At 53.1% G+C, this 55,932-nt stretch carries 46 protein-coding genes, 1 tRNA gene and 1 pseudogene (1 of these 48 cut by a window edge); 39 read left to right on the forward strand and 9 right to left on the reverse strand.

Annotated elements, in window-relative coordinates; all coding sequences use genetic code 11:
• The 12 genes from IK012_RS13045 to IK012_RS13100 all read left to right on the forward strand — a co-directional run.
• Window positions 1-876 carry the 3' portion of a histidine phosphatase family protein gene (locus tag IK012_RS13045; RefSeq protein WP_290955298.1) on the forward strand. The gene continues 1,422 nt to the left of window position 1, outside the view, so the window shows 876 of its 2,298 coding nt (coding positions 1,423-2,298); its start codon lies off the left edge, out of view; the stop codon is at window positions 874-876.
• 20 nt (window positions 877-896) lie between these two features.
• Window positions 897-1,952: a histidine phosphatase family protein gene (locus IK012_RS13050; RefSeq protein ID WP_290955300.1), complete on the forward strand. Its 1,056-nt coding sequence runs from the start codon at window positions 897-899 to the stop codon at window positions 1,950-1,952.
• 31 nt (window positions 1,953-1,983) lie between these two features.
• Window positions 1,984-4,113 (forward strand): histidine phosphatase family protein, encoded by a 2,130-nt coding sequence (locus IK012_RS13055; protein ID WP_290955302.1) that lies wholly within the window; start codon window positions 1,984-1,986, stop codon window positions 4,111-4,113.
• Between the two features lie 14 nt (window positions 4,114-4,127).
• Window positions 4,128-5,516, forward strand: a complete 1,389-nt coding sequence (locus IK012_RS13060) for a DNA methylase (RefSeq protein ID WP_290955304.1) — start codon at window positions 4,128-4,130, stop codon at window positions 5,514-5,516.
• Window positions 5,509-5,730 carry a hypothetical protein gene (locus IK012_RS13065; protein ID WP_290955307.1) on the forward strand — a complete coding sequence of 74 codons (222 nt, stop codon included), beginning with the start codon at window positions 5,509-5,511 and terminating at the stop codon, window positions 5,728-5,730. The genes IK012_RS13060 and IK012_RS13065 overlap by 8 nt, the downstream gene beginning before the upstream one ends.
• Before the next feature lie 142 nt (window positions 5,731-5,872).
• Entirely contained in the window at window positions 5,873-7,102 is a 1,230-nt protein-coding gene (locus IK012_RS13070; protein ID WP_290955309.1) for a cytosine permease, read from the forward strand.
• 73 nt (window positions 7,103-7,175) lie between these two features.
• Window positions 7,176-8,006: a pyridoxamine kinase gene (locus tag IK012_RS13075; RefSeq protein WP_290955311.1), complete on the forward strand. Its 831-nt coding sequence runs from the start codon at window positions 7,176-7,178 to the stop codon at window positions 8,004-8,006.
• 9 nt (window positions 8,007-8,015) lie between these two features.
• Window positions 8,016-8,675: a TatD family nuclease-associated radical SAM protein gene (locus IK012_RS13080; RefSeq protein ID WP_290955313.1), complete on the forward strand. Its 660-nt coding sequence runs from the start codon at window positions 8,016-8,018 to the stop codon at window positions 8,673-8,675.
• Between the two features lie 26 nt (window positions 8,676-8,701).
• On the forward strand, window positions 8,702-9,358 hold the full coding sequence (locus IK012_RS13085; RefSeq protein ID WP_290955315.1) for a fibrobacter succinogenes major paralogous domain-containing protein: 657 nt from the start codon (window positions 8,702-8,704) through the stop codon (window positions 9,356-9,358).
• Between the two features lie 63 nt (window positions 9,359-9,421).
• On the forward strand, window positions 9,422-11,401 hold the full coding sequence (locus IK012_RS13090; RefSeq protein ID WP_290955317.1) for a GTP-binding protein: 1,980 nt from the start codon (window positions 9,422-9,424) through the stop codon (window positions 11,399-11,401).
• Between the two features lie 107 nt (window positions 11,402-11,508).
• Window positions 11,509-13,302, forward strand: a complete 1,794-nt coding sequence (locus tag IK012_RS13095; RefSeq protein WP_290955319.1) for a hypothetical protein — start codon at window positions 11,509-11,511, stop codon at window positions 13,300-13,302.
• A 266-nt stretch (window positions 13,303-13,568) separates the two neighbouring features.
• Window positions 13,569-14,213 carry a hypothetical protein gene (locus IK012_RS13100; RefSeq protein WP_290955321.1) on the forward strand — a complete coding sequence of 215 codons (645 nt, stop codon included), beginning with the start codon at window positions 13,569-13,571 and terminating at the stop codon, window positions 14,211-14,213.
• A 77-nt stretch (window positions 14,214-14,290) separates the two neighbouring features.
• Here the strand turns inward: IK012_RS13100 and IK012_RS13105 are convergent, their stop codons facing one another.
• On the reverse strand, window positions 14,291-15,685 hold the full coding sequence (locus tag IK012_RS13105; protein WP_290955323.1) for an endo-1,4-beta-xylanase: 1,395 nt from the start codon (window positions 15,683-15,685) through the stop codon (window positions 14,291-14,293).
• 111 nt (window positions 15,686-15,796) lie between these two features.
• Entirely contained in the window at window positions 15,797-16,801 is a 1,005-nt protein-coding gene (locus IK012_RS13110; protein ID WP_290955325.1) for a GSCFA domain-containing protein, read from the reverse strand.
• Between the two features lie 212 nt (window positions 16,802-17,013).
• On the opposite strand from IK012_RS13110, the gene IK012_RS13115 reads away from it, so the two are divergent.
• The 10 genes from IK012_RS13115 (at window position 17,014) to IK012_RS13160 (ending at window position 31,256) form a co-directional block, all read left to right on the forward strand.
• Window positions 17,014-17,847: a TIGR02147 family protein gene (locus IK012_RS13115; protein WP_290955399.1), complete on the forward strand. Its 834-nt coding sequence runs from the start codon at window positions 17,014-17,016 to the stop codon at window positions 17,845-17,847.
• A 9-nt stretch (window positions 17,848-17,856) separates the two neighbouring features.
• On the forward strand, window positions 17,857-19,845 hold the full coding sequence (locus IK012_RS13120) for an FISUMP domain-containing protein (RefSeq protein WP_290955330.1): 1,989 nt from the start codon (window positions 17,857-17,859) through the stop codon (window positions 19,843-19,845).
• Between the two features lie 10 nt (window positions 19,846-19,855).
• Window positions 19,856-21,784 (forward strand): FISUMP domain-containing protein, encoded by a 1,929-nt coding sequence (locus IK012_RS13125; RefSeq protein ID WP_290955334.1) that lies wholly within the window; start codon window positions 19,856-19,858, stop codon window positions 21,782-21,784.
• Window positions 21,785-22,086: 302 nt separating this feature from the next.
• On the forward strand, window positions 22,087-24,621 hold the full coding sequence (locus IK012_RS13130; RefSeq protein ID WP_290955336.1) for an FG-GAP-like repeat-containing protein: 2,535 nt from the start codon (window positions 22,087-22,089) through the stop codon (window positions 24,619-24,621).
• A gap of 225 nt (window positions 24,622-24,846) precedes the next feature.
• Complete coding sequence (locus IK012_RS13135; RefSeq protein ID WP_290955338.1) at window positions 24,847-25,677, forward strand: TIGR02147 family protein; 831 nt, start codon at window positions 24,847-24,849, stop codon at window positions 25,675-25,677.
• A 14-nt stretch (window positions 25,678-25,691) separates the two neighbouring features.
• Window positions 25,692-27,602 (forward strand): FISUMP domain-containing protein, encoded by a 1,911-nt coding sequence (locus IK012_RS13140; RefSeq protein WP_290955340.1) that lies wholly within the window; start codon window positions 25,692-25,694, stop codon window positions 27,600-27,602.
• 138 nt (window positions 27,603-27,740) lie between these two features.
• Window positions 27,741-28,496 carry a geranylgeranylglyceryl/heptaprenylglyceryl phosphate synthase gene (locus IK012_RS13145; protein ID WP_290955341.1) on the forward strand — a complete coding sequence of 252 codons (756 nt, stop codon included), beginning with the start codon at window positions 27,741-27,743 and terminating at the stop codon, window positions 28,494-28,496.
• A gap of 33 nt (window positions 28,497-28,529) precedes the next feature.
• Window positions 28,530-29,162, forward strand: a complete 633-nt coding sequence (locus IK012_RS13150; protein ID WP_290955343.1) for a nitroreductase family protein — start codon at window positions 28,530-28,532, stop codon at window positions 29,160-29,162.
• 258 nt (window positions 29,163-29,420) lie between these two features.
• Window positions 29,421-30,152: a hypothetical protein gene (locus IK012_RS13155; protein ID WP_290955344.1), complete on the forward strand. Its 732-nt coding sequence runs from the start codon at window positions 29,421-29,423 to the stop codon at window positions 30,150-30,152.
• A 15-nt stretch (window positions 30,153-30,167) separates the two neighbouring features.
• Window positions 30,168-31,256: a radical SAM protein gene (locus IK012_RS13160; protein WP_173344500.1), complete on the forward strand. Its 1,089-nt coding sequence runs from the start codon at window positions 30,168-30,170 to the stop codon at window positions 31,254-31,256.
• 51 nt (window positions 31,257-31,307) lie between these two features.
• Here IK012_RS13160 and IK012_RS13165 read toward each other — a convergent pair whose 3' ends face one another.
• On the reverse strand, window positions 31,308-32,192 hold the full coding sequence (locus IK012_RS13165) for a LysR family transcriptional regulator (RefSeq protein ID WP_290955349.1): 885 nt from the start codon (window positions 32,190-32,192) through the stop codon (window positions 31,308-31,310).
• 137 nt (window positions 32,193-32,329) lie between these two features.
• Between IK012_RS13165 and IK012_RS13170 the strand changes: the two genes are divergently transcribed.
• From IK012_RS13170 to IK012_RS13205, 8 genes are all read left to right on the forward strand, one after another.
• The gene (locus IK012_RS13170; protein WP_290955353.1) at window positions 32,330-32,884 is read left to right on the forward strand and encodes an FISUMP domain-containing protein; all 555 of its coding nucleotides are present in this window, start codon (window positions 32,330-32,332) and stop codon (window positions 32,882-32,884) included.
• Window positions 32,885-32,957: 73 nt separating this feature from the next.
• Window positions 32,958-34,637, forward strand: coding sequence for a putative transporter (locus IK012_RS13175; protein WP_290955355.1), 1,680 nt, complete (start codon window positions 32,958-32,960; stop codon window positions 34,635-34,637).
• A 111-nt stretch (window positions 34,638-34,748) separates the two neighbouring features.
• Entirely contained in the window at window positions 34,749-35,048 is a 300-nt protein-coding gene (locus IK012_RS13180; protein ID WP_290955357.1) for a hypothetical protein, read from the forward strand.
• 8 nt (window positions 35,049-35,056) lie between these two features.
• A complete protein-coding gene (locus IK012_RS13185) occupies window positions 35,057-35,980 on the forward strand; it encodes an ABC transporter ATP-binding protein (protein ID WP_290955359.1) in 924 nt (307 codons plus the stop codon).
• Entirely contained in the window at window positions 35,967-36,770 is an 804-nt protein-coding gene (locus tag IK012_RS13190) for an ABC transporter permease (RefSeq protein WP_290955361.1), read from the forward strand. Before IK012_RS13185 ends, IK012_RS13190 begins: the two co-directional genes overlap by 14 nt.
• A complete protein-coding gene (locus IK012_RS13195) occupies window positions 36,767-38,383 on the forward strand; it encodes a type IV pilus twitching motility protein PilT (RefSeq protein ID WP_290955363.1) in 1,617 nt (538 codons plus the stop codon). The genes IK012_RS13190 and IK012_RS13195 overlap by 4 nt, the downstream gene beginning before the upstream one ends.
• 12 nt (window positions 38,384-38,395) lie before the next feature.
• Complete coding sequence (locus IK012_RS13200; RefSeq protein WP_290955365.1) at window positions 38,396-39,403, forward strand: ATPase, T2SS/T4P/T4SS family; 1,008 nt, start codon at window positions 38,396-38,398, stop codon at window positions 39,401-39,403.
• 76 nt (window positions 39,404-39,479) lie between these two features.
• On the forward strand, window positions 39,480-41,759 hold the full coding sequence (locus IK012_RS13205; RefSeq protein ID WP_290955367.1) for a patatin-like phospholipase family protein: 2,280 nt from the start codon (window positions 39,480-39,482) through the stop codon (window positions 41,757-41,759).
• 130 nt (window positions 41,760-41,889) lie between these two features.
• Here the strand turns inward: IK012_RS13205 and mltG are convergent, their stop codons facing one another.
• Entirely contained in the window at window positions 41,890-42,963 is a 1,074-nt protein-coding gene (gene mltG, locus IK012_RS13210) for an endolytic transglycosylase MltG (RefSeq protein WP_290955369.1), read from the reverse strand.
• Between the two features lie 33 nt (window positions 42,964-42,996).
• Here mltG and IK012_RS13215 point away from each other — a divergent pair, with 33 nt between their 5' ends.
• From IK012_RS13215 to IK012_RS13230, 4 genes are all read left to right on the forward strand, one after another.
• Complete coding sequence (locus IK012_RS13215) at window positions 42,997-43,434, forward strand: hypothetical protein (RefSeq protein ID WP_290955371.1); 438 nt, start codon at window positions 42,997-42,999, stop codon at window positions 43,432-43,434.
• A 219-nt stretch (window positions 43,435-43,653) separates the two neighbouring features.
• On the forward strand, window positions 43,654-46,389 hold the full coding sequence (locus IK012_RS13220; protein ID WP_290955373.1) for a cellulase family glycosylhydrolase: 2,736 nt from the start codon (window positions 43,654-43,656) through the stop codon (window positions 46,387-46,389).
• Between the two features lie 147 nt (window positions 46,390-46,536).
• Entirely contained in the window at window positions 46,537-47,259 is a 723-nt protein-coding gene (locus tag IK012_RS13225; protein ID WP_290955380.1) for an AzlC family ABC transporter permease, read from the forward strand.
• The gene (locus tag IK012_RS13230) at window positions 47,256-47,573 is read left to right on the forward strand and encodes an AzlD domain-containing protein (protein ID WP_290955383.1); all 318 of its coding nucleotides are present in this window, start codon (window positions 47,256-47,258) and stop codon (window positions 47,571-47,573) included. The genes IK012_RS13225 and IK012_RS13230 overlap by 4 nt, the downstream gene beginning before the upstream one ends.
• A 57-nt stretch (window positions 47,574-47,630) precedes the next feature.
• On the opposite strand, the gene IK012_RS13235 is transcribed toward IK012_RS13230, so the two are convergent.
• The 3 genes from IK012_RS13235 to IK012_RS13245 form a co-directional block, all read right to left on the reverse strand.
• Window positions 47,631-47,702 (reverse strand) — tRNA-Arg (locus tag IK012_RS13235).
• A gap of 179 nt (window positions 47,703-47,881) precedes the next feature.
• Window positions 47,882-49,198 carry a 30S ribosomal protein S12 methylthiotransferase RimO gene (gene rimO / locus IK012_RS13240; RefSeq protein ID WP_290955386.1) on the reverse strand — a complete coding sequence of 439 codons (1,317 nt, stop codon included), beginning with the start codon at window positions 49,196-49,198 and terminating at the stop codon, window positions 47,882-47,884.
• A gap of 81 nt (window positions 49,199-49,279) precedes the next feature.
• Window positions 49,280-50,068 (reverse strand): SPOR domain-containing protein, encoded by a 789-nt coding sequence (locus IK012_RS13245; RefSeq protein ID WP_290955390.1) that lies wholly within the window; start codon window positions 50,066-50,068, stop codon window positions 49,280-49,282.
• Between the two features lie 213 nt (window positions 50,069-50,281).
• Between IK012_RS13245 and rpsU the strand changes: the two genes are divergently transcribed.
• From rpsU to IK012_RS13270, 5 genes are all read left to right on the forward strand, one after another.
• Window positions 50,282-50,491, forward strand: a complete 210-nt coding sequence (gene rpsU, locus IK012_RS13250) for a 30S ribosomal protein S21 (RefSeq protein WP_014546541.1) — start codon at window positions 50,282-50,284, stop codon at window positions 50,489-50,491.
• A 149-nt stretch (window positions 50,492-50,640) separates the two neighbouring features.
• Window positions 50,641-51,111, forward strand: a complete 471-nt coding sequence (locus tag IK012_RS13255; RefSeq protein ID WP_173383492.1) for a GatB/YqeY domain-containing protein — start codon at window positions 50,641-50,643, stop codon at window positions 51,109-51,111.
• Window positions 51,112-51,213: 102 nt separating this feature from the next.
• Entirely contained in the window at window positions 51,214-52,272 is a 1,059-nt protein-coding gene (locus IK012_RS13260; RefSeq protein WP_290955392.1) for an acyltransferase family protein, read from the forward strand.
• A gap of 74 nt (window positions 52,273-52,346) precedes the next feature.
• On the forward strand, window positions 52,347-53,075 hold the full coding sequence (locus IK012_RS13265) for a hypothetical protein (RefSeq protein WP_290955394.1): 729 nt from the start codon (window positions 52,347-52,349) through the stop codon (window positions 53,073-53,075).
• Between the two features lie 3 nt (window positions 53,076-53,078).
• Entirely contained in the window at window positions 53,079-54,608 is a 1,530-nt protein-coding gene (locus IK012_RS13270) for a sigma 54-interacting transcriptional regulator (RefSeq protein WP_290955396.1), read from the forward strand.
• 10 nt (window positions 54,609-54,618) lie between these two features.
• Here IK012_RS13270 and IK012_RS13275 read toward each other — a convergent pair whose 3' ends face one another.
• Window positions 54,619-55,695 (reverse strand): TIGR04133 family radical SAM/SPASM protein, encoded by a 1,077-nt coding sequence (locus IK012_RS13275; protein ID WP_290955397.1) that lies wholly within the window; start codon window positions 55,693-55,695, stop codon window positions 54,619-54,621.
• A pseudogene (locus tag IK012_RS13280) lies at window positions 55,695-55,932 on the reverse strand (hypothetical protein); the annotation flags it as partial. The pseudogene IK012_RS13280 and the gene IK012_RS13275, both read right to left, overlap by 1 nt.

Genomic DNA, 55,932 nt, shown 5'->3' on the forward strand with positions numbered 1-55,932 from the left:
TATTACGAACAGCCCGAAGGCACGCGCACGCGCTTCATATGCGATGCCGAGACGCACCAGTGGCGTACCGCGACCGATATCGAGAAGGATACGGTCGGGTTTGGCCGGGGCGACTACGACGGACAAATTCGCAACGGCAAGATCAATGCCGACAGGTACTATGTTTACGAACAGAGTAAGGGCAAGTGGCGCGAGGCTACGAGCGACGATATCCAGGAATTCGAAGATATCAAGGATGTTTATGCGAGCCTCGGTGCCGGCGAACGCGTCATATTCATCTTGCGCCATGCCGAACGCGGCGACGATACGGGCAAGAACGGCCACCTGACTTCCAACGGCAAAAAGCAGTCCCAGAGCGTGGGCGAAAAGCTCAAGGGCGGCGATATCGTGTTCGCGAATTCTACCTACACGCGCAGTAAGGAAACTTGCGAGAGCTTCGCTACTGGCGCAGGTGCGACCTATGCCGAGAATACCATCGAAGAACTGGATGGCGAATGGTACGTGAAGAACGATTCCAAGTTCGAAAGCTACAAGAATTCGGATGGCGGCGGCTGGGTGGTCGTTTCCGCATACGCCTATAAGGGTGCTTACACGGATGCCTTCTATGATTTTGACAGCCGCAGCGAAGAGTTCCTGAACGAAGTGGTGAAGCCCGGTTTTGCGAGGGCGAACAACCGCGTACAGGTGTGGATTTCGCACGACGTGCTGGTTACGCCGATAACGGTTTACTTTACGAATAAAAAGGTCAACCTGCGCTATTTCGATACAAAGCGCTGGATCAATTATCTTGCGGGTATTGCCATCATCATGGACAGCAGCGGAAACTTCCGCTATGTGCCTGTGCGTGGCCTTGACAATGGGACGATGACTATGTAACAGTAACTGGATGGGTGGTTATGAAATATGGGTGTCTTCTTGCTGCTGTCGCAGGCTTGAGTCTTCAGGCGTGCCTTGTCGCATGCGACGGCGAAACTTCCAATTCCGCGAATTGCGAAACGGACTGCTTCGAAACGGTCGTGCGCGATTCTGTCGTCATTCGCGACTCCGTTGTCGTACGCGATTCGGTGGTTATCCGGGATTCCGTAGTCCTCCGCGATAGCGTGCGGCTCATCGACAGTTTGCGGATTTTGGATAGCATTTACGTGAAGGATAGTATTCGCGTAAAGGACAGCGTCCATGTGAAAGACTGCATACGCATAATCGACAGCGTCGAAGTCGCGGACACCTCCGTCGATCGGAGGAGCCTTATCGCCCGCTATGTGGAACAGTCGGCGGTGAAGGAATTTGTCCCGCTGGAGTCGGTGCTCGGGAACCTGGCCGAAGACGAGAAGGTTATCGTATTGTTGCGCCATGCCGAACGCGGAGACGACTATTCTTCGACCGGCCCTCTGAACGATAACGGAAAGGAACAGTCCGAAGCTCTGGGCAAGAAGCTTGTCGGCGACCTGGATATTTATTATGCGGCATCGCATGCGACGCGCACGCTGCAGACTTGCACCTACATTGCCAAGGCCCGCGGCGAGAAGAATGCGGTCGTCGATACGATTGAACTTTTGGGCGGCCTCTGGTTCGTGAAGGATTCCGTCGTCTACAACAAGGCCAAGAAGGACCATGACGGAAGCTGGAACGTGACTACCAAGTGGTTGTACGAGGGCTCGTATGCCGATGCGTTCTACGACGTGGCGCCGCGCAGTGCGGAATACCTGGATAGTATAATTATCCCGGCCATGGAAAAGTCAGGGAAGCGCATGGGACTCTTCATTTCGCACGACCTGGTTTTATTGCCGATCGTGGTCTATGTTTCGGACAGGAATATAGACATGAAATATTACAAGTCGAGTTCGAAACGCTGGCTGAATTATCTTGCCGGCTTGGCGATTGTCCTGAAATCGGACGGGACGCTCGTCTTTTATGCGGTGAAGGGGCTCGATTCGGGAACGATGAAGAATTGACCCAAAATGGAAAAAACTAGTATTTGAGTTAATGAATAAAAATAGATGGTATGTTGGATGTTTGGCGGCCGCCATGGCTGTCGCGTTTGTCGTGGGTTGCGGCGGCGGTGAAAGCGTGGTGCCCGGTGAGGATGTTCCCGAAAAGACCTCCTTTTTTGATACGCTCATGGTGCAGGGGGCAGGCGACTTGCCCGGTTGCGACGGGAGCCGCGAGGGGCGCGCTTTTTTTGTCCGCAACGACAACCTTGCGCATTTCTGCGTGAACGGCGTGTGGCGCAAGGCAAGCGACTCGACGGACTTTAGCATTACCTGCAGCGACGGCTTTTTGCATGCGGTGGGGAAGGTTGTGCATGAACCGACGCCCATGCTGGATACGGTCCGCTATTCGGGCCTGTTGAACGCTTCGGTGCTGGGAACTGTGCAAAACGGCCCCTTCGTCTTCGGGGCTTCGGTTGCGCTTAGGAATTCCAACGAGAGCAATTTTTATCGGAGCGATGATGCCTATTCTCCCATTGGGGAAGCCTGCGTGCTCGCAAATGATGGTCGCTATAGGCTAGAAGATATTACCACGAATTCGAACTACGTGAAGATTTCTGCCACGGGTTATTACAGGAACATCGTTACGGGTAGAGTTTCCGATAACCCTGTGACACTTTCTGCGTTATCAAAGGTTGCGGGTTCCTTCGATGAGTTCGGCATTGCGGTGCTGACCCAGAACCGGGACTCCATAAATGTGAACGTGCTGACGCATCTGGAAATCCCGCGCATCGAACAGCTCGCGATGAACCACATTGAATTCGGTGCGGCAAAGGCGCAGGCGGAACGCGAAATCTTTGCGGCCTTCGGTATCGATACGGCGCAGCTCTACTCGCAGAACTTTTACACGGATGGCCGCATGGAAAAGCCTGTCGCCGAGGATTTGGACCTGGTCGGGAATACGGATTACAGTGCGGCGCTCCTCGCCATCGCGGCGATGCTTCAGGGTGACCGCAATGAAGGCGACATGATGAATTTCATCAACAACCTCGCCGAAGACATCAAGGGCGACGGCGTATGGAACGACCCGAACTGGAAAATCAAGATTGCGGACTGGGTCGTGGGCATGGATTCCAGCTGGAAGTATAACGACATCAGGAATAACGTGTCGGCATGGGGCGTGGGGCCAGTCCCGAATTTCGAAAAGTACATGCGGGCGTTCTTCCCGATTGCCTACGGGTTTGAACCGTGTGGCGCGTCGAATGCGGGGAAGGTCACCTACGTGAACCAGGGCCAGAGCGTTTATTTCGCGAACGACTACGAGCATGCGGACCACTCGCGGGTGCGCTTCATCTGCGATGCGAACGGATTCCAGTGGCGCGTCGCGACCGCCATCGAGAAGGATACCGCGGGCTTTGGCGCGGGTGAATACGACCGTGAAATTCGCGAAGGCCGCGTGAATCACGACACCTACTACATTTTCGATAGCGGCAAGTGGCGCGTCGCGACCCCGCAGGAGGCCGACGGCTTTACCGATATCGCGGAGGTGTATGCGAACCTCAAGTCTAACGAGAAGGCGGTATTCATCATCCGGCACAGCGAACGCACGAATGATACGGGCCCGAGCGGCCACCTGACCGATAACGGGAAGAAGTATGCCCGCGAACTCGGGGAGCGCATTGCCGCCGTCGGCAAGGAAGATTTCTATTTCGGTTATTCGGGCTACACGCGCACGCAGGAAACCTGCGAGGGAATCGCGCAGGGCAAGGGACAGGCGAACTACAGCCTCGATGTCCTCCCGTATATGGACGGCGCCTGGTACGTGAAAGATGCCGACAAGGCCGACGCCTACGTGGATTCCGAAGGCGGTTGGGAAGTGTACTCCAGGTATGCCTTTACCGGTGCGTACGATGATGCGTTCTACGATTTGGAGACGCGCAGCGAACAGTTGCTCAAGGACGAGATTCTTGCGAATATCTCGAGCATGAAGCGCGTGAACGTCATGTGCACGCACGATTACCTGGTGGTGCCGCTGCTCGCGTACACGACCGACGGACATGCGAACGTGCGCTATTACGAAAAATACCGCTGGGTCAATTACATGGCCGGAGTCGCGATGATTATCTCTGCCGACGGTTCCGTGCGCTATATTCCCGTGAAGGGACTTGACTCGGGAACGATGTAGACTATATTTCAAGTGTGGAAAATCGGACTTACGCAGCCATAGACTTGAAGTCTTTCTTTGCCTCGGTGGAATGCATCCTCCGGGGCATTGACCCGTTGAAGGCGAAGCTCGTGGTGGCCGACGAGAGCCGCACCGAGAAGACGATTTGCCTTGCGGTGACGCCTGCCCTGAAGGCTTACGGGATTCCGGGACGAGCCCGCCTTTTCGAGGTGAACCAGAAGTTGCGCGAGGTGGAGCGCCGCACGGGCGAGAAGGTCGAATATATAATTGCGAAGCCGCAGATGGCCAAGTATGTGGAGTATTCCACGAAGGTTTACAACGTTTACCTGAAGTACGTGAGCGCCGAAGATATTCACGCCTATTCCATCGATGAATGTTTTTTGGACTTGACGCGTTATCTGAAATTGTATAAGAAGTCGGCGCGCGAATTGGTGAAGATGATTATCCAGGACGTATTTACGACCACGGGAATCACGGCGACGGGCGGAATCGGCACGAACCTTTACTTGTGCAAGATTGCGATGGATATCATGGCGAAGCACGTGGATGCCGACGCGGACGGCGTGCGCATTGCGGAACTTGACGAGATGAGTTACCGCGGGCAGCTCTGGTCGCACCAGCCGATAACGAGCTTTTGGCAGGTGGGCCGCGGGATTGCGGCGCGCCTTGAAAAATGCAACCTGAATGGTGGCCGGGGAATCCGAACGATGGGCGATATCGCGCGCGTGAGCGTGAAGAACCCTGATGCGCTGTACAAGATGTTCGGCGTGAATGCGGAAATCCTGATCGACCATGCATGGGGTTATGAACCCTGCTCGATTGCCGATATCAAGAAGGCGAAACCCCGGAGCCGCAGTACCGGCGAGGGCCAGGTTCTGCAAGACCCGTACAGCTTCGAGAAGGCGCGCCTCGTGGTGCGCGAGATGGTCGATACCGTCTCGATGGCGCTGGTCGAGCACAACCTGGTCGCGAAGGGAATGGTGCTTACGGTGGGCTACGACCGCGAAAATGTGGACAAGGGAATTTACCGCGGCGAGACTGTGGTGGATTATTACGGACGCACGATTCCGAAGCCCGCTCACGGCACGGCATCCCTCGGGCATTATTCCAGTTCGCAGTCCGCTTTTGCCGAAGCGGTGATGAACCTTTATGACCGCATCGTGAACCCTGCGCTTACGGTGCGTCGCCTGAACCTCGTGGCAATTGACGTGGTGGACGAAAGCAACGAAGGTTTCGACCTGTTCACCGACGTGCAGAAGCAAGAACGTGAAAAGAAGCGTTTGAAGGCGGAACTCATGATAAAGAAGCGTTTTGGCAAGAACGCCATCGTGAAGGGCATGGACTTGCAGGAAGGCGCCACCACCGTCGAACGCAACGGGCAAATCGGAGGCCACCGTGCGTGACGATTACAAGGACATCATCGACTTGCCGTATCCACGGAACGACTGGAACTTTCTCATGAAGCATCCGCGCATGAGCGTGGCGGACCGTGCGAAGATTTTCCACCCGTTTGCGGCGTTGCGCGGGCATTCCGAGGCGTTGGACGCTACGGCGGAACGCAAGCAAGATGCGGTCGAGAACGAGCTTACGCTGGATGACCAGAATTTTGGTGCCTAAATTTGATGCGTAGTTTTTTTGCGGAATTTTCGTTATAGTAAAAATCTATAGCAATCTATAAGAAAGTAGTATTGGTTATGGCCTTGTGCTATACCCCCCGTTTTTTTATTTTTGTGCCGCCTTTCTAACATGGAGGTGTTGTATGGAAAAACGCACGGGTCTCTTTTCAAACGGAATTATCTGGTTCGGAGTCGCCATCTCGGTTTCGGAAATCGAGGCGGGCATCGAAATCGGTGCCGCGTCTGCACCGGGTTCCCTGTGGCTCCCGCTGATTCTCGGTCACGTCTTGGGTGGCGTCTTGCTCTTTTTCGTGGGCCTTATCGGGGCGCGTGTCCGCCTGAACGCGATGGAGACGACCGCATCTACGTTCGGCAAGTACGGTTCCAAGTTCTTCGCTGCGCTGAACGTGTTCCAGCTGCTCGCTTGGGTGGCCGTGCTGAATGCGCAAGGTGCTTCGGCTTTGGCGGGCCTCAACCTGCCCATTTCTTTCCCGCTCACGTGCGTCATCCTTGCGGTGTTTATCGCCGTCTGGGTTTTCGTGGGGCTCAAGCGTTCCGCGAACGTGACGACGGTCGTGATGGCGGCGCTCGCGATATTGCTTGCTGTTCTTTCCGTGAAGTTGTTCGGACTCAATGGCGCCGAAGGCACGGCCGTCGCCGGCAATGTTGCCGGGGCCGCCGCTGGCAGCGCCACGCTTCTCAGCTTCTGGAACATCTTCGAGATTTCCATCGCCATGCCCATCTCGTGGCTGCCGGTAATTTCGGACTACACGAAGGATGTTGAAAAACCGGTGAAGGCTACGGCGGTTTCCGCGGCGGCCTACACGTTCGCGAGCCTCTGGATGTACATTCTCGGCATACAGATTGCGGGTATCGGTACCGGCACCAGCATCGCGCAGGCCATTCTCCTCGCGGGTCTCGGCATCCCGGGCATCATCATCGTAGTGCTTTCTACCATCACGACGAATTTCCTTGCGGCAAATTCTGCGGGTGAATCCTCGAAGGCGATTTACGGCAAGATCAACCCGAAAATCGCGGGCGTCGTAGTGAGCCTCCTGAGTGCGGCTCTCGCCATTTCGGGAATCATGGAACACTACATCAGCTTCCTCTACCTCATCGCTTCTGTGTTCGCGCCCATGGCAGCCGTGTTGCTCGTGTCGTTCTACTTCGGGAATGATGCCGTGCGCGGTTCTAGCGCGACGGGCAAGGCTTTCTGGCTCTGGAACTTTTTCGCATGGTTTGCGGGCTTTGCCGTGTACCAGGTGGCCGCACACCTCGATTCCGTCACGCTCGGCCCCACGCTTCTCGCTGTCGTTGTGTCGGTGGCTCTTGCTTACGGTCGTGTGCTGTTCGTATCCCGCCGCATCTCGTAAAGAGATAATTGATTGGATTCTATCGCGACACTGCGTTTCGCTCCAGAATGACATTTTCTAAATTTGGATTGCTATGCCTCAGAAAAAAATCGCTCTCATCAACGATATCACTGGTTTCGGCCGCTGCTCGGTCGCCGTCATGGCGCCCGTCATCTCGGCCATGAAAATCCAGGCGGTTGCCGTCCCCACGGCAATACTTTCGACGCATACGCAGTTCCCCAAGTATTTCTTTGACGATTACACCCCCAAGATGCGTGACTACATCCAGACCTACAAAGATCTGGACATGAGTTTCGACGCCATCGCGACAGGGTTTCTCGGCTCCGAAGAGCAGGTGGACATCGTCATCGATTTCATCAAGACTTTCAAGAAAGAAGGCGTGTTCACGCTGGTCGACCCGGTGATGGGCGACTACGGCAGACTCTACGAAACCTACACGCCGACCTTGTGCGAAAAGATGCGCGCGCTCGTGCATTACGCCGACCTCTTGACGCCGAACCTCACCGAACTCTGCTCGCTCACGGGTTCCGATTACCGCGACGGGAACCTCACCCTCGCCGAAATCGAGAACATGTGCAAGACGCTTGCTGAACAGGGCCCCGAACACATCGTCGTTACGGGCATCCATTACAGCAAAACGCAGATCATGAATTACGTGTACAGCAAGGGCGAGGAACCGAAAATCGTCATGGCCGACCGCATCGGCGGTGACCGCAGCGGAACGGGTGACGTCATCAGCGCGGTGATTGCCGGAATGTACCTGAACGGCCACGACTTCTACGAATCGGTGAAGAAGGCCGCAGAATTTGCATCCAAGTGCATCGGGTATTGTGTACAGAATAACGTTCCGGAACACTGGGGCTTGAGCGTCGAAATGTACCTTCGCGACCTCATCGAAGATTAAGGGGGCATAATGATTGTTTATACAGTTACAGGAACCGTCGGACAGGCGGGCTATTTGGATATCGCCAACAGCGGCGACATTGCCGGCAAGAACATCTACGTGAACATGACGAACCGTTGCCCGTGCAACTGCGTGTTTTGCCTGCGCCAGACGAAGAAGATGATGGAAGGCAATACGCTCTGGCTCAAGGGCGGCGACCCGAGTGTTGACCAGGTGATGGAAATCTTCGACGCCTACGATTTGAACGTCATCAACGAATTGATTTTCTGCGGATACGGCGAGCCGCTGGAGCGCCTTTACGACGTGTGCAGCGTGATCGACAAGCTCAAGGCGAAGTATCCGAACTTGAAAATCCGCCTCAATACGAACGGGCTTGCGAACCTGATCCACGGCAAGGACATCACGCCTGAACTTGAAGGGCGCTTCGACACCGTCTCGATTTCGTTGAACGCCCCGAACGCCGAGGAATTCTTGGCGCTTACGCGTTCCAAGTTCGGCATCAAGTCTTACGATGCTCTCAAGGAATTCGCCGTGCTTGCGAAAGGCCATGTGAAAAACGTCGTCATGACGGTGGTCGAGAAGGTGATGCCCGAAGAAAAAATCGAGATTTGCCGCAAATTGTGCGATGAACTCGGCGTCACGTTGCGCGTCAGGCCTTTTGAATCTTAAATTTTAATCTGGTGCGGAGAATGACGATGCTGCGATTGATTGTGATATGCTTGGCGGTGGCGCTCGCCTGTACGAACTCTTTTGCGGCGAAGTCCGGCGCAAAGTCTAAATCTGCGAAAAATGTTCCCGCAAAATCGAAGCCCGCGAAGGCCAAGAGTCTCGAGTTCAAGGACCCGCGTGACAAGCAGACTTACCGTCTGGTGAAAATCGGTGACCGCACTTGGTTCGGCGACAATCTGAACTTCAAGTCCGAAGGCAGCTACTGCCTCGATGACGACGAAAACAACTGCATGGCCTATGGCCGCCTTTATTCCTGGGAAGCCGCCCGCAGCGCATGCCCTTCCGGTTTCCGCCTGCCGAAACACGAAGATTTCGAGAGCCTCTGGAATGCCGCGGGTGCCGACTACAATGCGGGTTACCTGCTCAAGACGACCTACGGCTGGAAGGGCGACACCAACGGCAACGATACGCTCAAGTTTGCGGCGATGCCCGCCGGCAACCGCTTCGACGACGCCACGTACGGCAACCTCGCCAAGTTCGCCTTTTTCTGGAGCGCGGACGATGCACTGGAAGATATCGGGCAGGGCGAAGCGCGCGTTTGGTACCTGACGAACAAGTCGATGGCCTTCGGTTATACGTCGAAGGCGAAGAATTTCGGTTTTTCCGTACGTTGTGTAAAGTAAGTCCTGCGATTGCCGCGGCTTGATGCCCGTGGTGTGCCTTTCACATTTGTTAGATTTTAGCATATGCCGCAATCTGTCCGCAACATAGCGATTCTCGCTCACGTAGATGCTGGAAAGACGACTCTTTCCGAGCGCATTTTGTTTACTGCGGGCGAGGTGCGCAGGCCGGGGAAGGTCGAAGAAGGCCTCGCCACGATGGACTACATGCCCGAAGAAAAGGAACGCGGCATCACGATTGAAAGCGGCGTCGCTCATTTCGAGTGGAAGAATACCTGGTTCAACTTTATCGATACGCCGGGGCATGTGGATTTCGGTGCCGAAGTCGATATGGCGCTTACGGCTGTCGAGGGCGCGGTGCTCGTGGTGAGTGCCGCCAGTGGTGTGGAAACCCAGACGGTCGCCGCCTACCGCAAACTCCGCGAAGCGGGCGTGCGCACGATTCTTTTCGTGAACAAGCTGGATAATCCCGACTATTCGCTCGACGAAACTCTCATCAACATAGAAGAAGTGCTGGGCGTGCGTCCGGTGCTGATGACTCTCCCCGAATATCGCGATGGCCGCATGACTGGCGTGCTCGATGTGCTGAGCCAGAGCAGGCTTTCGCATTCGGAATCGGGGAGCGAAGAAATTGACGACGGCTGGAACGTGGATGACGGCTGGGACAATTCCGCCGAACTCAAGAAGCATTACGCCGAGGCCGTGGAATTCGCGAGCAGCTTCGATGACGAAGTCCTCAAGCTCGCGATGGAAGGCAAGCGCGTTCCTCCGAAACTTTTGCTGCGCGGCTTGCGCGAACTGGTGAAGAGCGACGACTATGCGCTTTGCTATGCGGGTTCCGCGATGGAAGGCTACGGCGTGCGCAGCCTGATTACCGCGCTCACGTTCTTCTTGCCCGAACCGCCTGAATTTGCGGATGGGGAACTTGGCCAGGTGATACGCCTGCGGCATTTCAAGGGCGTGGGTGAAATCTCGCTTTTCCGCAGCCATGCTGACATGGAACGCAAGGCGTGGCCGGCAGGTTTCGAATTCTCGCGCCTCAAGGCGAACTTGCTCCAGCCTGTCGATGAAATCCGTTCGGGCGACATTTACGCCATGCGCACCCCGTTCGAAACAGAACTCGGCCAGATAATAAATATGGACGGAACGCAGGTGTCGTCATGCCGCAGCCCGTTAGGGCAAGAGCATCCACTTGATCACACCCCCTCCATCCGCGATAAGTACAAGCCCCTCCTGCAGACCCGCGTGGAATGCCTCGGTGCCGAAGACTACGCGCATGTCGAAAAGAGCCTGAACACGCTTTCCCGCATGGACCCGTCTTTCCGGGTGCAGCATGACTTGGATGGCGGTTTCTGGTACCTGCATACCGTAGGGGAGGTGCAGCTGGACGTATTGCTCGCGCGCCTCAAGCGCGAATTCGGGTGCGAAGTGCGTGCCGGCAGCCCGGAAGTGCGCTGGCAAGAACGCCTCTGCCATGCGGTAGGGCTCGTCGAGAATACCTTCCAACTCGGCCCTCATAAAATTTCAATTAAGTTGTCTGCAATCCCGCTCGAAGGCGATGCGCACGATATCCGGCTTTCTGCCGAATTCCTCGAAACGGCGCCGCGCGAAATCCTCGCGGGTGTGCGTTCCGCCCTCCTGGAATCTACCGAGGTGGGCATCTTGGGCAAGGGCGCGCTTGTCGGCGTGTGCTTCGAAGTCCATGAATTCACGTGGACCGAAGGGGCGCTTCCGCCGATGATCAAGAAGGCCTGCGGCGATGCGGTCATCAAGCTTGTGAAACCCGCCGACGTTCAACTGTACGAACCCGTCATGGAACTTTCGGTGGAATGCCCCGTGAACTTTGCGGGCCTCGTGACGGGCGATATCCAGTCCCGCGAAGGTAAGGTGAAAGAAATCGCGGGCGACGGCAAGACGCATTTTTTGAAGGCGGACGTTCCCCTGCGCAAAATATTCGGCTACGCTACGGGCGTGCGCAGCATCAGCAAAGGCACCGCGCTTTACAGCATGAAGTTGCTCGGTTATCGTCCCATGAGCGTGGCGTAAGCCATATGCGAACATATATGTCTTTTTTCTTATTTTGCATAAAGGATATTTACTAATAAAGAAAAAATGATTATCTTAGCCTAGTTTTTTTAAACTAGGAGGATATAGTGAAATTTATTCCGGTTTCTTTAGTGGTGGGGCTTTTACTGATTGCTTGCAGCAATTCTATTGACTCATCTGACAGTGAATTTAGTGTTATAACGGCATCGCAGGATCAAGAGGAAAAAGGGGTTAACGTCCTCAATAGTCCTATTGTGAGCGATCCGGCGAACGATCCTTATTCTGTCGAAAATATGAGTAAGGCCATGCGTAGCAGGGTTCTTGCCAAGTTTGCTGCTGATACTGCAGAAGTAGAGCAGATGAGCCTTGAACCGAACTACCTGTATGTCAGGTTCCTGGCCGAAGGCAAGAAGGGTGCTGCGGAGTTGAAAGCTTACGATAGGTCGCTGGTTCTCTTCAAGCATCCGTTGGACTACAAGCATATACGGAAACCGGTTGTCTATATTGATCCCGCGCTTCCTGATACGGTCATTCCGTTTTTCGCCACGGTTCCCGTAGATTATAAGTTTGGCCCGACGAAATATGAGATAATCAAGGAATTGTTCCTTGTTGAACCCTTGGATAACGATTGCGAAGAGGATGAATGCGCGGACGTCGCTGATTCCTCGAGTGCAGAAAAGGCGCTCTTGAAAAGGGCTGCAAAAAAATCGAGTGCGTCAGTCCTTGAAAGATTGGAAGCGATGGGCGTGTCTCTCCATGAGGTGCAATGGGAATCTATGGTGATGACCGGTAATGTAGGCGACCGCATCAAGGCGCAGAAGCGTGAAGTTGGCGAGCTGCCGTCTGCTGCGTGGTCTCTGCTTGGCGGTGGAAAAAAATACGGGGGAAAGCTGAAGTTCTGGGATGAAACACTGGAAAAGGAATGTCCACTCGAGGGGGTGCGTGTTACCGGTGGTTACTCCTACTACTGGCGCGAAGCTCATACGGATAAAAATGGTGAATTTAAAATTCCTGAAAAATGGACCTTTTCAATCGATTATGAAGCCAATTTCGACAGTGATCAATTTTTGCTCGAAAATGGTCATTCCGGATATGGAGAGGATCTGGAAATCGAGAAGAACGACATGAATGGGGATTGGAAAGAAACCTTTAGTGGTAAGAAAGGCCAGTGGTGCGTTGTGTGGACCGCGGCTTATCAGTACTGGTATGGAAACAATTTTGGCCTAAAAAGACCTCGGCAGAATGATGCGTCTAATTGGAGTTTGGATATTGAAGTGTACTTTGAGAATAGAGAGGACTATAACGCACTTATTACATCTGATGGTGATATTGGTTGCAATGCTGTGAAGGGATCTGCTGGACAATATGCGACTTATGGTGTCTTTGAAAATATTTGTGTAATAACCTATGGAAAACCATCGCATACTATATATGGAAATACGATTCACGAGATAGCTCATTCGTCTCATTTTTGGAATATGAAAACGACTAATATGATAGAGCCTCAGTGGTCGGAGTTTAATTCGCTTGATCCGGTTTACAAAGATTCATATGCAGTCGGTATTCAAAATTATTTTATAATGAAACGTTATAATCATGACAACGAGGATTATCGTCGTCATCTATCAGGTGATGTTATGTATCGGTATACAGATCTTGTAGAAGACTTGTATGATGATGATGGCGAATCAAATTGTGAAAAAGTTGCAGATAAAAAATCGCGCGACAAGGTTTCTGGTTTTTCAATAAAAAATATAGAAAAGGCTTTTTTCCAAAACAAAGGGTTCTCGACAATGAAAAATTATCTTATGGATAACAATCCTTCAGGGGAAAATGGCGTGATATATTCTAAGAAAGACATGGACAATCTCTTTAAATGCTGGGGGATAAATAAAAACTAGAGCTTTCACAATTGCAGTGTGCGTTTTTTTTGTGCTGCTCCATTCCCTGCCTTGACCGACAAAGGACTGATAAGCATGGAGACTTCTTCTACTTTTGATGTTCGTCTGGTATTCCTTTCTGATCTACCGAAATGTCTGGATTTTGAAGGCATGCTTTACTGCATAACCGATAAAATGCTAGAACAGGCAGAACCCTGCGAATAAACTCAAAAATCCTGGGCAAAATATTATTATTATTATATTACACATATCCCCATGGAGGAAAGATGAGTTTTGGAAGTTTCTTCAAGTCGTTGGTTGGCACGATTGCGTCGGCCTTATCTTCTAGTGTCGAAGAGAGCGAGACCAGAACGAACCAGATTCAGGTGCTCGATGTCAAAGTCGACAGTCCGTTTGACTTTGATCTGGTTGATGCGGGCGACGTAATCACCTTGAAGAAAAATGCGAAATTCCGACTGGATATAAAGCGTTTCGCCAATATAGACGGCAAAAAGAAATGGCACAAGGCTCAGATGACGGTAAATTTCGAAAAGGGTTTCAAGACGAACGGTACTTCGTCACCCAAGTTCGTCTACCTGCAGTTGCCCGCCTACATTGCGGGGAAGGACAAAAACAGCAACGTGTACAATGCGGCGGCGTTCATTCATGACGGCCTGTACGCATGCAAGGGCATAATCGAAGAAGAAGGCAAGTCGAACAACAAGAACAACAAGAATCGCTATACGCTCACGAGGAAGGAATGTGACAACATCCTCAGCGAAATATGGCTCCAGTCGAAATTCGTGGGCGAGGCTACCGCAAAAATTGCCGGTGGCGGCACGACTATTTTTGCCGGCGGTTCTGACCACTGGGATAACGACGACTACAAGTGCAAGGAACATTTCTCGGTAAAGATCAAGTACCTTACCTGAGATTGAAAAAGAAGAAATAAAAAACTGCGGTTCAGTTCGTTACTGAGCCGCAGTTTTTATTGCCGGTTGTTTGTCGCCTACTTGATGGCGATTTTTTGCACTAGGCTTGCTGATTGTTCACGTACGCGGACCATGTAGATTCCTTCCGGGACTCCCTTCAGTTCGAACGATCCCTTTTCGCACTTGCCGCTGAATACCGGGCGTCCTTGCATGTCGAATACTTCGACCTTCGCGGACTTTGCGCCGGAGATGAACAGCGTGCGTCCGGAGACGTGCATGGAGAGCGCCTTCACGCCCGCGAACTGCGGAAGCGCGATGGAGGTATCTTGTTTGATCGTGTCGGCGGCGGTCGTATCGGTGGTCGTCGTGTCTTGCTTGGTCGTGTCTTGAGGCGGTTCGAACGTCTGGAGGCGCACCATGATGCTGTCGAAAGCCGGCTTCGGTTTCAGGTTGTCATCGTAGATAAGGCCCTTTTGCCTGTTCAGGCCGCTCAGCCAGCTCCATTTATCGGACACGCCCCAGATCAGGTAGGTGTCCGCATTCGGTTCTTCGAGAACGATGTCCAGGTATTCGCGGAAGGTCTTTCCCTGGCGTTCGAGGTCGCTCTTGCTGACGTTGATGCCGCTCTTGAAACCGATGTCGAGCTCAGTAATTTTCAACTTGATGTTGAGTTTGGCAAGTTCCTTGGCGAGGGAGCGGAGACTGTCCGGCGAACCGATAAAGTGCTTGTCGGTGGTCGTGTCTTCCACGTGCGTCTGGGAACCCACGCAGGTGATGGGAATGCCGTTTGCGACCCAGCGCTTCACCTGTTCCAGCAAGAAGCCTGCCTTGGCCTTCGGATTGATGCCTTGTTCGAGGTTGTAGTCGTTGTAGCAGAGTTCCGCATCCGGGTCGACGGCGTGCGTCCACACGAAGGCGGAATCTATGAATTCGGGGCCGATTCCCTGGTACCAGACAGAGCCGGTGCGCCACTGGGGTTCGTTGTTGCTGATGGCTTCGTTCACCACGTCCCATTCGTCAATTTGGCCTTTCCAATGCCCGACAACGTTCTCGATGTGGTTCTTGAGCACCTTGAGCAATTTCTGCTTGTCGTTCTTGTAGTTGTTCACCCAGCCCGGAACCTGGCTATGCCAAGCGAGGGCGTGGCCGCGTACGCGCATGCCGTTTGCCTTCGCGTACTTGACCATCTTGTCGCCATTGCCGTAGCTGAACCGGCCTTCGCTCGGTTCGGTGGCGTCGAACTTCATCTCGTTTTCGGCGACGACGATGTTGAACTGCGTCTTGTGAATTTGTTCGTAGTTGCTGGGAAGCTGTCCGCTGAACCATTGTGAGTTCAGGATGGCGCCGATGTAGATGTTGTTTTTCTCGGCTAGTGATCGTAGGGTTTCATCTGCGGCGAAGGTGCTTGCTGCGCACATGCCGAAAACGCACGCGCTGAGCGCGAGCCCCATGAACGTATGTTGGTTTTTCATCGTTACTCCTCTGTGGTTTGCCCACAATCACCCGTATTTAAAATAATTAAAAAAAAGGGGGAACGATGTAAACATACCGAAACAAAAAGTTCCGATTTTTTATTTGAAACTTTACGAATTGTTCAAAATTTTGCGAAATTTCGCAATTTCGGCGACCAAATCGAGCCCTGGGATGCTTTTTTCCAGGTTTTCCGCCTGGGCGATTGCTTTTTGCGCAAAGGTTGTTGCCGCGGGTGAATGCATGTCGGAGACCCTGTGGTTCGCCTCCTTCATGAATTTTTCGACGCGGGCGATGTTGCCATATGCTGTCATGTCGCAGTACGTTTCGACCATGCGCTCAAATATGTATTCCTCCGCAGTTTTGGACAAATGAATCATGTCGCTTTCGTAGAAGCGGTAATCGCGCAGTTCGTCCATCACGATTTCGTAACTGGGAAAATATTCGAGCGGGTTCGCGTGCGCCTGCATGCCGGCTATCGCTTTTTCCACGGCGAGCATCAGCGTGGCCTTGGAAAGGTTGTTGCCGTGAGCCCCGTCGCCCATGTGTCGCAGCGGCGATACCGTGAAGACGATGTGCGATTCGGGATTGATCTTGCGCAGGTCCAGCACGATGTTTTCGAGCGCCTGCGTGGCCTCTTCTACCGTAATCATCCTGCGTTCAAAGAGGCGCGGGTCTTGCCGGTGGCAGTTTGCGGCGGCTTCTCCCGTTTCTTTCAGGTAGTACACGAACGAAGTCCCGAGGGTGACGAATACGACCTCGGCTTGCTTCAGGAATTCGCGAGCCCCCTCTGCGGCGGCGTTCAGTTTCGCGATGCATTCCTCGCGGCTCGCTGCCGAGAGCGAACTGTGCGCGAGCCAGCTGTGCCAAGGCCCGCGGGCATCTTGGAAAACGTCAACTTCACCGAAAATTTTCCCGTCTGCGATTTCGCGGAGCTGCCGCTCGATGGAAAGCGGGTTGTACACCGTCCCGAACGGGTTCGAAAGAACTTGGAACTTGCGCATGGCGAACTGCGCTGCGATATTGTCCGCAAAGCACGATCCGAAAAACGCCAGTTTTTGGGTGTAGTCGATATTGAAGCCCGGCTCGGGCAGATCTACCTTGGTGAAAAGTTCCATGCCATAAATATAGGTAAAGATGGCTTCGTGACCGATTTATTTGTTTTTGTGTTGTAGAAAAACCATAATTTTTTGTGATTTTTCTAACAATTGCTGAAATTTTATAGAAAAAAGTGATTTTGTGTTGTAAAAACTATTGACTTTTTAAAAATTTAGTGGTATATTTGGAAATGTGAAGGGGCGGAGGGGCCCTGATCTTGTTAGGAGGAATGATGAAAGACGTTTTCGAATATACGAACTACCGTCAGTATATCGCGGACTATTATGCCGAAAAGAAGGCTGCGTCCTCGTTTACCTGGCGCGAGTTCGCAAAGGTTGCTGGGTTTTCTTCGTCGGTCTATCTTAAGTATGTGAGCGAGGGACGTTTCAGCTTGAGCGAAGATGCGGTTGAACGGGTCGCCAAGGCCATGGACCTTGTCGGTGTCCGCTTTGACTATTTCGCTGAAATGGTCCGGCTCGACCATGCCAAGACGGACAAGGCCAAGAAGGAAGTATTCGGCAGGATGCTAGCTATCGCTGATCAGAACAAGGCGAAGATTCTGGAGGGGGATTCTTTCCGCTTTTTCGAAAACTGGAAAAATCCGGTGATTCGCGAGCTAGCGCCTGCCATGCCGGGGGCAAAGCCGCTTGCGCTTGCGCATGCGTGCCGCCCCAAGATCAGTGCCGCCGAAGTGAGTGAATCGCTGAACTTCTTGGTCAAGGCGGACCTGCTCCAGAAAGACGAGTCGGGAAATTACAAGCAGACTCAAAAATCCGTGACGACGGGCCCGATGGGGGTGACTCCGGTAGCCGTGCGCGGGCTGCATCGCCAGATGGGCGAAATCGCTCTCGATGCTATCGAGGGCGTGCAGCAGAACGAACGCCATTTTTCGGGTGTGACGGTTGGTATTACGCAGAACGCCTACGACGAGATCGTCGCAGAAATAGCGGCCTTCCGCAGGAAGGTTATTGAAATCGCTACAAGAGAAGACGCTACGGATGAGGTGTACCGTCTGAATGTGCAGTTCTTCCCGATGACGAACAAGAACGGAAATAAAAAGGGTTAGGAGGGAATCATGGATAAGATGGTACGAAATGCGCTGATGCGCGATTATATCGGTGCGGCGTTTTGCCTGGTCATGGCATTTGTTCTTCTCGTGTTGGGTACTGGCTGTTCCGATGACAAGCCGGTTTCGGGAGGCTCCGCCGAGGAAACGGGGATTATGGCTGAACTCGAAAATATCACTATCGAGGCAGCTGCGCGTAGTGTTGTCTTGCAATCGCCGGATGGCGACTCCTTGCAGGAAGGGGCGTTCGCCATGGAAGGCTATGCGTCGCGTTCCGTAGCGTGGCTCTATGAACTGGATTCGGTGAACTTCGCCGAGACGGGAGTTTCGTACTCGGACACACTTCAGAATTCCGGTGACAAGTTCAAGTTCAAGAACGTAACGCTTAAAAGCCCGTATGTCATGGTGCGTGTTTTTGGCAAGAGCATCAGCGGTTACGGTGGTAACGTGTTGGCTATTGTCGATGTCCGTAAAACGAAGGACGTAAACCTGAACCTGTTGACGACTCTTAAGACCTCGCTTTGGCGTTATTTGGCAAAGGAGAGTTCTAGTCACGACAGTCTTGATATGCGTGCTGAAATAGCAACTTTGGAGGCGCTTGGCATTACATGCCAATTCAATGAATTTGAAAGCAAGAAAATTTTGGAAAATTCGGACTATGTCATGGCGGAGGCCGCTATTTCGATAATGCTTACGTATGATATGTCCCATATTGAAAGGGCCTCTGTTAATCCGATCTTGGAAGTGCTTGAAGCGGATGGCAATTTGGACAACCTGGATTCGACTATAAAGGAACGGTTTGAGAATAGACTTGCCCATGCTCTTAAGGGGAATCGATCTTACTCCAGCATGAGAGTTGACGTTCTGGATTCCTTGGCTTTGGGCGAAGATGTGAAGTCCTTCTATTGCCAAAGGCAAACCTTTATGAGGCTTCTGACTGATGTGTATGTGAAACTTGCGGGTGCGGGTCATTGTACGGAGGCTCGTGAAGGCGAAACATTGGAATTTCCCGATAGATTCAAAGTTGCTGTTACTTTGGCCTGCCGTTCGGGAGGCTGGAGGGTCGAGTTTGGCAAGGAAGGTAATGAACTTCCGGAAACTGGGACGATGACGGATGCCCGTGACGGCAGAACGTACAAGACGGTGACCTACAATATCGACGGAAAGCCGCAGACGTGGATGGCGGAGAACCTGAAATACGCATATGGAAATTCCCATTGCCTCGCTGATGATGAACGTCAGTGTGAAGTGTTTGGTCGCCTTTATACATGGCGCGAAGCGATGGCTCTCGATACGTCTATCCTGTGGGATAAGGAAGACTGCATGGGTTACTACCGTGCTGAACTAGATACTTGTGCGGCGACGGTGAAGAATCTGCTTGATGGCGATACGACAAAGATTGACTCGCTTTGCGGCAACGATGCGGAAATAACTGCAATATGCGAAGAGGAAATGCTTGAATCCAATATTTATGCGAGATATAATTTCCATAGGGCGATGGAACTTATGGACTCCGTGAATCACCAAGGCGTCTGCCCTGAAGGCTGGCATGTTGCGACGATTGATGATTGGAACGGCCTAACCACGTACATAAGGGGAATGTATCGTAGGGATGAAATTGCGTGGTATCTGCTGCAGACCGAGTATACGGATGGGGCTGTAGGATTCGGCATGCGGCTCATGCTTGCTTGGGATGAAGTGGGTGATTATCATGTAAATATAAAAGTGGGAAAAAAGAGCCTTCGTCCACTCTATATCATCTACCCGTCCTATGCAACACCGGTATACAAAAGGGATGACGTGTCTATGGTAGAGCCGAGTTATCTCTGGTCTATTGATTCTGCGTATGAATTGTCTCCGGAATATGGAAATATGTGGAGCATGAGAGAGGGCAATATGACGAATTGGCATGATTATTATGGTGAATTTGCTGTTGTAGAGTTCAGTAATCAGATGTGGAGCGAAAAGAATTCACCTGTCCGCTGCGTCAAGAATTAAGGGGGAGAACATGTTTACTTTGAAAAAGGAAAAAATTTTGAGCCTTGCGGCTCTGTGCTCGCTGGCCTCGATGTTCGCGGCGTGTTCCGACGACAAGCCGGTTACGGGAGGCTCCGCCGAGGAAACGGGGATTATGGCCGAACTCGAAAATATCACCGTGACCGGGAATGCGTACTGCGCTGTCCAGGTTGCGGCCGGTGAGGATTCTTCGGGCCAGTCGGGTTTTGTCCTGGAGGGGTTCAAGGCGAGGACCGTCGTGTGGCTTGACGAACTGGATTCGAACACCTTCCTTGAGACGGGAAATACCTTTGTGGATACAATCTGGAACGATGGGGAAGAATACAAGTTCGAGAACATTACCCTGAGGAGCCCGTATGTCCAGATACGTGTTTTCGGAAGGAGCCTTAGCGGGGTGAACGGCCGTATGCAGGCGATTGCCGATGTCCGCAAGACAAAAAATATCAACGTGAGTATTTTGACGACGATGAAAAACGCTGAATTGCGTTATCTTGCCGCGGAGGGGGTTGACCATGCTGAATTGGGTTCCCGGTCGGAAAGGGAATTGTTGGATGCGTTTGGCATAACGGACACGATAGCCTCGTTCGAAGAAAAGGAAAGCCTGCAGAATCGGAATTATGTGTTGCTCAATGCGGTAATGAAGATTTTAGTCGGGGGGAGTTATGGTGATCCGATAGAATGGTATACGGTCGATTCGCTCAAGAGCTCGCTTCGAAGAACGGGTACTTTGGAAGGCCTGGATCAAGAGACGTGGGCTCGGGTGAAGAAACGAACTGTCGATGAGCTTTTTGATTATAGGGAAATTGCGCATATCGGTCATGATGTCTGGGGAAAGGTGAAACTGGCGGAGTTGACCATCCCCGTTGAATGGACAAGGGACTATGTCAGGTATATAGCAGGAATACTTGCCGCTCTTTCGGGCGAAGGCCTTTGTGTGGAATCTCGCGAAGGAGATGTGATGGAACTGGATGTGCTCGGCACAATGCTTGTATGCCGTTCGGGTAGTTGGAGGCTCGAATATGGCGAGAAGGATGGTGCCGCTCCTGTTTATGGATCGATGACCGATTCCCGTGATGGCAGAACGTACAAGACGGTTACCTACGACATCGGTGGTAAATCATACACTTGGATGGCGGAAAACTTGAGGTATGATGACGGAGTAGGCCACTGCTATAAAGGCGAATCTTCTTATTGCGATGTGTATGGGCGTTTCTACACGTGGCGCGAAGCATTGGCTCTCGATACGTCTATAAAATGGAGCATGGAGGCTTGCCTGGAACATTATCGCCAAGAATATGCGGAGGAAATGACTGCCGATAGCATTGAATACTATATGGCCGAGTTTGCACTATGGTGTGAAGAAAAAATTGATGAATCTGGTGATTATTCCCTGTATAATTATAGTAAGGCGCTGGAACTCATTGATTCGGTAAATCTGCAGGGCGTATGTCCCGATGGCTGGAGGGTTTCTACTGGTGAAGACTGGAAGAAACTGGAAAAGTATGTTGTGGATAAGTATGGTGTGCCGCACGAGGACGCGATGCAGTACCTGTACCGGTCCGAATATACGGATGGTCCGCTCGGTTTCGGTATACAGCTGTTGATTAAGGATGATTTGGAGGAAATGGAAGAAAGGAGACGGAGAAGGCAGGGAGAAAATTTGCCACCTATGAGAATTATGCTTCATATTCTCGCTCCGGTATACGCAATTCCGCCGTATCAATTGGATTACGACGGAAATGAGTTCTCAGACTATTATTTGATGGGTTATGGATGTTCTGTGGCTGATGATTTCTATAGCAAGGATTGGATCTTGGGTTGCGGGACGTACGCTACTGTTGTGGCTCCTAAACACTCACAATATTGGTATAGTGAGGGATTGACGGAAACGAATAATTTCGTTCGCTGCGTCAAGAACTGATTGCTGCAAAAAAGAAGGATCCTGGGAAGGAGATTTTGTTGACAATATTCCTCTAGTAGATAGAGAGGTAGGAGGGGAGAGAAGGCGGGCTTCGGCCCGCCTTCTTGATTTGTATGGGGAAAGACAATTTGAAAACCCGTGAAGACGGGCACTTTTTTAAGATAATTTTTTTTTCAAAACGTGTTTTAGAAATTGAATGAATTTTTTTTGAAAATTGTATGCAAAATTATTCTTGATTTTGGGTGTGGAAGTAATGGGTTTATTTTTATTTTTTATTTCAATAACATAAAAGAGGTGGCTATATGCTAAAAAAAATGTGTGCTTTGTTGTTGGTGCTGTTTGCCTTTTCTACGGCGGCAGTTGTAGATACAAATCTGACGACATTTGCTTATTCTCCGTTCCCGGTGTGGGGACTGAAGTCTTGGGTCAACGATGTAAATGTGGTTTCTAAGTATTCATATGCTCCGTCAACGGTGTATGATAATGGGACTTTCCATCAGTTTTATTGTTCTACCGGGAATGCTACGGATAATTTTTTTAATCCGACGCAAAATCCTTATCTTTATATGTCCTATGATCATATTCGTTACCGTACGTCGAAAGATGGCTACAATTGGTCGGCTCCCCGAGTCGTGATGACGGTTAATAAAAATAATGATGACATTTGTGCTTGTGACCCGACTGTTGTAAATGGTGGCGATGGTTATTGGTATATGCTTTATGGTGGAAATTCAGAGGAGGGTGTCGTAGGCGCGTATTTGGCGAGGTCAACTCTTATTCAGGGGCCTTATTATAAATATCTTGGAAATGGTAAATGGGAAACTGAACTTCAAAGTTCGGCAAAACCTAAATTTGTGCTATACAAAAATAATGAAAGTGCTCAACAACAGACTGTTGTTAAAAAGGATGATGGGTTTTATGTGTGGTTTGCTGACTTGGAAAAAGAATTTAGATTTGTTCATGTAGAAAAACTGACGGATTTAGAGAATGTAGATTTTAAAGAAATTAAAACCCTTAGGTATAAGCATACGTATGAAAAAGACGCTTCCCATTCGTTTGCTATGACATTCAGCTTAGGAGATGTTCGTTATAATGCGGACCTCGATATTTGGGAATTGTGGTGTATATTTGGCCATATGTCGGAGGGCATGTATGTGTCGCTTTTTACGTCGTCTGATGGGGTTGAATGGGTATGGCAGGATAGGAATCTCGGCCCGTATAATTTCATCCATAATGTCGGTGTGTCTGGTGATAAGTTTGGGATTGTTAAGAATGGCTGGCGTCTCGTTTCGTTCAGTGCGCCCCATCCTGGAACGGAAAATCCCAATACAGCTCTTTATATGACATGTGACGATATGAGATGCGATAGTACACAGTTGGGTGGTGCGTATGGTTATGATGTATATGAACAGAGCAAAGATACAACTAGACCTTTGATTGGTGAATGGTCTATGTGGCAACAGCTTGTAGACGGAACATGTCGGTTGGATGCGATAATATATCCTGATACCGGTTTTGTGTTTCCTGAAGGCGTGAAGTCGAAAACTCTTGAATATTTTACGGGCGATTTCGATGGGGATGGAATTTCTGACTTAGGTGCGTTTGAACGTTCGACAAGTAAATGGTATATTCGTTCTAGTCGAAATGGCGAGTATATTCATAATGGAGATTCTTATCTTCCCAGTTTGACCGAAAGATCTGAAATTATTGTGGGAGATTTTGATGGCGATGGCAAGACGGATGTTGGCATGGTTAATAGGGGCTCGGGAAAGTGGTACATTCGTTCTAGCGTGAATAATGAATATGGAATCAATCATCATACCCCTTCTTCGCCGAACTATATTCCGTGGGGGTGGCAATGGGATTTGACGGCTAAGTCTGGTTACAAAATTGTTGTAGGCGATTACGATGGCGATGGAATAGCCGATCGCGCTGTTTATAACGCACCCTATTGGTATATCATTCCGAGTATGGCGACGGCTAAAAATATTAAGAAAGACTTCTTCGTTGCGAATGGAACCTATATTCCGTGGAAGTGGAATTGGCTAGGCATGCAAAGTAGTCATGTTGCTGTTTCTGGTGACTTTGATGGTGACGGCATAACGGACCGTGCCATTTATGGGATGGATGATACCAAGTGGTATGTGTTATCTAGCCGCTTGAATGAAACTCCTCTCACATGGCATTGGAAAGTTCCTATTGGGGGAGGGGATGACAAGAAACAAGAAGAAATATGGGGACATAATTTTTCTTCGGATTTGGAAGCCAAACCATATGCAGGGGATTACGATGGAGATGGCGTGGCTGATCTGGTTCAAGTAAATCTTTCGAGTGGAGAGTGGAGTATCTATAGCAGTATGCACGGCGTTACTCTGTCCCATAAATGGAATCGTTTGAAAAACGCAAAGGATCCTGTAATCCTTGTTGGCGATTTTGACGGAGATGGAATGGCGGACAAGGCTTTTGTGGATAGGAATAATCAACACTTTTATGTTATCTCGTCAAGGGGCAAGCATGATGGTGTTAACGTAGAAATCAAGTCTATTAAGGAACTAATGAAAGAGAAATCTTTGAAAAAAGAGGGCTCTCATGGGCAAGAAGGGCCGAAGCCGGAAACTCCCGTTAGTAAGGTTCCTCCTGTGAACGTTTCTGTTGTTAATCGTGATGTCACTGTCGCGAATGTCCCGAATGGCGCTAAAGTCGTTGTCTTCGACTTGAATGGTAAAAATGTCTTTGATGCGGTGTCCAATGGAAGTTCTGTGAATTTCCAACTCCCGTCTTACGGCAAGTTCATCGTTCGTGCGGGGGCGATGACGAGGATGGTTGTGGCTAAATAAAGCGATTGTCTTTTGAAATCGGAGCTGGCGATTTGCTGGCTCCGTTTTTTTATTTGTTGTATATTGTGAAATTCTATGATTTTTATTTAAATATGTTAAAAATGCTTAAAATCTTCAAAATAGTTAAAAAATATATTGTAAAACTATTGACTTTTTAAAAATCTTTGTGTATATTTAGAATGTGCCAAGCAGGAGGGGTTATTCTGTGGGCCAGATGGAGGAATAATGAAAGATATACTTGAATATACGAGCTATCGCCAGTATATCGCGGACTATTACGCCGACAGGAAGGCGAAATCCGCATTTACTTGGCAGGAGTTCGCGACTTCGGCGGGGTTTACATCGCCGGTCTACTTGAAATACGTGAGCGAGGGACGCTTCAACCTGAGCGATGCCGCGGTAGAACGCGTGGCCGCTTCCATGCGCCTTTCCGGTTATTGTCTTGAGTACTTCCGTGAGATGGTCGGTTTCGACCATGCCAAGACAGACGCCGCCAAGAGGGATGCTTTCAACAAGATGCTTGCGATAGCGGATGCACACAAGGCGAAGATTATAGAAGGAGATTCTTTCCGCTATTTCGATAGCTGGAGAAATCCGGTTCTCCGCGAACTTGCGCCCGCCATGCCGGGAGCAAAACCCTTGGCGCTGGCGCATGCGTGTCGCCCCAAGGTATCCGCTGCCGAAGTGAGCGAAGCGCTCAACTTTCTTGTCAAGGCGAACTTGCTCTCGAAGGATGAGGACGGCAACTACAGGCAGACCGACAAGGTCGTGACGACTGGGCCGATGGAGGTGACGCCCGTCGCTGTTCGCGGTCTGCACCGCCAGATGGGCGAAATCGCTCTCGAGGCCATCGAGGGAGTGCCGCAGGCTGAACGCCATTTTTCGGGCGTGACTTTGGGCATCACGCGCGGCGCCTACGACGAAATTGTTGCGGAGATAGATGCCTGCCGCAAGAAAATTATCGAGATTGCCACCAGGGACGACGAAACGGATGAAGTGTACCGTTTGAACGTTCAGTTTTTCCCGATGACAAACAAACAGGAATTAAAAAAATAGGGTAGGAGGAAACCATGAATTACGTAAAAACAGGCAGAAAGTTTATCTGCAATATGGCGATGCCGCTCGCCATGATGTTCGCGGCATTCCAGGCAAGTACGCTTGTGGCGTGTTCCGATGACAAGCCCGTCTCGGGCGGCGCTTCGGAAGAGACGAGAGGCCTGGCCTCGCTTGAAAATATCACGATTGCGGGGCGTTCCTTGAACCTGTCCGTGTCGGCGCAGTTGGTGGGCAAGGGCGAAAAAGAACAACTGACGTTTGTTTCGGGTTCAGCCTATGCGGAGGGGGCCCAGGTAAAGTTCTTCGGGGTCGATACGGCGACGTTCGAAGTTTCTGAAGAATCGTTTGCTCAGGTGAAATCGGACAAGGACGGAAAATTCGAAGTGGAGAAAGTTTCTCCCGAAAGTCCCTTCGCGGTTGTCGAGGTTTCCGGAAAGGTCGCCTTTAGTGCAAAGGCTCCCTATGGCAGGCTGAACGGGATGTATTCTTCCAAGGATATGTCGGGCCAGGCGACTTACCGTACGGTCGTCGACCTGCGCGAAAAGAAGGACGTGAAAGTCAACATCCTTACGACTTTGGCCGCAGCCCGAACCTTGACCCTTGCAAAAACGGGGCTTACCTTTGCGGAGGCGAAGGCCCAGGCGGAAAGTGATGTGCTGCTCGCGCTCGGAATACGCGATTCCCTGGATGCGTTTGACAAGGTGGACTATTCGCAGAAATCGAGTTCCATTTTCCCCGTGTTTATCATGGCCAGTTACCTGTTCGAGGGAGTCCCCGATGCGGTTGATCAAACTGCTGCGGATATCGATGAAAACGGTACCTGGAGATCGGTCGTTTTTAGCCGTTATCTGGATAGCAAGGGGCTGGAATACCGTTACCACCTGCTTCGCGAAATGGATTTCCTTGCCCTGCTGGGGCTTGGTTTGGGTGATATCCGTGTTGCGGAATTGGCCGAAAAGTATTTCTTCAATGTGGTTGAGGTGCTTGCTGAGGGAAAGGGACTCTGCACCGATGACAGGGAGGGCGAAAAGAATGGGTTCGGCCTATACAGTGACTTCGTCTGTGAATCCGGCTATTGGGTGCTTCACGATAAGGAATCGGTTTACCAGAAAAAGCTCGGGACGATGACGGACGAACGTGATGGCAAGAGCTACAAGACATTTACCGTTGAGTACAATGGCGAGTCCAGGACCTGGCTGGCGGAGAACTTGAACTACGCTGTTGAAAACTCCTGGTGCTATAAAGACGATTCCGCCAATTGCGAAAAGTACGGACGCCTGTATTCGATGTGGTCTACTTTTGACATTCCCCGCGATACCCAGTACATCGCTGCCATGTGGGCGGAGGATTCTATCTCGAATCTTGAAGAAGAAAATCTCGGAGACGAGTACGAAGGGTATGCACAGGCTTACGGAGAGGCGAGAGAGCGCCTGTTGGGAGTGCTGGATTCGATGGATGGTCAAGGTGTTTGCCCTGAAGGATGGCGAATCCCGACTCCGGATGATTGGGAACACCTGCTTAACGCCATCTACGAGGTCGACGAGAATGCCGACATTGCCGCTGCCTTGAAATCTAAAACCTGGACGAAGGGGATTGACGGGCAGGATGTCGTCGGGTTCAACATGTTGCCTGCGGGTGTTGCTGACCGTCAGATATACCCGAGCTGGATTGGCAACGACTACTTCCTTGGAGAGGGTGAAACGGCAGATGATTTCCCGTTTGTGAATGGGTTCATGGATTATGACTTGGAAAATTCGGCTAGCTATATCTTCTATGGCGAGCATGGCGAAGCGGAAGTAGCGACATCGCGTGTCAGTTTTGCGATTGGCGGAGTGTCTGCGCGCATTAGTGTTCGCAGTGATCGTATAACGGCGGGCGGCTCAGATCCGGAACAAGGCAATCCTGTCCGCTGCGTGAAGGATTGAGTGCGTTAAATCACGAAATTAGGAGGAGGAGACCCCAAAAAGGAGGAAAAGGGGTAGGAGGGGAAGAAGACGGGCTACGGCTCGCCTTCTTTTTTATACTTTTTAATAACCTGCGCGATATGCAGAAAGGAATTTGTTATGAAACCAGGTAAGACTGAACTCCGTTTGAATGAAGGCATCGAAAAGCGCGGTGCGTTGTTTGCCGTGCTGTTGGACCCGGATACCTCGGACGAGGCCGCCTTCGTGAAGGCTGGCTCCATGGCTGCCGAGAACGGAGCCGACCTTTTGCTGGTGGGCGGTTCTTATCTGGGGAATTTTACGTTGCCGAAACAGGTGGCTGCGCTCAAGGCGGCGATTGACTTGCCCGTGGTGCTTTTTCCGGGTGGCGCATCGCAGGTGGTGCCCGGTTTCGACGCGATGCTCTTCATGACCCTCGTGAGCGGTCGTAACCCGAACTACCTCATCGACGAGCAGGTCCGCGGTGGCGCCCTCGTGCGCGCGCTCAACATGGAAGCCATCCCGACGGCCTATCAGCTCATCAACAGCGGCAAGCGCACGACGGTGGAATACATCAGCGGTACCATGCCCGTGCCGGCGAACAAGCCCAAGCTCAGCATGGTGAACTCCATTGCCGCCGAACTCATGGGCATGCGCTACGTGTACCTGGAGGCGGGCAGCGGCGCCGAGGAGCCCGTACCCGTGGAGCACATCGCCTATACCCGCAAGGCGACCGAGATGACTATTATTACCGGTGGCGGAATCAGGGACCCGCAAACGGCTGCCGTCCGCGTGGCCGCTGGCGCGAACATCATCGTGACCGGAACCCTCTGGGAAAAGGTCGAAGACCCGGCTCTGTTGAAAGAGTTCGCTTCTGCCATCCATACCAAGGGCTAGACAAAATTTGACTCAACCCTTCAGGAGTTCCTTATGAAGAACAGGTTCGTTTTTGCGTTCGTGGCTACCCTGCTCTGCAGCACGCTTTGCATGGCGCAAGTCCAGAAGCTCCCCGCACCGGCCAAGTCGCTTGGCAAGAACGTGATGGAGGCGCTCTGGAGCCGCAGTTCCAGCACCGAGTTCAGCGACAAGATGCTGAGCGACCAGGATCTTTCCAACCTGCTCTTCGCGGCCATCGGGGTGAACCGCCCCTCCGAAGGGAAGATTACGTCCCCCACGGCGCGCAACTTCCAGGAAATACGCGTATTCGTCTTTACGGCCAAGGGCGCCTTTGAATACCTGAACAAGGAAAACGCCCTGAAGCAGGTGGCGAAGGGTGACCATCGCGGGCTGATTGCCGACCGTCAGGACTGGGCGAAGACCGCTCCGGTGAGCCTCCTGATTGTTGCCGACGAGAAGAAGTTCGGGAGCAGCGATTCGCATGCGAAGCTTGCCATGGGAATCGATGCGGGCATCGTGAGCGAGAACGTCAACCTGTTCTGCGCCGGCGCCGGCCTCGTTACCCGCCCGCGCATGACGATGGATATTCCCGCCATCAAGAAGCTGTTGAAGCTCTCCGACCAGGAGGCGCCTTTGCTGAACAATCCCGTGGGCTACGCCAAGTAAGGCGTCCGGGATTACCTGCGGCTCCTATACCTTGTGATGCGTTCGCGGCGCTCGTTGTGGGTGCGGCGACACTTGCCAAAAGGCTAAACATTGACTCCCTGTTGCACCGAAGTTTGTAAACGAAAACAAACGTTTTTACTTTGCTTTATATGTATTTTGAAAAAAAATGCTTGACTAAAAGTATTTTGTAAGATATATTCAATACAAGCTAAACCATCATGATAAAATTTATCATGAAAAATTGTCAAGGAGATAAAAATGGCAAAGGCAAAAAAAGCAAGTAAGGCAACAAAAGTTAATGCTAGCAAAGCGACCGTAGCGAAAACAGCTGATTTCAAAACTGCTATTGTCAAGGAACCAAAGGCTGTTTTGCAAGCCATAGGCATGGATTTTTCTGTAGCTTATGATAAGGCGAAAAAAGAAGTTTCGTTGGGCGATGTCCTTGTTGCGGGTACAAAGAAACAGCGTGAAGAATTTGCCGGTGTTCTTGAACAGGCTCTTGTGAAGACAAGTGAAATTTGGTCGGGTGTTGAAGGTAAGTTGGAAAAATATATTCCTGGACAATTTAAGCGAATTCCTGATGAAAAACGTATACCGATTAGGCCGATTATTCCTGTTCGAAATCCGATTATCCCGATTATCGACCCGATTATTCCGATTATAGATCCGATTATCCCGATTCTGATTCCGCTCATTCCGGAACCGACTCCGGTTATTCCTGATCCGAAATCTCCGGTTGTTGACAAATGGGATGCGAAGCAGGTTGTTGGACATGTAGAACTCGTGCCGCAGTTGGAAGAACGGCTTGTCCAAATTCAGGGAATTCGGAAATCTCTGCCTGCAAATGCGACCAAGGCCGAAAAGAAGGCTGCCGCAACTGCGGAACAGCAGGTCAAGAACTTGATTAAGGCGGCTAAGAGGAGTGCTCCGAAGGCTGTTAAAAAGGCTAAGGCAAAAGTTACTAAGAAAGCCGCAGTCAAGAAGAAATAGAGATAAAATCGAAATATGAGCATCATTCCTTTTAACGATGGTGTTTTCAGTTTCGTTACAACCAATGGGTGCACTGCAAAGTGCTCCCATTGTTTAATGAACTGCAAACCTGGCTTAAAACATAAGCTCAACTTTGAGCAGATGCGAAAGGCGATTGACCAGTTTACTCGAAAAAAGAATGCACATCTTGTTGTTTTTACGGGGGGCGAGTCTACATTGTTGGGCGAGGACCTGCTCCGAGCCATTCGCTATGCTACGTTGAAGTTCCTAAAGACGCGTCTTGTTACAAATGCCCACTGGGCGTCGAGCTTGGAACGCGCGCAGAACTACGTCAAAAAACTCCGGGAGGTAGGCCTTACGGAAATTGACTTCAGCGTTGACGACTACCACGAGCCGTTTGTTCCGCTGGACAATATCCGGAACGCTTGGCTGGCGAGCAAGGGAGTCGGTTTCGATTCGGTTACCCTTGCGAACAGTTTTGGGCCAAAAGATAAGATTAATCCTGATTTCATACGGGAATATTTAGGTGAAGATCTTCCTGAAGTTAGTTCGACGAGTTCGCCGGATAGCGTGGATCTTAAGAGATCTGAGGATGGCACTTTTTATAACATCCATACCAGTACGCTTCAAAAAAGCGGCCGTGCCGAAGATCTGGATTCCGAACAGTTCATCGGTGTTGAAAATCAGGAATTGCTCGACTGCGCTTGTAAATGGGTCGTTGTCGAACCGGTCCTTTCGCCATTGGGCCATATGTGGGCGTGTTGCGGAATCCCTGCCGATAACATCCCGATTCTGGACCTTGGTGATGCCAACAAGGAACGTATCGATACCATTTTGAAAAGGGCTAGCAAGGATGTCCTGATAAACGCGCTGTACTATCTTGGGCCGTATAAACTCTGCAAGTTCGTTGAAGAACATAGCGACATCCGTTTCAAAAGAAATTTTGGCGGTGCGTGCGAAATTTGCAGTGTCTTGACTGGCAACAAGAAGGCTGTTGAGGTTTTGCGGGCAAACGAAAAGTCCTTGGCTGCAGTTGTTCAGGCTGTAAGGTTCCTTAAGGAAAAAGGTATCCCTACGGGCTTGCTGAACAAGAACACCCGGTAGGCTAGATTCCGACTTTTAACAAACCCCGTCGCATTGATTGTGGCGGGGTTTTTACCTGCGCCTCCTGCTCCTCGCGATGAGCTTGGTCAGGAACCGGAAGAATTTTTCGGTGCGGGAATTGTCTTGCTTGTTGCGGCGTAGCGTTATCACGATATCGCGCTTGAATTCGGTGTCCGTGATTTTCAGGAGTCTGATTCTGCGCCTGTCGACATGTCCCCACGAAAATTCGGGCCAGAACCCGACTCCGATGCCGCTCGCGATGGCGTCTTTCACGGCGAGCGCGTTGTCGCTCTCGAAAATGATGCGCGTCTTGAACCCGATGCGTTCGCAGTACTCGTTGCAGATGCTGCGCAGCTGCTTGCTTCCGTAAAGCCCGATGAAGTTCGTCTCCTTCAGTTCCTTGAGACTGATGGTGTCGCGCTTTTTGTACAGCGGCGTGTTGGGCACGGCGAGGTAGATGTTCTCGCTGCAGATGAAGTTCTCCTCGTCGTGTTCGTTTTTCGCTATGGCGGGCGCCTTCGCGTAGGTGCGCACGCAGATGTCGTACAGGGTGGTCTCCTCGTTCTGCACCAGGTTGAATCGCAGGTCGGGGTCGTTTTTCTTGTAGAGGATAACCGCGTTGGTCACGAACGTCGACGCGGCGAGCACGTTCAGGTTCACCGTGGCGGACTGTTCGCTTTCCATGGCGCGCAGCTGTGCGGGTAGCGCCTCGATGTCTTCGTAGAGCGGCTTGACTTTCTTGTAGAAGTATTCCCCGATATCGGTGAGCTTGATGTTTCGGCCCTGCGTCTTGAAGAGCTTCACGCCGAGTTCGTCTTCGAGCTTGTGGAGGGCATGGGTGAGCGCCGGCTGCACGATGCACAGGGTCTTCGCGCTTTGCGTCACATGCTCGGTACGCGCGACTTCCAAAAAGTATTTGAGGTGCGTGAGTTCCATGGGGCCTCCGGAATGGTGTTGAAAAATCAATAAAAAAAATTGATGAATTAAATATAAATAATCTATTAGACAAGATGAATTACGGGTTCTAAATTTGCGGCCGGAAACAAAAAAGATCTCAATCAAAAGGAACAAATATGAACCTCAATTTCAAAACCCTGGCCCTTGCCGCCATTGCCTTGGCCTTCACCGCCTGCGAACAGGCCAACACCTGCAACTACGACGAAACCGCAAAGACGCTTTCGTGCCCCGAGAAGGTCTACAAGACGGTGTCGCTCGCTGGCAAGGTCTGGATGGCGGAAAACATGGCGGACTATGTCCCCGACAACAGCATCTGCTACGGCAACGACCACGCCAACTGCGAAGCCATGGGCCGCCTCTACACGTGGGACGCTGCGAACAACGGCCTTTGCCCCAATGGCTGGACGGTTCCTTCGCAGCAGGATTTCAAGGACGCTTTCGGGAGTGCTACCGTGGAAGATCTCAAGAAGGCCGACGGATTCAAGATGGTGCTCGCCGGGTTCCGTTACTTCGACGGCAAGTTTGCCGACAAGGACTCGAGCGCTAGCTTCTGGACCAAGGATAGCTACGACGATGCGCGCGCCTATCTTGTCCGCGTAACCGATACGACAATCACCTACGAGCACTTCAACAAGAGCATTGCCGCCTCCGTTCGCTGCGTGAAGGAATAAATTTTCCTACTTTCAGCGTATATCCAAAACAAAAAATCATCAACCTTAAACCCTTGGATATTGGACGGTTTACATGACTTGGCTAATCGACTTATTTACCAAGCCCTCGGTGGGGCAGCAGGTTGTGGTTATCGCTTTCACAGCCGCAGTTGGCCTCATGGTGGGTAAAATCAAGGTCAAGGGAATCGGCTTGGGCGGTGCGGGAGCGCTCTTCGTGGGCATCCTGCTCGGGCACCTCGGTCTCCGCGTTGAGGGCAACGTGCTTCATTTCGCGCAGGAGTTCGGCCTGATTCTCTTTGTCTATACAATCGGCATGCAGGTGGGCCCCGGATTCATGGATTCCATCCGCCGTCACGGTCTCGTTCTGAACGTCCTCTCGGGAGGAATCGTTCTGCTCGGCGTCCTGGTGACTCTCTGCCTCTACTGGTTTACAGATATGCATAACAACGTACCCGTGCTTGTGGGGATGCTCTGTGGCGCCGTCACGAACACGCCTTCCCTTGGCGCCGCCAATTCAGCCTTTGCCGCGGCCGGGGTGGACACGTCCCTTACGGGTATCGGGTACGCTGTTGCATATCCGTTCGGCGTCATCGGCATCATCCTCGTGATGATTCTCGTGCGCATCGTATTCAGGCAGAACCCGAACAAGGCTGCTGAAAATTACGCCGCGGACATCGCCGCTACGGCCAAGGAGATTGAATCCTGCAGCCTCACGGTTGACAACCGCAATCTCTTCGGTACGCAGTTGAAAGATATCCCGAACTTGATTTCGAGCGGTGTCGTGGTGACCCGCCTGCTGCGTGGCAACGACATCTTCACTCCGAACGGGAAGACGGTCATTGAGGAAGGCGACAAGGTGCATATCGTGGGCATGCCCGATGCGGTAGCCGCCATGGAGAAGATTATCGGCGGTAGGCTTGATACGCCCATCACCAAGTTCGCTTCCGACACGGCGAAGCCTATCCAGGTGAAGACGATTCTCGTGACGAACAAGAAGATTCTCGGGCGCACCATCGGTTCGCTCGCCCTCGCGGAACGCTACGGCGTGAACGTGAGTCGCGTGGTCCGCAGCGGGTTCAAGTTTACGGGTCGCCTGGATTTGCGTATCAAGTTTGCGGACAAGCTGATGGTCGTCGGCCCTGCCGAAGGTATTGAGGCTGCGGCGAAGGAGCTGGGCAACTCGCTCACGGCGCTCGACCATCCCGAAATCCTGCCTGCGTTTTTGGGTATATTCCTGGGTGTCGTCGTCGGTAGCATCCCTATCGCGATTCCCGGAATACCGACCCCGCTCAAGCTCGGTCTTGCCGGCGGTCCGCTGATCGTGTCCATCCTTCTCAGCCGCAAACGCAAGATAGGCCCGCTGAACTTCTTCATGGCGAGCAGCGCGAACCTCATGCTCCGTGAATTCGGCCTTACGCTCTTCCTCAGCTGCGTGGGCCTGAATGCGGGCATCAAGTTCTTCGACGTGCTCCTGAACGGTGATGGACTTTACTATATGGGCCTTGCCGCCCTCATCACGTTCCTGCCGCTCGCTATCATGGCCGTTGTGGGTCACCTGGTTTTCAAGGTAAACTACCTTTCGCTCTGCGGTGTGCTTGCGGGCGCGACTACCGACCCTCCCGCGCTTGCCTTCGCGAACGGCCAGGCCGAAAGCGAGGCCGTGAACATCGGGTACGCCTCTGTCTATCCGCTCACCATGCTGTTGCGCATCCTGAGCGGGCAGGTGCTCGCCGTTCTGCTGATTGCCGCCTGATTTGGCACCTTTTTTGCCCGTTTCGAATGAATCGGGCATCTTTTCTTTCGATAATTGTGTATTTTTCATGAAAAAGACGCTGCACCGCGAGGTGCAGTTTTTGAGGTATATATGCAAAAACTGATTATTGCGACTTTCGTGCTCCGCGTGCTGGGCCTGGTACTGATAGTTCTCGGCCTTTCCGCTTTTGGCCACAACCTGATTTACAATACATTCCCCGGGCTCGAGGGCTACTCCCTCAATCCGGTCAGCTATTTGGGCATCTTGATTTATATCGTCGGTGCGTTGATTTATTTCTTCGTGAACAAGAAGCGCCGCGCCGACCGCCGCCGCGAAGAAATCGAGGAAGCTGAAGATCGTGCTTTTAGAAGTTCCGCCAAGGAAGAAACGAAGGACGACCAAGACGCATAGGGTGTACTATGGGCGATTCGATGATAAAGATTGAGCATTTGCACAAGACCTACCGCAGCGGGTTCTTGATGAAGCCGAAGCTTGCGCTCAAGGACGTGAGCTTCAGCGTGGAGCCGGGCTGTGTCTACGGGTTTATCGGGCCGAACGGTGCCGGAAAGTCTACGACCATCAAGGTATTGACGGGTCTTTTGAATTTCGATTCGGGTACGGTGCTCGTGAACGGCTTGAGCCCGCGTGACGTGAACAGCCGCCGGTTTGTCGGCTATTCTCCGGAGCAGCCGTACTTTTACGATTACCTCACCGGTCGCGAACTTTTGCGCTTTTACGGCAAGCTCGTCGGGCTCGACGGTGCCGAACTCGACAAGCGCATAGGCTGGGCGCTCGAACTTTTGCATGCGAACAAGGATTGGATCGACCGCCGTTTGCGTTCTTACTCCAAGGGCATGATGCAGCGCGTGGGGATTGCGCAGGCGATTCTTTCCAAGCCGAAGCTCTTGATTCTCGATGAGCCGATGAGCGGTCTCGACCCGATGGGCCGTCGCGACGTGCGCGAGGCCATCATGGAGCTCAACCGCGATGGTGTCACGATTTTCTATTCGAGCCACCTGCTCTCCGACGTGGAAAGTATCAGCCACAAGGTCGCGATGATCGTGGATGGCAAGATCGTGCGCGAAGGTACGGTGGACGAGATTACGGAATCGTGCGGGGTGGAATACCACGTGCGTACCCGCAAGGCGATTCTCGAAAGCGACTTACCGCAGGGAATTTCGCTTGCAGGGCACCCGATGGAATTCGTCTGCGAAGACGATGCCGCCCGTGACAGGTTGCTCGGCTATTGCCTCTCCAATGGAATCGCTGTCGAGAAGATGGACCACAAGCGTCCGAGCCTTGAAGATATTTTGACGGAGGAGATTGCCCGTGCAGACGCTTAAGCATATTGCCATTATTGCGCACAATACCTTCCGCGAGTCTATCCGCGACAAGATCCTCTACAACATAGTGTTCCTCGCGATCGCGCTTACGCTTTTCAGTATCGTGCTTGGTGAATGGTCGGTGTTCGACCGCGCCTACGTCATCAAGTCCACCACGCTTTCGGTGATGAGCCTTTCCGGGCTTTTGATTTCGATATTCGTGGGCATCAGCCTCGTGCAGAAAGAAATCCAGCGCCGTACGGTGCTCACCCTGCTTTCGAAGCCCATCAGCCGCGTGACCTTCATCGTGGGCAAGTACTTCGGGCTTTTGGCGGTGGTGGCGGTGCACCTCGCGATACTCACGTGCATTTTCTATGTGATGCTGTTCGTCATCAATGCCGACCCGACGGCGAACCTGTTGCTCGCTATCTACCTCATCTTCTGCGAGATGGCGGTGGTGATTGCGGTCGCGCTTTTGTTCAGCAGTTTCAGCAGTACGGTGCTTTCGGCCCTGTTTACGTTGGGCGTCTATTTTGCGGGACACCTGAGCGGCGAATTGCTGGAACAGGTGAGGTTCGCTAGCCGCATGGGCGAGATGGGTGACGCCTCGACGGCGCTCTTCGAGAAGGCTGCCGTCGTGATTCATGCGATTTTCCCGGGGCTCTACCGCTACAACGTGACAAGCTACGTTGTGCACGGGGTCGCACTCCCGGATATGTATTTGTTCTGGAACACCGTCTATGCAGTCGGTTACGTGGGGGTATTCCTCGCGATTGCTAGCTGGTGGTTTAGCCGGAGGGATTTCCTATGAGAAACCAGTATATGGCGAAGGTCCTTGTCCACAACAAGGTGGTGACGGAGGACCAGGTGAACGCCCATTGGGGCGAGATTACGGAAACTCAGGATATTGGGCAGGTGCTCGTGAGGGCGGGAATCCTGCAACCGGCGATGTACGACAAGGTGCTCGCGTTCGTGAAGAACATCGAGGCGAAGAATGGCGCTCCCGCACCGGCCGCTCCTGCTCCTGCAGCAAGACCCGCCGCTCCTGCGCCAGCCGCTCCGGCAAGGCCTGCCGCTGCTCCGGCAAAACCTGCCGTGCAGGCTAAACCTTCCGCGCCGGCTCCCGAGCCTGCGGCCGAGCCCGCGCTCCAGATTGAGGGCAACAACATCTACGGCGAATCGTCTTCTTCGAACATGGTCGTCGAGAAGGTTTCGGGTCTCGAGACCACGAGCATTTCGAGCATCGGCATTTCTACGGAAAGCGAGGCCGGTGACGGCGAACCCGATGATGGCGAACTGCCTTCCCGTTTTGCGATTGTCTCGGGCGAAGGGGCTGCGGTCATGGCTCCCGATACGCTGCTCCCGAAGATGAGCTTGAAGAAGATCATCGCGTTCGCCCGCAAGTTCGGCGCGACGGACATCTACCTCTTTGCCGACCGCCAGATTATGATGCGCCAGTCGGGCGTGATATTCCCGGCGACCGAACAGACGGTCGACAAGACGCGCGTCGCGGAACTGCTCGCCGAAGCCTCCGAAGGTTTTGCCGACGGGTACAAGGTGGTCGCGGGCAAGAATTTCAGCAAGACGTTCGGCCTTCCCGGTGTAGGCCGTGCTAGGATTTCGGTCACGTGGGACGACGTGAACCCGAGCGTTTCTATCCGCGTTATTCAGAGCGAATCGGTCTCGTTCGACAACCTGTTCTTGCCGCCGTTCTGCCAGTCGTTTGCTAACCTTACGAGCGGACTCGTGCTTGTGGCCGGCCCCTCGACGAGCGGGCGCTCCACGACGGTCACGACGTTTGCCGAAATGATTGCGGCAAGCCGTCCGTGCTACATCCATACTATCGAGCGGCCTATCGAACGATTGCTCAAGAATCCGAACGGCGCGATTGCCCAGAAAGAAGTCGGGCTTCACGTGAAGAGCGGCATCGCGGGTATCGAACTTGCCATGCGCGACGGTGCCGATGTCATCTGCTTCGACCATCTGGAATCCATGGAAGAACTGAGCCTGCTTTTGCAGGCGGCGAATGCCGGCGCGCTCGTATTCGCGGTGACCGGCGGGAACAACATCCATGCGCTCCTTTCCAAGCTGCTGGTGTCCGTGCCCGAATCGAACCGCAACGCTTTTGCCTGCACGCTTGCCGACCAGCTGAAGGGAGTCATCGTGCAGCACCTGATTCCCGTGGTGCAGAACCAGGGCCTGGTGCTTGCGGTCGAGGCCATGCGCGTTACGTCTACGGTCGCGAACATGATTCGCCGTTGCGATCTCTCGCAGTTGGTGGCCGCTATCAGCAGCCAAAAGGACCAGGGCGTTACGCTGGACGATTCCCTGCAGAAGTGCGTGGAATCCGGTTATATCGATGGCGCGGAAGCCTGGAAACGTGCATACGACAGCCGTCGCTTTGCGGCGTACAGGCCGGCATAAGGAGGAATTTCGATGGCTACAGAAATTGAATCCCTTTTGGATTATGTTGTCAGTGTCGGCGGAAGCGAACTGATCGTTACCGAAGGCGCTCCTTCCGCTGTCCGCTTGGCGGGCCGCGTGTGCGTCGTTCCGGATGCTCCCGCTGTTGAGTTTGGCGCGTTGCGCGAATTTCTCGGTGCGATGGAAGGCGACGACGGCTCCATGCTTTGCGGGCCCTGGGCGGGTGTCAGGTGGCGTGTGCGCTACTTCCGCGAGGCCCTCGGAAACGCTGCCGTGTTCCGCCCGCTGATGGCGGAATGCCCGTCGTTCGATTCTTTGGGTGCGCCCAATTCCGTGATGGGACTTCTCGGCCTGAGTTCGGGCCTGGTCGTCTTCGCAGGCCCTGCGTGTTCCGGCAAGACGACAACTGCGTCGGCGTACGTGAAGGCCATGTGCGAATCCGGTGTCTTGCGCGTGAGCTTGCTCGACGCGAATGCTGAAATCCCCATTTCTGTCGGGAACAGCCTCGTGCTGAAGGATTCCGTCGGGTCCGTAGAATCCCGTATTTCGCAGGCGCTCCGCAGCGGCTGCGACCTTATATGGCTGGGCGATTTCAAGGGCGATACGCTCCTCCCGATGCTGCATGCCGCCGAGGCGGGCGCGTTGGTGGTCTGTTGCGTTACCGCGGGCAATTCCGCGGGCGTGTTGGATTCGCTCCTTTCTTCTGTCCCCGCGCAGGACCGCGACCTCTGCCGCACCATGCTTGCGGCCTACCTCAAGTCGGTGGTGGTGCAGCGCTTGCTGCCCGGTGCCTCTGAGGAGTCGGGTGCCGTCCCGGCGTGGGAAATGCTTTTCAATACACAAAATGCGTCTACGCTTATCCGTAGCGGTGAATTCTTCAAGTTGCCTTCCATTATTGCGGCGTCGGCCTCGGAAGGCATGATGCTCATGGACGAATGCATAGTGGAACTCGTGAAGTCTGGCTATGTCGCTCGTGAAGATGCGGAGAGGTATGTTTCGAGCACAGTTCGTTTTGGCTAGCCCTTGGTGTAGGCTTTTCCCGGTTGCCGTACTGGCGGCCTTTTCGCTGCTGCATGCGCAAGGGGATCCCTCGGAAATGTTGCAGGTCCTTTCTGCGACGCCCGATTCCGTCGTGGCTCAGGATTCCGTGCAGGCCGCTCCTGTTTCTGAACAGGATTCTTCTGCGAATCCGGTCGCGGCCGATTCCGCATCTGTCCAGGATACGGTTGCCGTCCAGGCGCCGGTTGATTCCGCTGCCGCTGCGGTTACGGTTTCGAAGCCACTCAAGTCGGTCCTTTATCTGGGCGGTGGAGAGAATTCGCCGTGGTTCCATCTGGGTGTCCTCTATGCGATAGAGACATATTCCGTTCCTGTAGATTCCATAGTCGGTACGTCGTGGGGCGCCTATGTCGGCGCTTTGTGGGCCAAGGGAGTCGCTCCCGACGATATCCAGCGCATTCTTCTCGATTCCGATTTGGATTCCCTTGCCGGATTCGGTGCGGACGACGCCTCCGCGGGTAACGAGCGCTTCGCCATTCCCGTTTCGGAAAAGGGCTTCCCGAGCCTGCGCCAGCGTTTTTCCGTCCATGTGGATTCTTCGGGAGCGCTGCATCGCCGCCTGAAAAAGCTTTCTCCGGATTCGTCTTCCATCGAGTCGTCCCTTGCGGTATTGCGCCTGCAGGAATCGCTCCTGCGTCACAAGGAAGGCTACCGCATTCCGTTTGCGGTTCTCGGCTGCGACAGCGTCGTCGGGAATTCCTACGACAACATCATGTCTAGCCTTCCCGTTTTCGACCGTCAGGATGCGCGTGACCACATTTCTGGTGATGTGTGCCCGTACCTCTCGCTCCCCGCGGAAGATTCTCCGGACGAACTCGCCATCATCGCAGTCGCTTCCCCGCTTCGCGGAGAATACCGCGGTACCGCATGGAAGCGCGCCATCAGGGAAGGCGTGCTCAAAAATCTCGGGACGCAGCCTGGGGTTATCGTGCGCCCGCATACGATCGCGGATTCTTCCCGCAACGGCTGGATTCAGGCCGGCTTCTCGGCGCTCGAATCGAAACTTTCGCACATGGCGCCCCTCGGAAAGCGCAATGTCGATTACGCGTCGAACCGCGTGCCCTCGGTACCGTGGTTCAAGTTCAAACCCACTTACGACAGCCTTCCTTCCGAGACGCACAATCCGGTGAAGTCGTACTGGAACGCCTCCGATACGGGACTTGTTGCCCCGAGGAATTTTGCTTACGGCTTTTCGCAGTTCCCGTCGTGTGATTCGGTCTCGTTCAATATGCTTAGCGATGGCGACGTGCTTGTCGACGCGAACATTGAACCGACATTCGATATAGCCGCGGGCGGTTTCGGTTCGAATGTGTTGGGCCCCAACGCCTACGCCGAATTGTCGTTCTACTTCGTCAACCAGATGGAAATTGCGCTTACGCTTGCCGGCTTCTACGGCGGGAACACCTTCGGGTTCACCCCGCACCTTTCCGTCGAACGCCTCTGGAGCAAGGACTGGGGCTTGTCCGTCGCCTTCGATTGGATGCACCTGCGTCCGTTAAAGTCCTATATCAACGAAGTCCCGGCGATGGCGCGCATTTACGAAGAGCGCAAGAGCGACATCTCGCTCATGCTCCATTACAGGATCAATGAGCATGTGAACATCTCGGCCGATTTCCTCTTTGCCGACAGGACCTACGAGGTCGAGGAAAAGATATACTATACGGATTCCTACAACGTGTACCCCGCATCGCAGAAACTGCGTCTCGAGTATCTCTCGGGCGATGGCGACAGGTGGTTCTCGCGTAACGGGCTTTCTGCCAACATGGAACTCGGGCTCACCTCCGTCGGGTTCGATTTCGGATTCGACGAGTTCATCCCGACGTTCATCACGGTATTTGGCGACGTGCAGTATTCGCTTTCACCGAAGCCGTTCGCTTCCTTGACTGCGGCCGCCGCGTTCGCGACGGAGCGGTTCCACAAGGAAGGATTCGGGTACGTCTATCCCGAAACGTCCGGCTATCGCGTGCTCGACAATACCATTCGCCATAGGATCAAGCCGACCCCGTGGCGTTCCGAATGGCTGGATTCCGATTTGGCTTCGCATGAGTACGGCCTGCTGCGCCTTTCGGGTGGGCTGCACTACCACGGGAACGGTCTCTGGCTGTTCTCCGCCTACGTGCACGATTTCGAGGAAAACCCGACGGCGAGTCTGGGCAAGCACAGGTTCGTATTCGAACCGGCGCTGCGTCTTTCTTACAAGTCCGTCTGTGTTTACGCGGGCCTATCCCGCATCGTGGATAGCGAAACCTTCAGCGATTTGAAGAAGTTCAAGGACTACGACTTCTTCATCCGCATCGGCAATTACGACCTGTTCTAAGTTAGTTGCTGGTTGCTAGTTCCTGGTCGCTATTATGGTTTGGCGGCGTAGCCGCGATTATTTAAACTAGTAACTAGTAACCAGTAACCAGTAACTAATAACTAGTAACTATAAACAGCACCGCAGGTGCTTACTCCCCGCGGTTCTTCGCGGCGATATCCTTGTACTTGTTGTGGTCGGCGAGCGTCTTGCTGAAAAAGTGCGTCATGCTTCCGTCGTCTTTTGCAACAAAGTAAAGCGCTTCCGTATTTGCCGGATGGAGCGCTGCTTCGATGGCCTTGCGCCCGGGGTTCGAAATCGGGCCGGGCATGAGCCCCTTGAACTTGCGGGTGTTGTACGGGCTGTCGCTGTTGAGCTGGCTCTTGTAGATGGGCCCGGTCAGGTTCTTGAAGATGAACCTCACTGTCGGGTCGGCCCCGAGGGGCATGTCAATCTTGAGCCTGTTGTGGAACACTCCCGCGATAAGCGGGCGTTCTTCGGGTATGCCCGTCTCCTCTTCGACAACGCTTGCGAGCGTGAGCACCCTGTGCCAGTTGCCGAGTTCTTTCCACTTGGAGGGCCTCGGGTCTGCTTCCAGCTGGTCGCGGAACTTCAGGTTGGCGGCGACCATCTGCCGCAGTATGGTCTCTTCGTTTGCGTCGATGGGGAAGGGGTAGGTGTCCGGCAGCAGGTAGCCCTCGAGCGATTTCGCGTCGACGCCGAGCGACTTCGCGAATTTTGCGTCGTGGACGAGCTTGTTCCAGCGGTCCTCGTTCAGGTCGGGGAACGCCTTCTTCAGGTAGGCGGGGATTTCCCACGAGGCGCGGCCTTCGGGGATGGTCACTCTGCGGGTGGCGGTCTTACCGCTTGCGAGGATGGCGGCGATGTCGTCGAGCGTCACGTGGGGCGGAATCTCGTACCAGCCCTTCTGGATGGAAGGCTGCTTGAGCTTGTTCCATACCTTGTATGCAAGCTCGTCGGTCCAGATTCCCTTCTTGGAAAGGATCTCACCCACGCGCGAGGCGGGGGTCCCGTTCGGGATCTCGATGAGGGTCGTCTGGTCGTTCAGGGACACGGAATTGACCCTTTTTTTCATCTGGAAGGCACAAAAAAGGGCCGCCAGGGTCAAAAAAACGAAAAAAAACACAAAAATCTTCTTCATGATGTAAAAATTTAAAAGAAAATGCAACGGATTGCAAAAATAAAAGGTATATTCCTTATGCATTGTTGAATATTTACCTTCCTTCTGAGGAACTATATGAAAAAGTTTTTCTTTGTTGCGCTTGCATTGATGGTAGCCTCCGCCTTTGCTGCGCCGAATAAGGTCAAGTCTAAGCTCGGAGACGTCGAACTCACCAAGGAAAAGGGTGGTGGAAATGTGGTTTGCACCGCTGGGTTCAACGACGAGCTCACAATCGTCAAGGATGGCGATACCGACGTTCTGGTCAAGGGTAGCTGCGGCCAGGGCTGGGTACCGAAGTCCAAGGTCGAATACGTTGCCGCTCTCGCTGGTGACAAGTCCATGAAACTCGATGGCGTGGACGTGGTCGGCTGGCTCGATAACCCGAGCGCCGTGTTCGTGTTGGAAAACGACGACATGGATTTCGATGGCGTGAACATCGACCGTGACTTCAAGGAATACCTGCGTCACACGATGGACCGCGAACAGATGGAAATGCACAACAACGAAAACTAATCGTTGCCGCTTTCATCCAGGTTTTGGACCTCGCTATGAGCGGGGTTCTTTTTTTACAATCGAAAATTGGAACGCTAGGTTACCCTTTCGCTCTAGAAGAGCCTTCTCCGTTTACCTTGGTAACCGGAAAGATTTTTTTCGTGTTTTGTATCACGTGGAAAAATGGAAGGTAAAATCTAAATTAGGGGTGGGTTTGGGTGAACCCGTATGAGGATGTTTATGAAGAAATTTAGTGTGTGGATTGTGGCCGTTTTGGCGGTGTTGTCGTTCGGTCGAGTGGGCCCGGTGAGCCAGTATGGCCAGTTGCAGGCAGGCAAGAATTCTAGCGGCAAGGGGCAGATTTACGGTGCGTGCAAGGGCGTCACTAGCGGCAACGAGGTGGCCGTGCAGGGCATGAGCCTTTTCTGGAGCATTTCCAGCGATGTGGGTGCTCCCTTCTGGACTGCCGAACATATAAACAAGTTGGTCAACGAACAGAATATCCAGTTGATTCGCGCTCCCATGGGTGTTGATGAAGACTGGTATGCTGGCAACTACTTTACGAATACCGGCTATTACCAGGGCTTGATGAATACCGTGGTACAGGCCGCCATCGATAACGACATCTACGTGATCATCGACTACCATAGCCACCATGCCGCCGACGACGCGAATAAGGCGAAGACGTTCTTCGATACTATGGCCAAGAGGTGGGGCAAGTACGATAATGTCATCTTTGAAATTTTCAACGAACCGTTGCAAGAGCAGTCTTGGGGTTCTATCAAGACCTACGCCGATGAAGTGGTGAAGACGATTCGCCAGTATTCGGACAACCTGATTGTCGTGGGCAACCGCAGCTGGGACCAGTACCCGAACGAAGCGGCGAGCAGTCCTGTCGCAGATTCCAAGAACAACATCGCCTACACGTTCCACTACTATGCAGGCTCGCATTACACCGATAGGGAAGGTTCCAATGCGGTTTCGGCGATGAACAGCGGCCTTTCTGTGTTCGTGACCGAATGGGGTACCGTCGATGCTTCGGGCAATGGCGGCTACAGTGCGGGTAATAGCAAGACCTGGCTCGACTGGATGAATAAGCACAAGCTTTCCGGTGCGAACTGGTCTGTGTCCAACAAGCCGGAATCTGCCTCTTATTATACCGGCGACATGGACAATCTGTCTTATTCTACGAGCGGCCAGTGGGTGAATGCCAATGTGTTCGCCTCGCTCCCAAAGTCCTACACGGCATGTGATGGCGCTCCGGCTTCCAGCAGTTCTATCGCAAGTTCTTCCAGTTCGCTCCCGGCGGGCTACACCGACTACATCGACGACCTGGAAGACGGTGACGGCTTTGCGTTCACGGGTGGCGAATGGTACGCCTACACCGATGCGGGCGACAAGGGCGCCTCGACGATTTCTAATGGCCCCGGCAGGAACAACGGTTACAACGTGGTCTTGTCGGGTTCCACGGCGGGCAATTCGACCAAGTATGTGGCGGGCGTGACCGGCGTAAAGCTTGCACAGGGCGAAAACCCGTACGATCCTTACGTGGCGCTCGGCGTGGCCCTGAACAAGACGCAGACCGCCTATGACCTTTCTGCCTGTAACGAAATCAGCTACAAGTACAAGGGTGCCGCGCATAACTTCAAGGCCGAAGATACTGCCGTGACGGATTACGGCTACCACATGATTACGAAGCCCGCTTCGAATTCGTGGACCACGGTGACGGTTCCCTGGGATATGCTGTCGCAGGAATCCTGGGCAAAGCCCGTGACGCTTTCCAAGAAGCGCGTTGCCAAGTTTACTTGGGAAATCAAGGGAACGCAGCCGAGCATGAACTACCTGTATGTCGACGACGTGCGCTGTTCCGGAATGGCGTTCAAGCCCGTTCCGTCTCCGGCGTCGAGCAGTTCTTCCGTGAAGAGCAGTTCGAGCGTCGCTTCTTCCAGCAGCGTGAGGTCTTCCTCCAGTAGCATTCCTTCGTCTTCGAGCTTGTCTTCGAGTTCCGTGATGTCCTCGAGCTCTATTAGGTCTTCCTCCAGCGTCCAGCCGCCGAGTTCTTCCAGCGAAGAATCAAGCAGTAGCGTAGTTCCGGTATCCAGCAGCAGCGAGGAGTCTTCTTCGAGTGAAGAAAGCTCTAGCAGTGAATTCATAATCGTAGAATCCTCGTCGAGCAAGGATGTTCCGCCCTCGAGTAGCAGCGAAGCGCCTTCGTCTAGTTCCGTGGTGCCGAGCAGTTCTTCCGAGAAGAGCAGTTCGAGCATCGCGTCCTCTAGCTCCGAGCAGTCTTCTTCTAGCGTGGAATCGAGCAGCAGCATTGTTCCGTCCTCAAGCAGCGTGATTCCGTCTTCCAGCAGCAACATGCAGGTCGTTGTTACGGGCAGCCTGGAACAGACTGTCGAGCGTGGCGCCGCATTCGAAACTATTACCTTCAGCAATGTGCAGTCGTTCGAACGCAATACCTGGAATCTCTGGTTCATGGAATTCAAGAGGACCGGAGACGTGGTTACGGCCGAAGGTTCCGTGCATGCGGGCTTTACGCCGGGTACGGCTGTGGAAACGGTGACTGTCAATGGGCAGAAGTTCAATATATCGTTTGACGTGGTGTTGCCTGCAAGCAGTTCTTCGTCCTCCAGCGAAACGCCGGCCTCTTCTTCGAGCGAAGCTTCGTCCTCCAGCGTCGAGCCCGAGTCCTCTTCGAGCGAAATGCAGCCGGAATCTTCTTCTAGCGAAGGCCCCCTGTTCGTAACGTCGCGTTCCATGTCCGCCCTCTCGCTGAATGTTGCTGGCCGTACGCTCCATGTGACGGGCGCCCCCGACATGTCTGTCGAGGTATTCGATATGCAGGGTACGCCGGTCGCATCCTTCGGTCATGTGTCGGGCTCCGTGAGCCTTGACGCCCTCTGCCAGGGAAGTTATGTCGTGCGTCTCCGCTCGGGATCGCTCAGCATGATTCGCCGTATTCTAGTGAAGTAATCAAGAATTTCTCCTCCTAAGGTCCCCGTCATGCATTATGTATGGCGGGGATTTTATTTGCGCTTGTTACTTGCGTTCGTGCTTATAAAATGCGTAAATTTGCATATTTGCATAAATATGGTATAAATTTTTTCTATATTTTGCCGCATGACTTTTTCAAATGGTGTAAAAGGTGGTCTTCCTATCGGGCTCGGGTACTTCGCGGTCTCGTTCTCGTTCGGGATTGCGGGCTCGAAGTTTTTGAGCTGGCCGCTGGTTACGTTTATTTCGATGACGAATCTCACCTCGGCGGGGCAGTTCGCGGGGCTCCAGATTATGGCGGATGCCGCGGGTACCTTTATCGAGATGGCGATTGCGACTTTCTTTATCAACCTGCGTTACAGCCTGATGGCGATTTCCCTGTCGCAGAAGGTGGCTCCCAGCTTTGGCACGGGTAAGCGCCTGCTGCTCGCTACGGGCATCACCGACGAAATCTATGCGCTTGCGGTTAGCCAGACCGAGCCCGTGACGGCGCGGTACTTTGCGGGCCTCATGGTGCTCCCTTACATCGGCTGGTCTTCGGGTACGCTCTGCGGTGCCATCTGTGGCGAAATCCTCCCCGCGGTGGTGACGAATGCCCTGGGCGTTGCGCTGTACGGCATGTTCATCGCGATTGTCGTCCCGCAGATGAAGGCGCATCGTCCCACGCTCATCGCCGTGCTGATTGCAATCGCATGCAGTTTCGCGTTCAAGTTCGTTCCTGCGCTGAGCGGCGTTACCGTCGGCTTCGCAATTATCATCTGCGCTTTGGTCGCCTCCCTCATCGGGGCGGCGCTGTTCCCGGTTAAAGATGACGAGGAAGATGCCGAACAAGAAAAGGAGGGCGCATGAACCTGAAAGACTATTGCCTCTTCTTGCTCGTGATGGCGGGTGTCACCTACCTGCTGCGCGCGGTCCCCTTCGTTCTTTTGAAGGGCAAAATCAAGAGCCGCTTTTGGCGCTCGTTCCTCGCGTACGTGCCCTACACGGTCCTTGCCGCGATGACGGTGCCGGCCATCCTCTATTCGACAAACAGCGTGCTTTCGGGTGCTTGTGCGCTCGTGGCCGCGGTCATCGCGTCTTTGCTTGGGCGCGGGCTCGTGGGGGTTGCCGTGGTTGCCTGCGTTACGGTGCTCGGTGTTGACGGCATCATGCTGTTGCTATAAACAAAAAACGTTTCGCTATAAACGAAGAAAGGCGCTCCGTCAGGAACGCCTTTCGAGTACCCATGTCCGGAATCGAACCGGAATAACCTCCTTCGGAGGGAGGGACACTATCCATTGTGATACACGGGCCCGGCCAATGCAATTCCGCGTTGTGCGGAATCCATCCGGTTTTGGTTTGCGAAATATAGTAATTTTAGTTATTAGTTGCTGGGCACCTGCGGTGCAGTTATTCGTTAATAGTTACTAGTTATTAGTTTAAATAGTCGTGGCTACGCCGCCAAACTATAAACTAGCGGCCCTGGGATTTATTAATTATCAAGAAGTGATACGATGAGTTCGTGCGGTTCGGCGTCCACCACCAGCGCATCGCGGAATTCGCCCACGTCGGCGTCGCCTTCGAGCACCTTCACGATGTCGTCGTTTTCCATCGAGTTGCCTTCGGTACGTCCGTAGAAGTGGTATTCGCTTTCTTCGGCGACCTGGTCGATGATGACACGGACCTTTTTCCCTATCATCGCTTCGGCGCGTTCGGCGTCGAGTTCTTCCTGGAAGTCCGTTACCGCGTCGAGCCTTGCGCGCGCATCGCTTTCGTCGACCGGCGGCAGGTCCATCTCCATCACGGGAGTGCCTTCTTCGGGGCTGAATACGAATCCGCCCAGGTGGTCGAACTGGATGTCCTGCAACAGCTCCATCAGTTCTTCAAAATCTTCGTGCGTCTCGCCGGGGAACCCGACCAGGACGGTTGTACGCAAGGTAACGCCCGGGATGCGTTCGCGGATCTTGTGCAGAATGTCCACGAGTTCCTTTTTGCGGTAGTTCCGCTTCATGTTCTTGAGCACGTTGTCGCTTGCGTGCTGGATAGGCATGTCCACGTACTTCACGAGGCGCGGTTCGTTTGCCATTAGGTCTAAAAGTTCATCGTCCACGAACATCGGGTACCAGTACAGCGTGCGTATCCACGGGATGTTCGTGTTGTCGAGAATCGCCTTCAGAAGCTGGGCGAGCGTGCCGCCCTTCTTGCCCTTTTCGCGCCCGAAGTAGGTCGTGTCCTGCGCGATGAGGGTGATTTCTTTTACGCCCTGCGCCTCGAGGCTCTTCGCCTCTTCGACGATATCGTCGATACTGCGCGATACCTGCTTGCCACGGATTAGGGGAATCGCGCAGTAGGCGCAGCGGCGGTTGCAGCCTTCCGCAATCTTCAGGTAGGCGTGGTGCTTGAAGCCGCCGAGGTTCATGCGCGGGAGGTTTTCCGCGTCGCAGCTTTGCGGGGCGACGATTCCCATCTTCTTCAAAAGTTCGCCCGGCTTGTACGTGCCTACCCAGTAATCCACTTCGGGCAGTTCCTTGATGAGTTCCTCGCCGTAACGGCCCGAAAGGCAGCCCGAGACAATCAGTTTCTGTTTTGCCTTCTTGCCTTTAATTTGTGCGAGAATCGCGTTGATGGATTCTTCCTTCGCGGCCTCGATGAACCCGCAGGTGTTCACCAGGATGTAGTCCGCCTTGGTTGCCGAGTCGCAGGTGACAAAGCCTGCGTGCAGCATTTCGCCGACGAGGTTCTCCGCGTCGACCTGGTTCTTGGCGCATCCTAAATGGACGACGAATACTTTGGGTTTCTTGGTAGGCATGGTGTCAAATTTAGAAAAAACGTCATTGAACAACAAAAAAAGAGCCCTGCGGGGCTCTTTTTTGTTTTGAAAGGTTTTTCCTTATTCCCAGTCGTCCACGAAGTCTGCGGGCGGAGCAGGGGGAGCGGCGGGTTCCTGTGCCGGAGCGGGAGCAGGTTCCGGTTCCGGAGCAGGTGCAGGCGCCGGTTCAGGTTCCGGTGCGGGAGCCGGAGCAGGCGCGGGTGCCGGTTCAGGTTCGGCCACGGGTTCTGGCTCGGGTTCCGGTGTGGACTGGTTGTCCTGCGGAGGAGCGTAGTAAGAACTGGATTCTTCTTCGTAATCGCCGGCGGGGTTGCCGACATCGTCGTTCTTGCTGTTGTCTACCCACCACTGGAAGTTCAGTGCGGAAAGGACCTGCTTGCCGTATTCCTGTGCGGCGGCGTATGTCGGGAAGAATCCCACGCGTACGCGGTAGTATGTACCTTCGAGCTCGCCCGGGTTTTCGACTTCGGCCAAGTAGGCCTTGATGTTTTGTTCTGCGAGTTTCTTGATAATGGCGTTGGCGCCCTTTTTCGAAGGCTGGATGCTCACCTGGATCACAAATGCGCCTTCGCTCTGCTGCTGGACGCTGCCAGTCGTCGCTACGGGGGCGCTTTCAGTTTTGGCGGGCTCGACCGCCTGTTCTTCTTGCGGTGCGCTCTGGGAAAGGGACTGGATGGGCACCAGTTCGGGTTCTTCGGCTGCAGGCGCCGGCTGTTCCACCTTCTTTTCTACGGGAGCGGGCGTGCTTTTTTGCATTTCGGGAACGATTTTTTCTTCTTCACCGCAGCTGCAGAGGAGCGCTCCTGCAATAGAAGCGGCGCATAAGGTGAGCGACCATGTCTTTTTCATTCAAATCTCCGGAAAATGAACCTATGAGCCGAAAAAAGGCTTTTTCATGTAAAAATATATATAAGTCTTTGAAGATAAGCAAGTTATAAGGAAAAAAATGTCGCAAAAACGGCCGAATTTTGCCCCTTTTTGTAGTGCCCTTGACGAAAACTATTCAAATAAATATATTTGGCTATCCAAAAAACGAATTTCTAATTTAACCAAAGGATTATCGTGATCGGCGTTATTGTTAAGTCCAACGAACCTTTCGAACGCGCTCTCAAGCGTTTTACCAAGTCCTGCGAAAAGAACGGCATCATTTCCGATGTCAAGAAGCGTCAGCGCTTCGAAAAGCCTTCCGAAGAAAAGAAGCGCATCGAAACCGCTGCTCGTCGCAAGCGTCTTAAGGAAATCGCTGACCAGAACCGCAAGCGCCTCTACTAATACCGCCCCCGCTCAGCCGGGAAGTATTGGTCGTCGCTCGTTTACGTAAAAGCGTCAACTGAATCCGTGAGTCGTCGGTCTATGACCGGTGGCTCATTGCGTGTTTCTAGAGATTATCAACCGCGGAATGTTCCGCAAAGGGTAAAAACATGAGCAGTGCACTCCTTACAAAGATTCTCGATGATATCAAGACCGCCATGAAGGCTCACGATGCTGAAACGCTCGGCACCCTCCGCACCCTCCATTCCGACATCAAGAACGAAGCCATGAAGCAGGGGGCTACCCCCGCGCAGATTACCGAGAGCATCACCGACGAAATGTGCGTCGACGTTCTCGCCCGCAGCGTGAAGCAGAAGCAGGAAGCCATCGAGATCCTCAAGAAGGGCGGCTTCATGGACAAGGTTCCGGCCGAAGAGGCCTGCATCGCGCTCTACCGCAAGTACATGCCTGCCGAAATGACCGAGGACGAGGTCAAGGCCCTCATCGCCGAAATCAAGGCTGCGACCGGTGCCGCGAGCCCCAAGGACATGGGCAAGATCATGAAGGAACTCTCCCCGAAGGTCAAGGGCCGTTTCGACGCCAAGCGCGCGAGCGCCTTGGTTCAGGAAGCTCTTAAGTGACCGCTCGGCTCTATCGCAGGTAAAGAACCTACGCATTCGCCTCGCTCTCGCCACCGCCTCAGCTTAATGCCTGAGGCTTTGTGGCTCACGGAATAAGCAGAAATGACAACATCTGAAATAGCGGAAAACAAGAAGTCGACGGACTACATCACCTTCGTCATCGTGGTTTCCGCGTTCGCGGTGCTGACGCTGCACACGAACAACTGCTTCTGGTTCTATACCGGGAAAGAGGACTTCTGGTTCTCCGCTAACATCATTGAATGCGTGTTCTATTTTGCCGTTCCCCTGTTTTTCATGGTGAGCGGCATTACGCTTATGGATTTCTTCGACCGTTATTCCATGAAGCGCTTCTTTGCCAGGCGGTTCATGAAGACGATGTTGCCGTTTTTGGTCTGGAGCCTCGTTGCATTGGGAATCGACCTGTACTACGGCAAACGGGCCTGGTCGGGAGTCACCATCAAGTCGGTGTACCAGGGATTGACGGGCAACGGCTACGTCAGCATTTACTGGTTCTTTTACGCCCTGTTCATCATGTACATGTGCATGCCGCTTTATGCTGCCGTAGAGAAGAGCAAGAGGATGCTCGTGTTCTCTTACCTGGTCATAGCGACTTTCGTTTTCAACATCTTCCTCCCGTTCCTGAAGAACATGTTCTCTTCGGATTTGAACATCATGTTCAATGTCGCGACGCTGGGTGGATTCTTGATATGGCCGTTGCTTGGATGGGTGCTCCACAATTATGAATTTAAGAGGTGGCACAAGGCGATTATCCATGTGGCGGGCCTCGCGGGGCTCTTGCTGCATATCATCGGGTCTTACGTGCTCTCTGTCAAAGCGGGTCACGTCGTCACGACGTTCAAGGGTTACGAGAACGTTCCGTCGGTTTTGTATGCGGTCAGCGTGTTCGTCTTCTTGAAGGATGTGGGCCGCTGGGTGATGAAGCGGGAACTCCTTTCCAAGTTCGTGAAGGTCCTGGGGCGGTACGCCTTCGAGATATACCTTTTGCAGTTTATCCTGCTTGACGCTGCGGTCAGAAATCCTTCAATCGACAGGAATTCCCTTTTGTACCGTCTGGGCGCACCGTTTGTGATGATTCCGATTATCATGGCTTTTACATGGTGCCTCAGGAAGATTCCTGTTGTAAGAAGAATCGTTCCATAGTATTTTAGAATTGTTTTATATTTCTTTTGAAAAATATTTCTAGAAATCTTTGAGGAATATTAAAGGAGAATATTGTGCGTAAACTGTCTTTTCTGATGGTTATTTTGTTTGCCCTCCAGCTGACGGGCTGTACGGGCTTCTTCCTTCGAATGTATCGGCTAGAACAGGCGACGTTCGCACCGGAACTTTCGAAAGCGTATAAGAAAAATGTCGGGCTCGATACGCTCTATGATGTTAGTGCGGGCGACTTGACCCTTGCGGATATCCATGAGAAAACTCATCCTGCCGTGCGCAAGTTCCTGATTGATTTTATTCACAGAGATGATTTTGATTACAAGAAACATCTAAAGTTTAATTTGGTCAAAGGCTATATAATGGATGCCGTCATGAAACGCGACGGTGATGAAAGTGCGACGGTTTATTTGGTTCACGTGAATTTTGGTGGTGAAAAAGATGATGCACTGGGCGAGAAGCAAAAGGCTTTTTTTGAGGTATGGCATATCGGTGGACGGGTCACGAAGGAAGTCCATCGTGTCGATGGTCGAATAACCTATGTTATGGACGTTGAAAAGAAACAAGAGTTCCAATACTATGATAATGGTGAAAAGATGTCCGAATTCCATGGAGATTTTTTTAACGATACTGAAGGGGCTGTGAGGTATAGTGGAATATGGACCTTATATTCCGAAAGGGGTGTAAAGGCTATCGAGTGTGAAATTAGTGATGGCCGACTGGACCGGGGCTCTTGTGTAAAAACGGGTGAAAAAGTTGATGTAAGCAAACTTGATAGCCTTCTTAAATAACCTATGCCCAACACTCAATCCAAAATCCAGGAACTGGAACTGCTCTACAAGATCAGTTCCATCCTGAACCAGACGCTCGACTTTGAGAGCGTCGCGCACCCGATTTTGGAGGTGGTGGAATCTACGATGGGCGTGGAGCATGCGACCCTCACTCTTTACAACCGACACACGGGTGAAATCTCGATTGAAATCGCGGAAGGCTTGAGCAGTCGCCAGGCGCGCAAGGGCCGCTACAAGGTGGGCGAAGGCATTACTGGCCGCGTGGTCGAGACGGGCAAGCCGATTATCATTCCCTCGGTTGCGAAGGATCCGGACTTCTTGGATAGAACGGGGCGCGGCAAGACCGAGGACAAGGCGTTCCTCTGCGTGCCCGTGATTATGGAGCACCAGGTCATCGGCGCCTTCAGTGCCGACGTGCAGAATCCGGTCGAAGAGGAACTTCCTGAAAAGCTTCGCCTGCTTGAAATCATCGCGCAGATGCTGGCGGCGGCCGTGAAGCTCCGTCGCGAGGCCCGCGAAGAAAATGAACTTTTGAAGGCGGAAAACGAACGCCTGACGCTCGAACTCAAGGATCGCTTCCAGCCCGACAACATCATCGGGCGCTCGAGCGAAATGCAGCGCGTGTATGCGCAGATCGACCAGGTGTCGAAGAGCCCGCTCCCCGCATTGATTGTGGGCGAGGTCGGTACGGGCAAGGGGCTCGTTGCGGAAGCCATCCACTATCGTTCCGACCGCAGCATGGGCCCGTTCGTCCGCGTCCATTGCGCCTCCATGCCGGAATCCGTGCTGGACCGCGAATTGTTCGGCAGCGTGCGTGGCGCCCTCGTCGGCGTGTTTGCCGAGACGCCCGGCCGCGTGGAACAGGCCGAAGGCGGTACGCTGTTTCTTGATGAGGTGGGCGAACTCTCGCCGAACCTGCAGGTGAAGCTTTTGCGCTTGTTGCAGCATGGCGATGTCGAACGCATCGGCGCCCGCATCGCGAAGAAGGTGAACGTCCGCGTGATTGCGGCCACCACCAAGAACCTGCAGCAGATGGTCGAAGAGGGAACCTTCCGCGAAGACCTTTACTACCAGTTGCATATCTTCCCGATTTACGTGCCGCCGCTTCGCAACCGCAAGACGGACATCGTGCTTTTGGCGGACCATTTTGTGGAGCACTACTGCCGCATTGTAGGCAAGAACGTGCGTCGCCTCGCGCGTACGACCATCAACATGCTCATGAGCTACCCGTGGCCCGGAAACGTGCGAGAGCTCGAGAACGGGATTGAACGCGCGGTGCTCGTCGCCGACGAGGACGTCATCTACCCGCACCATTTCCCGACCACGCTCCAGACGGCAGAAACGAGCGGGACGCCCGTGAACGGCAACCTGAAGCTCATGGTGGAAGCCTACGAGAAGGACATCATCTGCGACGCCCTCAAGAGCAGCAAGGGGAAGGTGGCCGCCGCGGCCCGCAGTCTTTCTACCACGTCGCGCATCCTTACATACAAAATAAACCAGCTCGGCATAGACCTCGCTGGTTTTGGAAAATAGTGGAGTCGCTTTATACGCCGGCGTCTTCGAGACGCTTTACGTGGCAGTAGGCGATTTCCTTCGTCTTCTCGTCACGTAAGTGCAGGCTGGAGCCTTCGCAGTAACGCCAGTATTTGCAATCCCTGCATTCGCCGTTCCGGGCCCAGCTGCGGTCGCGCATCACCTGGTAGCGGTTCTGCCACACGTCCCACAGGTCATCCTTGTAGATGTTGCCCTGGATGTAGTCGCCGCGCAGGCTCGGACATGCCGAGATGCTCCCGTCGCATAGAACCGACGAAATGTTCACGCCGGCCCAGCAGAAGAATGGATGGTTGCGTACGACCTTCTCGTAACTGCCGAGGAATCCTTCGCAGTCGTAGTTCACGTCGATGAGGCCCTGCTTTTTTGCCTCGCGGATGAATTCGAACACCTGGCGGAATTCGTCGTTCGTGAGCATGAATAGCGGGTTGTCCTTCGCGCGGCCCTTCGGGAACACGTTCGAGACTCTCCAGTGCTTGACGCCGAGATTCACGAGCAGGTTGTGGATGCGCGGGAGTTCGCTCAAGTTCTTCTTGTTCACGCAGGTCATCACGTCAAAGGTGAGTTCTTCGACGCTTGCCGCCATGTGGATGGCGCGTACGGCGCGTTCAAAGCTGTGCGGGTTTCCGCGGAAGAGGTTGTGGTTCTCTTCTAGGCCGTCTAGGCTGATGGTAAGCGAGCGGAGGCCTGCGTTCATGAGCTTGGTGAATCGATCGGGCGTGAGAGCGAGCCCGTTCGTGACCATGCCCCAGGGGTAGCCGCGAGCCTTGATTTCCTTGCCGCATTCCTCGAGGTCGGCGCGCATCAGCGGTTCACCGCCGGTAATCACCACGATGAAGTTCTTGGGGTCTATATGCGGGGCGATTCCGTCCAGCACCTTCATGAAGTCTTCACGGGGCATGTCCGGAATGGCATCGGCGACGCAGTCGCTGCCGCAGTGCTGGCAGTGCAGGTTGCAACGCAACGTACATTCCCAGAAGAAGTACGTCAGCTGGCGTGCTTTGATTTCGTTATGACGGTAAAGGCGGTGCGCTTCGAGCGCAAGTCGTTTCTTGAGTCCGAGATGCATTAGATGCCGTAAAGGGGCTTGGCGTTGTCAATCGTGGTGTCGGGGCCGCAAATGTCGCTCGGGCATCCGTACAGGTCGACGGCACCGTCCAAGATGTTGTATTTGGAGCGGAATTCGGCTTCGTTGTAAACCTTGCCGTCGTCGCACTTGTAGACGGTTTCCTTGACGACCACTACGCCGTACTTGGCGCAAAGCTGGTCAGCGGTGCATTCGGGAACCTGCTGCGTCTCGGTAATA

The sequence above is a fragment of the Fibrobacter sp. genome (assembly GCF_017551775.1).
GTDB lineage: Bacteria > Fibrobacterota > Fibrobacteria > Fibrobacterales > Fibrobacteraceae > Fibrobacter.

What these genes read in the sequence shown, in the direction of transcription:
- IK012_RS13130 (WP_290955336.1), top strand. Translation starts at nt 22,087, where the DNA reads ATGCTAAAAAAAATGTGTGCTTTGTTGTTGGTGCTGTTTGCCTTTTCT.
- IK012_RS13135 (WP_290955338.1), top strand. Translation starts at nt 24,847, where the DNA reads ATGAAAGATATACTTGAATATACGAGCTATCGCCAGTATATCGCGGAC.
- IK012_RS13100 (WP_290955321.1), top strand. Translation starts at nt 13,569, where the DNA reads ATGAGTTTTGGAAGTTTCTTCAAGTCGTTGGTTGGCACGATTGCGTCG.
- IK012_RS13185 (WP_290955359.1), top strand. Translation starts at nt 35,057, where the DNA reads ATGGGCGATTCGATGATAAAGATTGAGCATTTGCACAAGACCTACCGC.
- IK012_RS13110 (WP_290955325.1), bottom strand. Translation starts at nt 16,801, where the DNA reads ATGGAACTTTTCACCAAGGTAGATCTGCCCGAGCCGGGCTTCAATATC.
- IK012_RS13230 (WP_290955383.1), top strand. Translation starts at nt 47,256, where the DNA reads ATGAACCTGAAAGACTATTGCCTCTTCTTGCTCGTGATGGCGGGTGTC.
- IK012_RS13070 (WP_290955309.1), top strand. Translation starts at nt 5,873, where the DNA reads ATGGAAAAACGCACGGGTCTCTTTTCAAACGGAATTATCTGGTTCGGA.
- IK012_RS13090 (WP_290955317.1), top strand. Translation starts at nt 9,422, where the DNA reads ATGCCGCAATCTGTCCGCAACATAGCGATTCTCGCTCACGTAGATGCT.
- IK012_RS13205 (WP_290955367.1), top strand. Translation starts at nt 39,480, where the DNA reads ATGTTGCAGGTCCTTTCTGCGACGCCCGATTCCGTCGTGGCTCAGGAT.
- IK012_RS13180 (WP_290955357.1), top strand. Translation starts at nt 34,749, where the DNA reads ATGCAAAAACTGATTATTGCGACTTTCGTGCTCCGCGTGCTGGGCCTG.
- IK012_RS13080 (WP_290955313.1), top strand. Translation starts at nt 8,016, where the DNA reads ATGATTGTTTATACAGTTACAGGAACCGTCGGACAGGCGGGCTATTTG.
- IK012_RS13175 (WP_290955355.1), top strand. Translation starts at nt 32,958, where the DNA reads ATGACTTGGCTAATCGACTTATTTACCAAGCCCTCGGTGGGGCAGCAG.
- rimO (WP_290955386.1), bottom strand. Translation starts at nt 49,198, where the DNA reads ATGCCTACCAAGAAACCCAAAGTATTCGTCGTCCATTTAGGATGCGCC.
- IK012_RS13050 (WP_290955300.1), top strand. Translation starts at nt 897, where the DNA reads ATGAAATATGGGTGTCTTCTTGCTGCTGTCGCAGGCTTGAGTCTTCAG.
- IK012_RS13075 (WP_290955311.1), top strand. Translation starts at nt 7,176, where the DNA reads ATGCCTCAGAAAAAAATCGCTCTCATCAACGATATCACTGGTTTCGGC.
- IK012_RS13170 (WP_290955353.1), top strand. Translation starts at nt 32,330, where the DNA reads ATGAACCTCAATTTCAAAACCCTGGCCCTTGCCGCCATTGCCTTGGCC.
- IK012_RS13165 (WP_290955349.1), bottom strand. Translation starts at nt 32,192, where the DNA reads ATGGAACTCACGCACCTCAAATACTTTTTGGAAGTCGCGCGTACCGAG.
- IK012_RS13215 (WP_290955371.1), top strand. Translation starts at nt 42,997, where the DNA reads ATGAAAAAGTTTTTCTTTGTTGCGCTTGCATTGATGGTAGCCTCCGCC.
- IK012_RS13255 (WP_173383492.1), top strand. Translation starts at nt 50,641, where the DNA reads ATGAGCAGTGCACTCCTTACAAAGATTCTCGATGATATCAAGACCGCC.
- IK012_RS13200 (WP_290955365.1), top strand. Translation starts at nt 38,396, where the DNA reads ATGGCTACAGAAATTGAATCCCTTTTGGATTATGTTGTCAGTGTCGGC.
- mltG (WP_290955369.1), bottom strand. Translation starts at nt 42,963, where the DNA reads ATGCATAAGGAATATACCTTTTATTTTTGCAATCCGTTGCATTTTCTT.
- IK012_RS13140 (WP_290955340.1), top strand. Translation starts at nt 25,692, where the DNA reads ATGAATTACGTAAAAACAGGCAGAAAGTTTATCTGCAATATGGCGATG.
- IK012_RS13145 (WP_290955341.1), top strand. Translation starts at nt 27,741, where the DNA reads ATGAAACCAGGTAAGACTGAACTCCGTTTGAATGAAGGCATCGAAAAG.
- IK012_RS13120 (WP_290955330.1), top strand. Translation starts at nt 17,857, where the DNA reads ATGGATAAGATGGTACGAAATGCGCTGATGCGCGATTATATCGGTGCG.
- IK012_RS13270 (WP_290955396.1), top strand. Translation starts at nt 53,079, where the DNA reads ATGCCCAACACTCAATCCAAAATCCAGGAACTGGAACTGCTCTACAAG.
- IK012_RS13055 (WP_290955302.1), top strand. Translation starts at nt 1,984, where the DNA reads ATGAATAAAAATAGATGGTATGTTGGATGTTTGGCGGCCGCCATGGCT.
- IK012_RS13195 (WP_290955363.1), top strand. Translation starts at nt 36,767, where the DNA reads ATGAGAAACCAGTATATGGCGAAGGTCCTTGTCCACAACAAGGTGGTG.
- IK012_RS13260 (WP_290955392.1), top strand. Translation starts at nt 51,214, where the DNA reads ATGACAACATCTGAAATAGCGGAAAACAAGAAGTCGACGGACTACATC.
- IK012_RS13125 (WP_290955334.1), top strand. Translation starts at nt 19,856, where the DNA reads ATGTTTACTTTGAAAAAGGAAAAAATTTTGAGCCTTGCGGCTCTGTGC.
- IK012_RS13245 (WP_290955390.1), bottom strand. Translation starts at nt 50,068, where the DNA reads ATGAAAAAGACATGGTCGCTCACCTTATGCGCCGCTTCTATTGCAGGA.
- IK012_RS13115 (WP_290955399.1), top strand. Translation starts at nt 17,014, where the DNA reads ATGAAAGACGTTTTCGAATATACGAACTACCGTCAGTATATCGCGGAC.
- IK012_RS13275 (WP_290955397.1), bottom strand. Translation starts at nt 55,695, where the DNA reads ATGCATCTCGGACTCAAGAAACGACTTGCGCTCGAAGCGCACCGCCTT.
- IK012_RS13220 (WP_290955373.1), top strand. Translation starts at nt 43,654, where the DNA reads ATGAAGAAATTTAGTGTGTGGATTGTGGCCGTTTTGGCGGTGTTGTCG.
- IK012_RS13105 (WP_290955323.1), bottom strand. Translation starts at nt 15,685, where the DNA reads ATGAAAAACCAACATACGTTCATGGGGCTCGCGCTCAGCGCGTGCGTT.
- IK012_RS13150 (WP_290955343.1), top strand. Translation starts at nt 28,530, where the DNA reads ATGAAGAACAGGTTCGTTTTTGCGTTCGTGGCTACCCTGCTCTGCAGC.
- IK012_RS13160 (WP_173344500.1), top strand. Translation starts at nt 30,168, where the DNA reads ATGAGCATCATTCCTTTTAACGATGGTGTTTTCAGTTTCGTTACAACC.
- IK012_RS13085 (WP_290955315.1), top strand. Translation starts at nt 8,702, where the DNA reads ATGCTGCGATTGATTGTGATATGCTTGGCGGTGGCGCTCGCCTGTACG.
- IK012_RS13155 (WP_290955344.1), top strand. Translation starts at nt 29,421, where the DNA reads ATGGCAAAGGCAAAAAAAGCAAGTAAGGCAACAAAAGTTAATGCTAGC.
- IK012_RS13225 (WP_290955380.1), top strand. Translation starts at nt 46,537, where the DNA reads ATGACTTTTTCAAATGGTGTAAAAGGTGGTCTTCCTATCGGGCTCGGG.